Annotated in this window: 59 protein-coding genes and 1 riboswitch (2 of these 60 running past the window's edge); of the genes, 3 read left to right on the top strand and 56 right to left on the bottom strand. The window is 52.0% G+C overall.

Annotation, left to right across the window (positions count from 1 at the left end; translation table 11 throughout):
- From folK to pth, 32 genes are all read right to left on the bottom strand, one after another.
- Window positions 1–159 carry the 5' portion of a 2-amino-4-hydroxy-6-hydroxymethyldihydropteridine diphosphokinase gene (gene folK, locus AC3RCL_RS00355; RefSeq protein ID WP_036672070.1) on the bottom strand. Its footprint begins 390 nt before the window's first position, so the window shows 159 of its 549 coding nt (coding positions 1–159); the start codon lies at window positions 157–159; its stop codon lies beyond the left edge, outside the window.
- A 7-nt stretch (window positions 160–166) separates the two neighbouring features.
- Complete coding sequence (folB, locus tag AC3RCL_RS00350; protein ID WP_009591901.1) at window positions 167–529, bottom strand: dihydroneopterin aldolase; 363 nt, start codon at window positions 527–529, stop codon at window positions 167–169.
- Between the two features lie 36 nt (window positions 530–565).
- Window positions 566–1426 (bottom strand): dihydropteroate synthase, encoded by an 861-nt coding sequence (gene folP / locus AC3RCL_RS00345; RefSeq protein ID WP_492534099.1) that lies wholly within the window; start codon window positions 1424–1426, stop codon window positions 566–568.
- Entirely contained in the window at window positions 1423–2310 is an 888-nt protein-coding gene (locus AC3RCL_RS00340) for an aminotransferase class IV (protein ID WP_492534097.1), read from the bottom strand. The genes folP and AC3RCL_RS00340 overlap by 4 nt, the downstream gene beginning before the upstream one ends.
- Window positions 2307–2888: an aminodeoxychorismate/anthranilate synthase component II gene (pabA, locus tag AC3RCL_RS00335; RefSeq protein ID WP_492534095.1), complete on the bottom strand. Its 582-nt coding sequence runs from the start codon at window positions 2886–2888 to the stop codon at window positions 2307–2309. Before pabA ends, AC3RCL_RS00340 begins: the two co-directional genes overlap by 4 nt.
- 1 nt (window position 2889) lies before the next feature.
- The gene (locus AC3RCL_RS00330) at window positions 2890–4554 is read right to left on the bottom strand and encodes an anthranilate synthase component I family protein (RefSeq protein ID WP_492534093.1); all 1665 of its coding nucleotides are present in this window, start codon (window positions 4552–4554) and stop codon (window positions 2890–2892) included.
- 261 nt (window positions 4555–4815) lie between these two features.
- Window positions 4816–5751 carry a cysteine synthase A gene (gene cysK / locus AC3RCL_RS00325; protein ID WP_012818329.1) on the bottom strand — a complete coding sequence of 312 codons (936 nt, stop codon included), beginning with the start codon at window positions 5749–5751 and terminating at the stop codon, window positions 4816–4818.
- A 428-nt stretch (window positions 5752–6179) separates the two neighbouring features.
- Window positions 6180–7115, bottom strand: a complete 936-nt coding sequence (locus AC3RCL_RS00320; RefSeq protein WP_492536235.1) for a peptidylprolyl isomerase — start codon at window positions 7113–7115, stop codon at window positions 6180–6182.
- Window positions 7116–7135: 20 nt separating this feature from the next.
- Complete coding sequence (gene hslO / locus AC3RCL_RS00315) at window positions 7136–8020, bottom strand: Hsp33 family molecular chaperone HslO (RefSeq protein ID WP_009591925.1); 885 nt, start codon at window positions 8018–8020, stop codon at window positions 7136–7138.
- Between the two features lie 57 nt (window positions 8021–8077).
- Complete coding sequence (locus AC3RCL_RS00310; RefSeq protein WP_009591942.1) at window positions 8078–8842, bottom strand: type III pantothenate kinase; 765 nt, start codon at window positions 8840–8842, stop codon at window positions 8078–8080.
- Window positions 8839–9714: a carboxylating nicotinate-nucleotide diphosphorylase gene (nadC, locus tag AC3RCL_RS00305; RefSeq protein WP_492534090.1), complete on the bottom strand. Its 876-nt coding sequence runs from the start codon at window positions 9712–9714 to the stop codon at window positions 8839–8841. Before nadC ends, AC3RCL_RS00310 begins: the two co-directional genes overlap by 4 nt.
- Complete coding sequence (nadB, locus tag AC3RCL_RS00300) at window positions 9704–11320, bottom strand: L-aspartate oxidase (RefSeq protein WP_492534088.1); 1617 nt, start codon at window positions 11318–11320, stop codon at window positions 9704–9706. The genes nadC and nadB overlap by 11 nt, the downstream gene beginning before the upstream one ends.
- A gap of 38 nt (window positions 11321–11358) precedes the next feature.
- Window positions 11359–12297 carry a quinolinate synthase NadA gene (gene nadA / locus AC3RCL_RS00295; RefSeq protein ID WP_012818324.1) on the bottom strand — a complete coding sequence of 313 codons (939 nt, stop codon included), beginning with the start codon at window positions 12295–12297 and terminating at the stop codon, window positions 11359–11361.
- Between the two features lie 229 nt (window positions 12298–12526).
- A complete protein-coding gene (ftsH, locus tag AC3RCL_RS00290; RefSeq protein WP_090914320.1) occupies window positions 12527–14596 on the bottom strand; it encodes an ATP-dependent zinc metalloprotease FtsH in 2070 nt (689 codons plus the stop codon).
- A 99-nt stretch (window positions 14597–14695) separates the two neighbouring features.
- Entirely contained in the window at window positions 14696–15235 is a 540-nt protein-coding gene (gene hpt / locus AC3RCL_RS00285) for a hypoxanthine phosphoribosyltransferase (RefSeq protein WP_012818323.1), read from the bottom strand.
- A gap of 68 nt (window positions 15236–15303) precedes the next feature.
- Window positions 15304–16734 carry a tRNA lysidine(34) synthetase TilS gene (tilS, locus tag AC3RCL_RS00280; protein WP_492534084.1) on the bottom strand — a complete coding sequence of 477 codons (1431 nt, stop codon included), beginning with the start codon at window positions 16732–16734 and terminating at the stop codon, window positions 15304–15306.
- 419 nt (window positions 16735–17153) lie between these two features.
- Entirely contained in the window at window positions 17154–18074 is a 921-nt protein-coding gene (locus AC3RCL_RS00275) for a serine/threonine protein kinase (RefSeq protein WP_492534082.1), read from the bottom strand.
- Window positions 18058–18798, bottom strand: coding sequence for a hypothetical protein (locus tag AC3RCL_RS00270; RefSeq protein WP_492534081.1), 741 nt, complete (start codon window positions 18796–18798; stop codon window positions 18058–18060). Before AC3RCL_RS00270 ends, AC3RCL_RS00275 begins: the two co-directional genes overlap by 17 nt.
- 165 nt (window positions 18799–18963) lie before the next feature.
- The gene (gene spoIIE / locus AC3RCL_RS00265; RefSeq protein WP_492534079.1) at window positions 18964–21474 is read right to left on the bottom strand and encodes a stage II sporulation protein E; all 2511 of its coding nucleotides are present in this window, start codon (window positions 21472–21474) and stop codon (window positions 18964–18966) included.
- 345 nt (window positions 21475–21819) lie between these two features.
- A complete protein-coding gene (locus AC3RCL_RS00260) occupies window positions 21820–22308 on the bottom strand; it encodes a S1 domain-containing RNA-binding protein (protein WP_009591896.1) in 489 nt (162 codons plus the stop codon).
- Between the two features lie 114 nt (window positions 22309–22422).
- Window positions 22423–22773: an FtsB family cell division protein gene (locus tag AC3RCL_RS00255; protein ID WP_009591911.1), complete on the bottom strand. Its 351-nt coding sequence runs from the start codon at window positions 22771–22773 to the stop codon at window positions 22423–22425.
- Window positions 22774–22784: 11 nt separating this feature from the next.
- The gene (yabQ, locus tag AC3RCL_RS00250) at window positions 22785–23354 is read right to left on the bottom strand and encodes a spore cortex biosynthesis protein YabQ (RefSeq protein WP_492534077.1); all 570 of its coding nucleotides are present in this window, start codon (window positions 23352–23354) and stop codon (window positions 22785–22787) included.
- Complete coding sequence (yabP, locus tag AC3RCL_RS00245) at window positions 23351–23632, bottom strand: sporulation protein YabP (RefSeq protein WP_009591926.1); 282 nt, start codon at window positions 23630–23632, stop codon at window positions 23351–23353. The genes yabQ and yabP overlap by 4 nt, the downstream gene beginning before the upstream one ends.
- 220 nt (window positions 23633–23852) lie before the next feature.
- A complete protein-coding gene (locus tag AC3RCL_RS00240; protein WP_009591909.1) occupies window positions 23853–24131 on the bottom strand; it encodes an RNA-binding S4 domain-containing protein in 279 nt (92 codons plus the stop codon).
- Complete coding sequence (locus tag AC3RCL_RS00235; protein WP_009591918.1) at window positions 24131–24403, bottom strand: HU family DNA-binding protein; 273 nt, start codon at window positions 24401–24403, stop codon at window positions 24131–24133. The genes AC3RCL_RS00240 and AC3RCL_RS00235 overlap by 1 nt, the downstream gene beginning before the upstream one ends.
- Window positions 24404–24569: 166 nt before the next feature.
- Window positions 24570–26087 (bottom strand): bifunctional methyltransferase/pyrophosphohydrolase YabN, encoded by a 1518-nt coding sequence (yabN, locus tag AC3RCL_RS00230; protein ID WP_492534074.1) that lies wholly within the window; start codon window positions 26085–26087, stop codon window positions 24570–24572.
- A gap of 93 nt (window positions 26088–26180) precedes the next feature.
- The gene (locus tag AC3RCL_RS00225; protein WP_492534072.1) at window positions 26181–27860 is read right to left on the bottom strand and encodes a putative polysaccharide biosynthesis protein; all 1680 of its coding nucleotides are present in this window, start codon (window positions 27858–27860) and stop codon (window positions 26181–26183) included.
- A 198-nt stretch (window positions 27861–28058) separates the two neighbouring features.
- On the bottom strand, window positions 28059–28601 hold the full coding sequence (gene spoVT / locus AC3RCL_RS00220; RefSeq protein WP_009591908.1) for a stage V sporulation protein T: 543 nt from the start codon (window positions 28599–28601) through the stop codon (window positions 28059–28061).
- Between the two features lie 333 nt (window positions 28602–28934).
- Window positions 28935–30020 carry a peptidylprolyl isomerase gene (locus AC3RCL_RS00215; protein WP_192570144.1) on the bottom strand — a complete coding sequence of 362 codons (1086 nt, stop codon included), beginning with the start codon at window positions 30018–30020 and terminating at the stop codon, window positions 28935–28937.
- Window positions 30004–33531, bottom strand: coding sequence for a transcription-repair coupling factor (mfd, locus tag AC3RCL_RS00210; protein WP_492534070.1), 3528 nt, complete (start codon window positions 33529–33531; stop codon window positions 30004–30006). The genes AC3RCL_RS00215 and mfd overlap by 17 nt, the downstream gene beginning before the upstream one ends.
- A gap of 185 nt (window positions 33532–33716) precedes the next feature.
- A complete protein-coding gene (locus AC3RCL_RS00205; protein ID WP_009591947.1) occupies window positions 33717–33947 on the bottom strand; it encodes an anti-sigma-F factor Fin family protein in 231 nt (76 codons plus the stop codon).
- 153 nt (window positions 33948–34100) lie between these two features.
- Complete coding sequence (pth, locus tag AC3RCL_RS00200; protein ID WP_492534068.1) at window positions 34101–34664, bottom strand: aminoacyl-tRNA hydrolase; 564 nt, start codon at window positions 34662–34664, stop codon at window positions 34101–34103.
- Window positions 34665–34771: 107 nt separating this feature from the next.
- Between pth and AC3RCL_RS00195 the strand changes: the two genes are divergently transcribed.
- Window positions 34772–34972, top strand: coding sequence for a hypothetical protein (locus AC3RCL_RS00195; protein ID WP_006207422.1), 201 nt, complete (start codon window positions 34772–34774; stop codon window positions 34970–34972).
- Between the two features lie 160 nt (window positions 34973–35132).
- On the opposite strand, the gene AC3RCL_RS00190 is transcribed toward AC3RCL_RS00195, so the two are convergent.
- From AC3RCL_RS00190 to AC3RCL_RS00130, 13 genes are all read right to left on the bottom strand, one after another.
- On the bottom strand, window positions 35133–36086 hold the full coding sequence (locus tag AC3RCL_RS00190; RefSeq protein WP_006207421.1) for a ribose-phosphate diphosphokinase: 954 nt from the start codon (window positions 36084–36086) through the stop codon (window positions 35133–35135).
- 83 nt (window positions 36087–36169) lie between these two features.
- Window positions 36170–37564 (bottom strand): bifunctional UDP-N-acetylglucosamine diphosphorylase/glucosamine-1-phosphate N-acetyltransferase GlmU, encoded by a 1395-nt coding sequence (glmU, locus tag AC3RCL_RS00185; protein WP_009591944.1) that lies wholly within the window; start codon window positions 37562–37564, stop codon window positions 36170–36172.
- Between the two features lie 110 nt (window positions 37565–37674).
- Complete coding sequence (gene spoVG / locus AC3RCL_RS00180; RefSeq protein ID WP_006207419.1) at window positions 37675–37959, bottom strand: septation regulator SpoVG; 285 nt, start codon at window positions 37957–37959, stop codon at window positions 37675–37677.
- Window positions 37960–38142: 183 nt separating this feature from the next.
- On the bottom strand, window positions 38143–38970 hold the full coding sequence (gene purR, locus AC3RCL_RS00175) for a pur operon repressor (protein ID WP_012818313.1): 828 nt from the start codon (window positions 38968–38970) through the stop codon (window positions 38143–38145).
- A 109-nt stretch (window positions 38971–39079) separates the two neighbouring features.
- Entirely contained in the window at window positions 39080–39934 is an 855-nt protein-coding gene (gene ispE / locus AC3RCL_RS00170; protein WP_492534064.1) for a 4-(cytidine 5'-diphospho)-2-C-methyl-D-erythritol kinase, read from the bottom strand.
- 258 nt (window positions 39935–40192) lie between these two features.
- Entirely contained in the window at window positions 40193–40375 is a 183-nt protein-coding gene (locus AC3RCL_RS00165) for a small, acid-soluble spore protein, alpha/beta type (protein ID WP_009591920.1), read from the bottom strand.
- Window positions 40376–40608: 233 nt separating this feature from the next.
- Window positions 40609–40884, bottom strand: coding sequence for a biofilm formation stimulator Veg (gene veg / locus AC3RCL_RS00160; protein WP_006207415.1), 276 nt, complete (start codon window positions 40882–40884; stop codon window positions 40609–40611).
- A 290-nt stretch (window positions 40885–41174) separates the two neighbouring features.
- Window positions 41175–42077: a sporulation peptidase YabG gene (gene yabG, locus AC3RCL_RS00155; protein WP_012818311.1), complete on the bottom strand. Its 903-nt coding sequence runs from the start codon at window positions 42075–42077 to the stop codon at window positions 41175–41177.
- 115 nt (window positions 42078–42192) lie between these two features.
- Window positions 42193–43077, bottom strand: a complete 885-nt coding sequence (gene rsmA / locus AC3RCL_RS00150) for a 16S rRNA (adenine(1518)-N(6)/adenine(1519)-N(6))-dimethyltransferase RsmA (protein ID WP_192570146.1) — start codon at window positions 43075–43077, stop codon at window positions 42193–42195.
- Between the two features lie 3 nt (window positions 43078–43080).
- The gene (gene rnmV, locus AC3RCL_RS00145) at window positions 43081–43626 is read right to left on the bottom strand and encodes a ribonuclease M5 (RefSeq protein ID WP_277747440.1); all 546 of its coding nucleotides are present in this window, start codon (window positions 43624–43626) and stop codon (window positions 43081–43083) included.
- A gap of 186 nt (window positions 43627–43812) precedes the next feature.
- Window positions 43813–45000: a resuscitation-promoting factor gene (locus AC3RCL_RS00140; RefSeq protein ID WP_492534063.1), complete on the bottom strand. Its 1188-nt coding sequence runs from the start codon at window positions 44998–45000 to the stop codon at window positions 43813–43815.
- A gap of 269 nt (window positions 45001–45269) precedes the next feature.
- A riboswitch (cyclic di-AMP (ydaO/yuaA leader) is annotated at window positions 45270–45484 on the bottom strand.
- Window positions 45485–45689: 205 nt separating this feature from the next.
- Window positions 45690–46454: a TatD family hydrolase gene (locus AC3RCL_RS00135; RefSeq protein WP_192572725.1), complete on the bottom strand. Its 765-nt coding sequence runs from the start codon at window positions 46452–46454 to the stop codon at window positions 45690–45692.
- A 96-nt stretch (window positions 46455–46550) separates the two neighbouring features.
- Window positions 46551–47840 carry an HD domain-containing protein gene (locus AC3RCL_RS00130; RefSeq protein ID WP_492534061.1) on the bottom strand — a complete coding sequence of 430 codons (1290 nt, stop codon included), beginning with the start codon at window positions 47838–47840 and terminating at the stop codon, window positions 46551–46553.
- 323 nt (window positions 47841–48163) lie between these two features.
- Here AC3RCL_RS00130 and AC3RCL_RS00125 point away from each other — a divergent pair, with 323 nt between their 5' ends.
- Window positions 48164–48418 carry an AbrB/MazE/SpoVT family DNA-binding domain-containing protein gene (locus AC3RCL_RS00125; RefSeq protein WP_006207408.1) on the top strand — a complete coding sequence of 85 codons (255 nt, stop codon included), beginning with the start codon at window positions 48164–48166 and terminating at the stop codon, window positions 48416–48418.
- Between the two features lie 265 nt (window positions 48419–48683).
- Here AC3RCL_RS00125 and rsmI read toward each other — a convergent pair whose 3' ends face one another.
- The 10 genes from rsmI to AC3RCL_RS00075 form a co-directional block, all read right to left on the bottom strand.
- Window positions 48684–49577, bottom strand: a complete 894-nt coding sequence (gene rsmI / locus AC3RCL_RS00120; protein WP_012818305.1) for a 16S rRNA (cytidine(1402)-2'-O)-methyltransferase — start codon at window positions 49575–49577, stop codon at window positions 48684–48686.
- Window positions 49574–50341 carry a tRNA1(Val) (adenine(37)-N6)-methyltransferase gene (locus AC3RCL_RS00115; RefSeq protein ID WP_492534058.1) on the bottom strand — a complete coding sequence of 256 codons (768 nt, stop codon included), beginning with the start codon at window positions 50339–50341 and terminating at the stop codon, window positions 49574–49576. Before AC3RCL_RS00115 ends, rsmI begins: the two co-directional genes overlap by 4 nt.
- Before the next feature lie 203 nt (window positions 50342–50544).
- On the bottom strand, window positions 50545–50913 hold the full coding sequence (yabA, locus tag AC3RCL_RS00110; RefSeq protein WP_009591928.1) for a DNA replication initiation control protein YabA: 369 nt from the start codon (window positions 50911–50913) through the stop codon (window positions 50545–50547).
- A 32-nt stretch (window positions 50914–50945) separates the two neighbouring features.
- The gene (locus AC3RCL_RS00105; protein ID WP_076326556.1) at window positions 50946–51746 is read right to left on the bottom strand and encodes a PSP1 domain-containing protein; all 801 of its coding nucleotides are present in this window, start codon (window positions 51744–51746) and stop codon (window positions 50946–50948) included.
- A gap of 56 nt (window positions 51747–51802) precedes the next feature.
- Window positions 51803–52789 carry a DNA polymerase III subunit delta' gene (gene holB / locus AC3RCL_RS00100; RefSeq protein WP_096777327.1) on the bottom strand — a complete coding sequence of 329 codons (987 nt, stop codon included), beginning with the start codon at window positions 52787–52789 and terminating at the stop codon, window positions 51803–51805.
- Between the two features lie 82 nt (window positions 52790–52871).
- The gene (locus AC3RCL_RS00095) at window positions 52872–53315 is read right to left on the bottom strand and encodes a YaaR family protein (RefSeq protein WP_009591907.1); all 444 of its coding nucleotides are present in this window, start codon (window positions 53313–53315) and stop codon (window positions 52872–52874) included.
- Between the two features lie 338 nt (window positions 53316–53653).
- The gene (darA, locus tag AC3RCL_RS00090) at window positions 53654–53983 is read right to left on the bottom strand and encodes a cyclic di-AMP receptor DarA (RefSeq protein WP_006207400.1); all 330 of its coding nucleotides are present in this window, start codon (window positions 53981–53983) and stop codon (window positions 53654–53656) included.
- 65 nt (window positions 53984–54048) lie between these two features.
- Complete coding sequence (tmk, locus tag AC3RCL_RS00085) at window positions 54049–54693, bottom strand: dTMP kinase (RefSeq protein ID WP_012818301.1); 645 nt, start codon at window positions 54691–54693, stop codon at window positions 54049–54051.
- Between the two features lie 78 nt (window positions 54694–54771).
- Window positions 54772–56439: an aminotransferase class I/II-fold pyridoxal phosphate-dependent enzyme gene (locus AC3RCL_RS00080; protein WP_492534054.1), complete on the bottom strand. Its 1668-nt coding sequence runs from the start codon at window positions 56437–56439 to the stop codon at window positions 54772–54774.
- A 139-nt stretch (window positions 56440–56578) separates the two neighbouring features.
- Entirely contained in the window at window positions 56579–56764 is a 186-nt protein-coding gene (locus AC3RCL_RS00075) for a sigma factor G inhibitor Gin (protein ID WP_006207397.1), read from the bottom strand.
- A gap of 233 nt (window positions 56765–56997) precedes the next feature.
- Here AC3RCL_RS00075 and AC3RCL_RS00070 point away from each other — a divergent pair, with 233 nt between their 5' ends.
- Entirely contained in the window at window positions 56998–57519 is a 522-nt protein-coding gene (locus AC3RCL_RS00070) for a hypothetical protein (protein ID WP_492534052.1), read from the top strand.
- A gap of 98 nt (window positions 57520–57617) precedes the next feature.
- Here AC3RCL_RS00070 and AC3RCL_RS00065 read toward each other — a convergent pair whose 3' ends face one another.
- Window positions 57618–57671 carry the end of a hypothetical protein gene (locus AC3RCL_RS00065; RefSeq protein WP_492534050.1) on the bottom strand. Its footprint extends 384 nt past the window's final position, so only the last 54 of its 438 coding nucleotides appear in the window; its start codon lies beyond the right edge, outside the window; its stop codon occupies window positions 57618–57620.

The raw sequence follows: 57671 nt of genomic DNA, 5'->3' as shown, positions 1-57671 counted from the left end.
CGGTTCGGTCTCATACAGGTTGGATACGCGCTCTACCTCAATGCCTGGCACTTCATCCAACCGTTCCAAAGCCTCCATCAGGTTCCCCTCGCGGTCTCCCAAATTGGCCCCTAAAGCAATATAAGCCTCTGAACACTCAGAGGTGGCGTGTGAATTCATGATCGTCTCACTTCCTGGTCCGGTGCAGCTCAATGGTCACACCTTCAAAATGAATGTCAAAAGGCGGGTGCGGCTTCGTCAATCGGACCGTTAAAGCATCGATAATAGTATAAGTGTCCAATACCTTAGATGCAATATGCTCCGCTAAAGCTTCAATCAGGCGGAACGACTCCGTCCGCATAATCTCCAGCAGGAGTTCATGAATTTCGGCATAATTTACCGTTAACGTCAGATCATCCGTCTTCGCGGCTTTGCTCAAATCCATCTCCAGCTCAAGATCCACATAGAAACGTTGGCCCAGCTTCCGCTCTTCCTCAAACACACCGTGGTAACCGTAGTATTCCATGCGGCTCAGTATCATTTTATCCATCTCGTACTCCGCCCTTCCATCCTTGATCCCAAAAAATTAGTTGCGTTGAAGCTCCGTTGAAGCGTAAGTCATGGCATCGCACATCATGGCTGTCCGTTTCATATGCTTCACGTCGTGCACCCGAACGATCTGACAGCCTTGCGCAATCCCGTATGCGACGGTGGCTGCCGTTCCTTCCAGCACGTCTTGTGCCGGAGCGCCAAGCGCGGTTTGGATAAACCTTTTGCGGGAGGTAGCCAGCAATACCGGAAACCCCAGCCCCACAAGCTGATCGAGAGATGCCATCACTTTCATGTTCTCATCATAGTCCTTAGCAAACCCGATGCCCGGATCAAGTAAAATTTGGTGATCCTGCACACCGGCAGCGCGCGCAATTTCGACGCTTTCCAGCAAATCGCGTTTTACGTCTTCTATCAGATTCGTGTAATTTCGTTCGCGGCGATTATGCATAAGAATGACGGGGCATCCAAGCTCTGCCGCCGTCTTAGGCATATCAGGATCGTTTTTAAAGCCCCAGATATCGTTAATGATATGAGCCCCCGCTCCAATAGCCTGGCGCGCCACTTCCGCTTTATAGGTGTCGATCGACAACGGAATTTGCGGCGCGTGCCGGTGAATAGCTTCAATAACCGGGATTACGCGGGCAAGCTCCTTTGAAGCTCCAACCGGCTCGTGTCCCGGCCGCGTCGATTCCCCGCCGATATCGATGATGTCGGCTCCCTCCTCAATCAGCTGAAGCGCATGCTCCACGGCTCGCTCCGTGTCGTTATAGCGGCCTCCGTCCGAGAACGAATCCGGCGTCACATTCAATATGCCCATAATGAGCGTCGACTGACCGAGCTTTAACTCAGCGTCCTTGCTCAAACGATATTCACGTTCATAGATGGTTGTTTTCATATATCAAGCCCTGCTTTCCTTCTATACGCATACAGCAATGTACGGGTTATCGGGCCGGCCACTCCTTGTCCGATGGTCAGAGCCTCGCCTTCTACTCCAAACAGCGTCGTAACCGGAACAATCTCCTGAACAGAGCCTGTCGTAAATATTTCATCCGCTCCGGTAAATACATCCCAATCGTAACGGCCTTCTTCTACCTCAATCCCAAGATCGGCAGCCAATTCCAGCACCACCGCCCGGGTAATCCCCGGCAAAATGCCCGTACCCACGTCCGGCGTATATAAACGCCCCTTCTTGACGAAAAAGACGTTGCTGACGATGCCTTCGGCCACGTCTCCCGCCGAAGTTAACATCAGCCCCTCTGCGTGGCCACCCGATGGTTCCGGATATCTTGCCAATTCCCGCTTTGCGAGTATATTGTTCATATAATGCAGGGATTTCATCCGGACCGATGATTCCGGCGTGTTCCGCGGTAGGGACAGCAGCCTCATGGCTCTGCCTGTCTCGTAAAGCGCAGCGTTGGCGGCCGGGAGCTCCTTGGCAAATAATATCTCGGCCGGCTTCGCATAATCCCCGGCAGGCAGACCGAGCAAGCCTTCTCCTGCGGTTACGGTGTACCGTATATAGGCATCCTGAAGGCCGTTCGCCTCCATCAGCTCCGCAATCCAGCCGCTGATCCTCTCGGCATCCGCCTTGTGGGCGATCCCGAGCTCCCGGCAGCTGTCCGTCAGCCGGTTCAAATGCCGCTCTAGCAAAAAGGGCTTCCCTTGATACGTGCGGAAGGTCTCGAATAGACCCATTCCGTACAGAAGCCCATGATCCATCACAGGTATGACCGCGTCGGCAGCTTCAACGATGCCGCCGTTCATGCCTATATATTTCATGCCTTGGCACCAGCCGTGCGCTTCAGGAAGTTTCGCAGCATCTGATGGCCATGGTCGGTAATGATGGATTCCGGATGAAACTGTACGCCTTCCACGGGATAATGCTTGTGCCGAAGCCCCATGATTTCGCCCTCTTCCGTCCAGGCGGTAATCTCCAGCTCCTCGGGGAGGGTCTCCCTCTCAACGATCAGCGAGTGATATCGCGTTGCGGTGAACGGAACCGGCAAACCTTCGAAGACCGATTGTCCTGTGTGTTGGATGGCGGATGTTTTTCCATGCATGAGGCGCTCCGCACGAATGACGTTGCCGCCAAAGGCTTGCCCGATCGCCTGATGGCCGAGGCAGACGCCGAAGATCGGAATGATCCCTTTGAAATGCGAAATCACGTCTAGACTGATGCCCGCTTCATTCGGCGTGCACGGTCCCGGCGATATCAGGATATGGTCGGGCGCCAACGCTTCGATGCCGGCGATTTCGATCTCATCATTCCGGTAAACCTTGACTTCCTCGCCGAGCTCCCCCAAATATTGAACCAGGTTATACGTAAACGAATCATAATTGTCGATGACAAGTATCATGTTATTTCCCCCCTATATAGGCAGCCGCCGCTGCGGCTTCTTCTTCACTGCACATCAGCGCCGCTATCAAAGCTTTAGCCTTGTTATGGCACTCCCGGTATTCCCGATAAGGATCGGAATCAATGACGATCCCAGCACCTGTCTGAATGTAACCGACCCCATCCTTCACGGCGAGGGTCCGGATAATAATGTTAAGCTCCATATCGCCGTTATAATCGATCCAGCCCATGGAGCCGGTATAAGGCCCCCGCGTCACGGGCTCCAGCTCTTCGATGATTTCCATGGTCCTGATTTTGGGTGCGCCGGTAATGGTGCCGCCAGGGAACGCTGCCGCAATGACATCATATGCATTGTTGCCCTCAGCAATCCGCCCTTCCACTTGGGACACCAAATGCATGACGTGCGAGTACCTCTCCACGGTCATCAGCTCCGGAACATGCACCGTCCCGTATGCGGCAATGCGGCCGATGTCATTCCGCTCCAGGTCGACCAGCATAATATGCTCGGCCCGTTCCTTCTCGCTGCCAAGCAGCTCCGCTTCCATGGCCGCGTCCTCTTCCGGATTTCTCCCCCGGCGGCGGGTACCCGCGATCGGCCGGGCTGATACGGTATCGCCATCCAGCTTCACCAGCAATTCCGGTGAGCCGCTGGCCAAACTGAAGCCTGGTGAGGATAAATACCCCATGTAAGGCGAAGGGTTCAGAATGCGCAGCCACTCGTAAATATCGGAAGGTTCCGCATGGAGCTGCAGATGCCGACGAAGAGACAAGTTGACCTGAAAAACATCGCCCTGCCGAATATATTCTTGGATCGAGAGAACCGCCTGCTCGAACGCTTCCTGCGAAAAATCAATCTCCAGCCGATCCCAGACCTCCACATTCGGCCCTGACAGCTCCTGCGCTTTCTTCCATCGTTCCTGCCGCATCCGTTCATCTTCGGATCTCGAATCGTTCTCCGGCCCCGTTCCGTACATATGATTCCATTGGGAGAGCATCGATTCGGCTCTTAGACCGGCCTTCTCATATAATTCCTCCAAAATCTCTTCCTGCCCCTGTGAGAGCTCCGAACCTTCAGAAACATCCGCTGAATCCTCAAGCGCCGTCGCTTCCTTCGAATCTTCCCCGCTCCCGAAAGCCCAAGGCAGAGGAACATGCACCGAGCAGTATAGGCTGTCATCCGCATGATCGTAAATCCAGACTTCTTCCATGCGCATCCACAAATAATCCGGAAAACCGGGCTCATCCTTGGCCATCACGGGCAGCTGCTCGATCGAGCGGATGACATCGTAGCTCAGAAAGCCTGCACAGCCTCCCCGAAAGTCCGGCCATCCCGGCACTCGGGGTGATTTCCACGCTTTCATCCACTGCTCCAACAGACGCAGCGGCTCTCCCGTAACCTGCGTTCGCAATCCGCCTGACATTTCGACGACCTCGCCCTGGCTTCCTTTTCCCTGCAAAATGGACACCGGTCGTAACCCAAGATACGTGTAGCGTCCACCCTTGCCGCTCTCCAGCACAAAGGCATAAGGCGATGCTTCTTTCCAAGCATGTCTCCATGACAGGGGTAATCCTCGTGTTGCTCCTTTATATTGAACCAGATAGGGAACGACGGACCAGCCCTCTTTAGTCCATGCCTGCCACTGGGCCAGCTCCACTCTTCTCTCCATGCCGATCCTCCCTTAGTCTTCAAAAGCCTTACTGTTGCCTGTCAGTATACTGTATCCCGCTTCTCTTGAAAACCCTAAATAGAGGCTTGTCCAACAATAATTTTTGAAGCGGTCAGCCCTTGAATCCATTAAAGCGTTATCTTAGGGAGTAGTATACGCAAAAAGCCCTCAATGCTATAAAAAACACATTGAGGGCTCCCTTCTCGTTGCACATTACCTCACTTGGGTGAGATGAAAATGCACAGCCTATTCCAGATCATTTTATTCGAAGTTATAGAGCGGCGTGCTCAGGTAACGCTCTCCGTTACTTGGAATGACAGCGACAACCCGCTTGCCTTTACCAAGCTCTTTGGCGACCTTCAAGGCAGCATATACAGCCGCACCGGAGGAAATACCGCCAAGAACGCCTTCTTCCTTCGCCACGCGGCGGGAAGTTTCAAAGGCATCGTCATTCTCTACATGGACGATTTCATCGTAGACTTCTTGGTTCAAAATCTCCGGGATGAAGTTTGCGCCAATGCCCTGGATTTTGTGAGGGCCTGGCTTGCCACCGGCAAGGATTGGCGATGCAGCAGGCTCCACTGCAATAATCTTGATGTCAGGATATTGCTCTTTCAGCACTTCCCCAGCGCCTGTAATCGTACCGCCTGTTCCGATGCCAGCCACGAACGCATCTAGGGAACCGCCGATCGATTGGATCGCTTCAACGATTTCCGGACCAGTCGTTTCACGGTGGATCTTCACGTTGGCTTGGTTCTTGAACTGCTCGGCCATGAAGAATCCGGCATTTTCCTTCAGGATTTCTTCAGCCTTCTTAACGGCACCGTTCATTCCTTCCGATCCCGGTGTCAGGACCAGTTCCGCTCCGTAAGCACGCAGCAGGTTTCGGCGCTCCAAGCTCATGGTTTCAGGCATGACGATAACCGCTTTATAGCCTTTGGCCGCTGCCACCATAGCTAAGCCGATGCCGGTATTACCGCTGGTCGCTTCAATAATCGTATCGCCCGGCTTCAAACGTCCATCCTTCTCTGCCTCTTCCACGATGCTGATCGCGATCCGGTCTTTAACGCTGGCGCCCGGGTTCTGGTATTCCAGCTTCAGATAGATCTCTGCGCTATCCTCCGGTACGATCCGGTTCAAACGGACGAGCGGAGTTTCACCGATTAATTCTGTCACATTATTTACGACTTTTGCCATGAATGAAGACCTCCTCTAAATATGGATCTGAATAAAAATAGTGAATACATAATGGTGTTATTCATTCGAATGTCGAATCATGAATTTGTAGGTTCTCGATGTTAAAAAAATGGGAGCCGGCAGAATAATAAAATTCCAGGTGTTCAATGGCTCTCCAATATCCGAGTAAAAAGGTGGGTTTTTGTACCTTCATCTTATCAACGTTACAGGCCATTGTCAATATCCAGCTGCTTGAAAATCAACATTTCTAGGTGAATTTTCCTGCGACTCACGAACGAGCCGAACGCGAAATCCTTCGGAGGACTTCATGCCGGATCACCGCCAATTTTCCGCAGCCATCCAAGCTTAGGCATTAACTACAGCGAAAAAAGCTCCTGCAGCCAGATCTTTCTCCGCCACAGCGAGCTTTCCTCATGTTGTTGCTCTATTTACAGCGTAACCGTACCCGCACTGATCCGTGCCTCGTATTTCTCGCGAAGCTGCCGCTCCAATTCCGATAAAGACACCGACTGCTCCAGGGCCAGCTGCTTGCGAACCGCCTTCCGGATACTTTCCTCGCTAGGAGCTTGAGGCTCAATAACATCCCTAACATATACTATGGCATATGTGTCCGTGAGCGATACGGGTCCCGCAATATCTCCGGGCTCGAGCGATAAAGCTGCTTCAAGCAGCTCTGGCGGCAAAAAAGGGTCATCCTCTTCTACCAAGCCGATCTGTCCGCCGTCTTCCCTAGTGTACTCGTCCAGGGATACCTGAGCTGCGAGATCCGCAAAATCCTCTCCATTCTCCAGCCGATCCATGACGCGTTCCGCCTCATCTTCCGAAGCGACTTCAATCATGGATAAATTCAGCTGTTTCTTGGGCCGAAATTGATCAGGGTACTGTTCCAGATACGAATCGATTTGCTGCTCCTCGATGTGAACATCGGAAGTCGCAATTTTCTCAAGCAGGAGCCGATATGTCGTCTCCGTCTTTAACTCACTCTCCGTAATGCCAAGCTGATCTTCCATTTCCGATAAGAACCGTTCCTTAGAGCCATAGCTTCGGCTCATGACTTCGATTTCCGTCTCGACTTCCGCGGCCGTCACATCAATGCCCTTCGCTTTCGCTTCCAGCGCCACGGCGTGCCGATTCAGCATGGTCATCAGCATTTCGCGCCCATATCGCTTCTTCAGCTCGTCAACCCACTCGTCTTCGGTAATCGCCCTGTCCTGGATGGATGCAACGGGCTGGGAGCCTGCTTTCCACGGCGGAGAAGCCTCCTGCGAAAAGCCCCCGGAAAACAGCATCCAGCCCCCCATACCCAATACGCATGCTGTCAAGACAATGACGGTCGCCCACAATCCCTTCTCTTGTCTCGTCATCACGGTCGCTCATCCCAACATTAAGATTTGGCCCGCTCTAGCACGGATTTAAGCTGTTCTCGGTCAAACGTATATCGTTCATTGCAAAAATGGCAGGAAACCTCTGCTTTGCCGTCCTCTTCGATCATCTGCTCAAGCTCTTCCCGTCCCAAGCTGATCAGTGCGCGCTCCACCCGCTCATGCGAGCAGTCGCAGCTGAAGTAGACTTCCGTTTCCTCCAGAATCGTCACATCCGGAACGACGCGTTTCAGGATATCCTCGAGATCCAGCCCTTCCTCCAGCATCTCGGTGATCGGAGGAATCTTGCTTAACGCAAGCTCGATCTCCGTAATCTCTTCATCGCTAACGCCGGGGAGAAGCTGAATGATGAAGCCGCCGGCATTGGCCACGGAATAATCCGGCGAAACCAGCACGCCCAAGCTTACCGCCGAGTTGGTCTGTTCGGATACGGCAAAATAATACGTGAAATCTTCGGCCAGCTCGCCCGAGATAATCGGCACGCTGCCACGGTAAGGCTCCTTCAATCCGAAATCCTTGACCACATCAATCTGACCGGTAGTCCCTACCGCAGCGGCTACGTCCATCTTGCCCGGACGTATATTCGTCAGCTCCACATGCGGATTTTTGACATAACCGCGTACCTCGCCCTTGGCATTGCTCTCCGCCGCAATCAGACCGATCGGTCCATCGCCGCGAACCTGAATGCTAAGACGCTCATCTCCCTTCAGCATAGCTCCCATCATCGCTGCTGCTGACACGGTGCGGCCCAAAGCGGCTGTGACGACAGGGAACGTATCGTGTCTTCGGCGAAGCTCTTCCACCAGATCGGTTGTCCGAACGGCAAATGCCCGCACTTTCCCGTTTAACGCCGTTCCCCGCAGCATACGGTCTTTTTGATTACCCATCTTGAGGCCTCCTTGTCTTTCTGGTTGTTTGTAATATCTAACGGTTTTATATCGGTTCTAGTTACGCTCGTAAATAATTCGCAAGCCTTCCAGCGTCAAGAGGGGAGAAATCTCTTCGATGGATTCCGTTTCGCCGGCAATCAGCTCAGCCATTCCCCCCGTGGCGATAACCTTAACATTGTCCGTTCCCATCTCGGCTTTTATGCGTTTAACCAGGCCATCGACCTGTCCTGCATAACCGAATACGATGCCGGCCTGCATGGCATGAACGGTGTTGCGCCCAATCACCTTTTTCGGCTTTTCGAGCTCTACGCGAGGAAGCTTGGAAGCACGCTGTACAAGGGCTTCCGTGGCAATGCCAATGCCCGGCACAATTACGCCGCCCAGATAATTGCCTGCTTCATCAATGCAATCAAACGTCGTCGCCGTACCGAAATCCACTACGATCAGCGGCCCCCCGTACTGCTCGACGGCTGCTACTGCATTCACGATCCGGTCAGCCCCCACCTCGCGCGGATTCTCATACCGCAGATTGAGTCCGGTTTTGATCCCCGGCCCAACGATAAGGGGCGCCTTGCCAATATATTTATTGCACATTTCTTCGACCACGCGCACAAGCGGAGGAACTACGGAAGAAACAATAACGCCTTCTATTTGGCTTACCAAAATATTGGACATTTGAAACAAATTGTGGATCAATACACCGTATTCGTCCACGGTAGACTGACGAGATGTGCTGATCCGAAAATCATGCAGCAGTTTCTTTCCCTGGTACACACCCAACACAATATTGGTATTCCCTACGTCCACAACCAGAATCAACCCTCTGCTCCTCCTTTCTTTGCATTCAGATCCAAACTAATATCGAGACTATGGAATGAATACGTCAGCCGTCCAACCGAAATGACATCGACCCCGGTCTCCGCAATCCCGCGCACGGTCTCCAGCGTCACGTTCCCCGACGCTTCGACGCGAACGTGAGGCGACTTGGCCTTGATTCTCCGCACGGCCTCCGTCATCATGTCATGATTCATGTTGTCCAGCATGATAATATCCGCGCCTGCAGCCAAGGCTTCTTCCACTTGTGCCAGGCTCTCGGTTTCAACTTCGATCGTCATGGTGTGCGGAATATGGGCTCTGGCCCGGCTGACCGCCTGGGCGATTCCGCCCGCACCCTTGATGTGATTATCCTTGATCATGACGGCATCGTAAAGGCCGAAGCGATGATTCGCGCCGCCGCCGACCCGCACGGCATATTTCTCAAGCATCCGGTGGCCTGGCGTCGTTTTCCGGGTATCCACCAGCCTTGTCGGCAATCCCTCAAGCACATCAACAAAAGAACGTGTTTTGGTTGCAATGCCCGATAGACGCTGAAGCAAATTTAACGCGAGCCGCTCTCCTGTCAAAATACGATGGGTGCTTCCTTCCACCTCAGCGAGAACCGTCCCTTTTTCCACCACGTCTCCGTCACGGACCAATGCCGTAAACGTAAGCGTTGGATCTACCGTTTCGAATACCAGCTCTGCCACCGGCATGCCTGCCACGATGCCTGCCTCTTTGGCATGGATAACCCCTTTGGATTCGTGACCCGGCTCGATCGTGGTGAGGGTCGTAATATCCCCCGACCCAATATCCTCCTGAAGCCAAGTCCGTATGCTCTCGAGAAGGCCATCGTTATATCCGTTAAACATCATCGCTCAATTCCTCCGTCATTTCTTGGTCCCGTATAAACACAATATGCTTGCGCCATTCGCTGTCATTTCGCTCCGGATAATCCTCACGATAGTGAGCTCCCCGGCTTTCTTCCCGTCCCAGCGCGCCTTGAACCACCAGCAGGGATGCCGTCAGCATGTTCGCAAATTCGTATTCTTCACGCTTGGAGAGCATCGATTGGAACAAGGGCAGCTGACGGCCAAGCTCTTCCGCCGCTCTTATTAGAGTATCCCGATTTCTCCGAAGTCCTGCATAACGCACCATGACCTTCTGAAGCTTCAAGCGTTTTTCCACCATCGCTTGCGACGGGGCGTCCTTGCGGTCCAGGTGGAATGATACCCGAAGAGGATCCCCAGAGGGATCCGGGAGGCTCTTAATGCGCTCGACAATCCGACTGCCGTACACGACCGCCTCCGAAAGCGAATTGCTGGCCAACCGGTTCGCTCCGTGAACACCCGTAGAGGAGACTTCTCCGCAAGCAAATAATCGCTTCACGCTGCTCTCGCCGTGCAGGTTGGTCTTGATGCCCCCCATCATATAATGCGCAGCCGGGGAGACCGGAATCCAATCGGATGATAAATCCAGCCCGTACTGCATGCATGTTTCATAAATCGTTGGGAATCGATGTTTGACCATTTCCGGCGACTCATGGGTAATATCCAGGTATACGAAGGTCGATCCCGTCGCTTCCATTTCGCTGACAATGGCCCGTGCCACGATATCCCGCGGTGCGAGCTCCTGTAACTCATGGTATTTCGGCATGAACCGTTCCCCTCTTATATTACGAAGCACAGCACCTTCGCCGCGAACCGCCTCTGATATCAGGAATCGGGGAGCGCCCGGATAGCTTAGCGCCGTCGGATGAAACTGGATAAACTCCATATCCCGAATTTCCGCGCCTGCCCGATAAGCCATGGCGATGCCATCCGCGGTCGCAACCTCCGGATTGGTTGTGTACCGGTACAATTGACCGGCCCCGCCGGAACACAAAATCGTCGCACGGCCGCGCACGAATACACGCTTGCCATCCGGCATCTGTACCAATGCGCCGTGACACTCTCCCTGCTCGGTAATCAGGTCAATGACAAAATGATCGTCCCATACCTCTATATTGTGAAGCATTTCGACTTGAATGGAAAGAGCGCGCACAATTTCATAACCGGTAGCATCACCGTTGGCATGAAGGATCCGTCGGTGGCTGTGCGCACCTTCTTTGGTCAATGCAAGCTCGCCGTTCTCCACATCAAACGTCGTGCCGAGGCGTATGAGCTCCTGAACCCCGACGGGCCCCTCGTTTACGAGCACATCCACCGCGGCAGATGAGCATAGACCGGCCCCTGCAAGGAGAGTATCCTGGCGGTGATATGCTGGCGAGTCATCCTCCGCCGTTACGGCCGCAATCCCGCCTTGAGCATAACGCGTGTTGCTTTCGAGGAGCGATTTTTTCGTAATCAAAAGCACATTCTGAGTCGCACTTGCCATGATCGCCGTATATAAACCCGCAATGCCTGAACCGATCACGATGACATCCGTCTCTACAACCGGGAGATCGTTCAGCTCAAAATCAATCAAATACTGCGGTATCACGTTGCTTCACCTGTCTTTTCACGAAAGAGTAGCGCATGCTACTTAACCTGTAACATGCGCTCTAATGAAGTTCTGGCTTTCTCTGCAACGACCGGCGGCACATAGATCTGCGGCTTCATCGTTTCCAGTGCTTTCACCAGCTTTTTGAGATTATTCACTTTCATATTCGGACATACCAGGAATTTCGTCGCGAAGTGGAACGATTTATCCGGGCTATCCAATCGAAGCTGATAACCGGTACCGTCCTCTGTGCCCACGATAAACTCCTTGGCCGATGACTGTTTGCAATATTCCAGGATGGCGGTTGTACTTCCCACAAAGTCACCCATGGCAACAACCTCCGGACGGCATTCCGGATGCACCACAAATTCAGCCTGAGGATATTTGGCCTTCATCTCGACGACATCCTTAACGGTCAGCATGTCATGCGTGTTGCAGTATCCTTCCCAAATAATGAGTTTCTTGTCGGTATGCTGCTGCACATAGTGCCCCAGGTTCTTATCGGGAACCCATATAATTTCGTCCGAATCCACCGACTGAATCACTTTCACGGCGTTGGAGGAAGTGCAGCAGATATCCGTTTCGGCCTTGATTTCAGCGGATGAATTGATGTACGTAACCACTTTCGCATTCGGATGCTGCGCTTTCAATTTCCGCAGTCCGTCCACGTTCACCATATCGGCCATAGGACAGCCGGCCCGTTCATCCGGAATGAGAACCGTTTTGTTTGGTGCCAGGATTTTAGCGCTCTCGCCCATAAAATGCACGCCGCAAAATACGATGACCTCGGCGTCGGTTTGTGCCGCCTTCTGCGCCAGCAAGAAGGAATCTCCCCGGAAATCAGCAACCTCCTGAATTTCGTCCCGTTGATAATAATGAGCCAAAATAATTGCATTACGTTCCTTCTTCAACTGCATTAACCGCTCACGCAGTTCACGGTTCTGTTCTGCCTTGCGCTCCAGTGCCAAAGCTTCCATGATCGACCCTCTCCCTTTATGTTGTCCGGCTGTTCGCCGCTGATGACCATGTGACTTTCAGGATGGTTTCCACCTTTGTGAAAGGAAGCGCATCCTTATTTAACAACTAATGTACACGTTCGTTCTGTCCCCTGTCAATGTGATAGAAAGCACAAAAAGAACCGGAAAACGAATTATCGTTCTCCGGTTCTTCTTTTTTATTCGGTATTCGATGTTTTATCAACGAATATTACGTTAATCTGCTGTTACCGTTGTCCGATCCGCCTGGAGGATCCTTGCGTTCGGAATCTTTGGTTTCCGGTGCTGGATCATTCGAATCCATCGGGTTGTTCGGAATTTCTTCCGTGGAAGTCGGCTGCCCGCCGTCTTCTTTCCCTTGGATGCGAACTTTCACGTCGCCAATGTTGTCGATGATCGGTTCGCCGTTCTCCGAGGAACCTTCACCTTCGCCACTGCCATCGCCTTCAGCCGATCCGGTCTCAATGAGGTTCTTGATTTGCTCAAGCTCCAGTGTTTCCTTCTCCAGAAGCGTGTTGGCAATCAGATGAACCTCTTTGGAATGCTTGGTCAGAAGCTCTCTACACTTCTCATAACATTCGTTAATGAACCGCTGCATTTCCTGATCGATTTCATAAGCGATTGCATCACTATAGTTCTGCTCGTGTCCGATATCACGTCCCAGGAACACTTGTCCTTGGGATGTACCGAACTGCATCGGTCCAAGCTTCTCACTCATACCGTATTCCACAATCATGCTGCGGATGATGCCCGTTGCTTGCTGGAAGTCGCTGTATGCTCCGGTTCCGATTTCGCCTATGAACAGCTCCTCGGCGACACGGCCGCCAAGCAAACCGGTTACGCGGTCCAGCAATTCCTGCTTCGTTACGAGCATCCGATCTTCCTTCGGCATCATGATGACATATCCGCCGGCACGGCCGCGAGGAATAATCGTTACCTTGTGCACCGTATCGGCATGCTCAAGGAAGTAACCCACAATGGTATGACCGGCTTCATGGTAAGCTACGATGCGTTTCTCGCGGTCGCTGATCACGCGGCTGCGCTTCTCGGTACCCACGATAACGCGGTCAATCGCTTCATCCACTTCTCGCATGGAGATATCTTTACGGTTGCGGCGAGCCGCAAGCAAGGCAGCCTCGTTCAGGAGATTCTCCAGATCGGCGCCCGTAAAACCGGTTGTACGTTTGGCGATGATGTCGAGCTTGACATCCTTTGTCAACGGTTTGTTGCGTGCATGAACCTTCAGTACGGCTTCACGGCCCTTCACATCCGGGCGATCGACGGTAATCTGACGGTCAAAACGTCCCGGGCGAAGAAGCGCCGGGTCCAAAATATCTGGTCGGTTGGTCGCAGCGACGATGATAATGCCTTCGTTCGCTCCGAAACCGTCCATCTCAACCAGCAATTGGTTGAGCGTCTGCTCGCGCTCGTCATGACCGCCGCCGAGACCAGCGCCGCGCTGACGACCTACAGCATCAATCTCATCAATGAAGATGATACAAGGTGCATTCTTCTTCGCGTTTTCGAACAAGTCGCGTACGCGAGAAGCACCGACGCCGACAAACATCTCTACGAAGTCGGAACCGGAAATACTGAAGAACGGCACTCCCGCTTCGCCGGCAACGGCGCGTGCAAGGAGCGTCTTACCGGTTCCCGGAGGACCGACAAGCAGGACGCCCTTCGGAATGCGAGCGCCAACCGTGTTAAATTTGCGCGGATCCTTCAAGAAGTCAACAACCTCGACAAGCTCCTGCTTCTCTTCATCTGCTCCGGCTACATCTTCAAATGTAATCCGTTTCTTCTCTTCATTATATAAGCGGGCTTTGCTCTTACCAAAGTTCATCACTTTGCCGCCGCCGCCCTGAGCCTGATTGAACAGGAAGAAGAACAGAACAAACATAATGATGAGCGGAATAAAGGATGAAAGCAATGTCAGCCAAATGCTTTGGCCTTCCATTGGCACCACGGACAGTTTGACATTGTTGCTATCACTGGCTGCAGTCAGCTCTTGCATCGCTGCATCCGTGGCAGGAATATAGGTCGAGAAATTCTCCGATTTTTTCTCTTCGGATATCTCCCTATACTTACCGGTCACCAGATAAGCGTAACCGTCAAATTGTACCGTCATTTCCTCTATGTTGTTAGCTTTGACTTCCTGCCGCAGTTGATTATAACTAGGGGCATCGGCTTGCTCGCCGCCATTGGTGACGAATTGTACTATGCCCACCACGACTAAAAATAGAATCAAATAAAAACCAGAATTCCGGATGAACCGACTCATCCCCTACCTCCTCTCAAGACACATAAGATATTTTACCACAGCCTGTCTGGCCATCTCAACAAAGGCCCCCGATCTGTGGCAGCAGCCTATTGGCGCGGTTTAACTGCTGTAGATTTCCGGTTTCAGAATCCCGATGTAGGGGAGGTTCCGGTAATGCTCGGCGTAATCGAGCCCGTATCCGACAACAAAAGCATCCGGCAGCACAAATCCGGTATAATCAGCCTGCAAATCCACCGTACGGCGTGCCGGCTTGTCGAACAGGGTGACAACACGCACCGAGTTTGCCTTGCGGCTCTTAAGAAGCTCAATCAAATGGCTGAGCGTAAGACCGCTGTCGATAATATCCTCCACAATCAGAACATCCCTGCCTTCAACGGAAGCGTCCAGATCTTTAATGATCTTGACCACGCCAGAGGATTTGGTTGATGCTCCATAGCTGGATACAGCCATGAAATCCAACTCTAGAGGTACTGATATGGATTTAACCAAGTCGGCCATAAAAATAAACGCACCTTTAAGAACGCAAATAACGAGCGGATTGCGTCCCTCATATTCGGCGCTGAGCTTGGAACCGAGTTCCTTAATTTTTGCGCGAATCTCTTCTTCACTGATGAGTATTTCCTGAATGTCATTCTGCAACTTAAGTGGACCTCCTACGTTTATACTATGAAAGCGTGAAACGGGCCATTCTTCGTTTTACACTTGCCTTAAACATCCGACAGCTCCATTCGGAGAACTCGTGATGTGTGCCGCCCGCAAGCGGCGTGAACGGAACGTCGTACACCTGGAATCCATACGATGCTGCCGGAACCGTCACAAAGAATAGGAATCCGGGCACGGACAGACGGCGGGATTTTCTCATCAATGAGAATATCTTTCACCTTTTTGCTTCCGTTTAATCCCATGATCTTCATCTTGTCTCCCGGCTGTCTGTTGCGCACGGTTAAAGGAAACCGCAGCTCATCCGCATCAAAATCAGCCACAAAGGCCGATGGTCTGGAGCCGCTCCGGCTTTCGCTTCCTGTCTTTAACGACAATGTCAGCATTTTTCCGATTTCCTTAACATAAAGCTCTGACGCATCAGGAGAATCAAGAATGTATATGTACTGTCCCTGTTCTTCCGGAGGTTTAGGCCAAAACTGGATCACTCCGTACTCACGAACACAGGTAATGCCGTCACCCAGATCCAGACGCCAGTTGCTTCGCTGATCGTTAAGAATGCCGTGGCGCACCGTTTCAATCTTGACAAAATCGGTGTTTTCCTGATCTGAGGGCAGGTAATTTAATATTAGTTTAATCAAACGCCGTTGTAAAGCGACATGTAAGCCCAAAAAGGAAGGCGCGTCGAAAGCGAGCCTCCCATCGTTCTCCTGTACCAAACTCCGAAATTGCTTCGCAGCTTCAAGCTCCACAAAATCATCCTCCTGCTGGACAATTTCGGCCAGCTGATTGAGTGAGGAGGAGAACTGCCCGTTGTATCGTTCCAGAAAAGGCAATACTTCCAGGCGAATCGCATTACGGCGGTACTTCGTCTGCAGATTGCTGTGATCCACCGCATACTGGAATCCGCATACGCGGCACAGCTCCACGATATCCGCCTTGTACATACGAAGGAACGGGCGGATAAGTTCCACTTTTTTTTCCGTGCGCTTAAATTTGATGCCGCCCAGGCCCGACAAACCGCTTCCGCGCAGTAGCCTCATGAATACCGTCTCGGCTTGATCGTCGGCATGATGAGCCAGAGCCACGGAGCGCGCATTGTGTTTCCGGGCCGTTTGCAGCAGAAATTCGTAACGCTTCTCTCTTGCCGCCTCCTGTCCACCCTTGCCGCTCTCTTCCATATAAGCGGGAATATCGATGAATGCCGTTTCCAATGGAAGTCCGAGCGACTCCGCCAGCTCGCGCACCATCTCCGCCTCCTGATCCGACTCTTTTCGAAAACGATGATGCACATGAGCGCAGATCAATCGGAGCGGCGTACGGTGCTTTGAGATTTCATGTAGAACGTGAAGAAGCGCAACGGAATCCGGTCCGCCGGAAACGGCAACCACGATACCGTCGCCTTCCGACCACAAATCAAACTCTGCGGCGGTACGCTCGATATGTTGGACGAATGTTCGTAAATAATCCTGTTTCACTTCCAGGTCCCCTTTAGAGGTTGTTCAAAAAGCCCGCTTTTGATAAGAAACCCCCTTTCGAGGCCACTTCAAGGATGAGCGACCGCGATGCATAGGTAGGTTTTCTTGCGATATAGAATTTCAGTTCCACTGATAACTCATAAATTCTATATCTAACACGAAGTGAATCCGGAAGCCGCTCGGCATCGAATCTTGAATTCAGCCGGGCCTAAGCAGATGCTTTCGAAGTATGTTTCCTGCGGAAACATTTCAGGTGCTCACGAACCAAAAACGTATGCTCCTCTCCTGACGTCCCTAGCTTCATCCAACTGAAGCGTTTTGAAGAAACGCACATCGGGAGCATAAGTTTCGGTGCTGAAAACCGACCTTTTTGAACTCGCACCTTTATGAACTCCCCGTAACAAGGTAACAATTCAGCTTCATGAGCGGAAGAAGAAATAAACGGCGCAGGCCATAATGACCAAGGACAGCCCAAACGCGTTCCTTAGCCAGCGCGGCGTACGTCCCGGAGTTGGGCGCCCGCCTCGGCTCGAGCCTTCATATATCCGTTTTCTCCACTCGTTCAGCGCTTCCCGTGAATCCGCGAATTCTCCCGACAATGCCTTGTTCAGCCAGACGGCGTACGGCTTGAATACGGGGTTTCTTCGCAGCACCAGCTGCAGGTCGGCAACGCTCCGGGTTTGGGGAAGCTGACAAGACGCCTCCTTAAGCGATTTCTCATCCAGCAGGCCGATGCACATCACGGCAAACGAGAACAAATCATAGGATACGTCGCCGGTCCGGCTCCCGGCATTCCAGTATCCCCGGTCATACCATTCCGTAAACTGCTTTACGCTGCGCCCGAAGGAGCTGACGCCGCCGTAATCGATCAGTTCCACCCTTCCGTAGGCCGAAACCATCACATTATTCGGCTTCAAATCTCCGAACGCATAACCGGATGCATGCAGAACGGACAGCTTCTCAAGCAGCTTCAGCCCGATCAGGCCGACCCATTCGGTGCCGCGTTTGCGAATAAAATGATGCAGCGGACTCCCCTCAATGTAACGCATGACATAGAAGGAGACTTCGCCGCTGCCGTCATGATGATCGTCCGCCTCCACGAGGTAAGGGTCCGTCATTTGTTCTTTCAGCGCATTCAGCACATTAATTTCGGATTGTAAATCCAGAGCGTCATAGCCTACTTTTAAAGCATAACGCTCGCGCACTCCTGCCCGGTGGACCAAATACACCTTGCCGTTAGCCCCTTTACCGAGCATACGTTCCACGATGTACCGGCTGTTCCGCCATTTGCCCTTAATTACGGTTCCTGGCGGATAACCCGGGTTAGACAACGTAGTCACCGAGCATCCCTTCCTCTTGGCTGGAACGACCCTGCCATGATTGATTACCTTCTAGTGTACCATATCGGTAAAATTCAATCACCTTTAACAAGGCGGGTCCTGTCGGCGTCGCCCCCTTCATCTGCAGCCTGCTGAACATGCCGCGGGCACCGTCAAGATCCGAGGTCCAATCCACGTCCATGACGATATCCTCGCCGCTATGTTTTCCGGGAAAATGGAATACCGACAATTGGCTTGAGCCTGCGCGCGCTTTCAAGCTCAGCATCAGGTCGCGTATCGCTTCCTCAACGGCTGCCAGCTTAGGCTTCATGCTTGCACTTGCATCGATTAACAGCGCAACCTGAAGGGATGACGTCTCGGCCAGCTCATCCACCACTTCGACGACTTGCGAACGCTTGTCCGGCGGAAGTTCCTCCAGCGTCCCGCCTCCCAAAATATGCTGTATCTCCTTATTTACCGCTTGTTGGATCGTCTGAACCACCGTTTTCCGAGTCATCATCTGCATCGTCTGAGCAAGCTGCGGCGTACCCACGATCCGGTGTATGCCTCCTCCCGCTTTGGCTATCTCCTGTATTTCCAATCCCCCAAGTTCACCGATCGTCCCGTAATCAAGGACCCCCACCACGTTTACGACAATACCATCCTGCAGCGCATGCGCCGCGGCCAGAACCGGACTAGCACCGACATTCGAACACCCGTCTGTAATCAGCAAGATTTGTTTCATAATCAAATTGCCTCCCGTCTGATCCATCCTATCGATTGGATTTCTATCTCTATCATTTCCACATTCAAGAGAGTTCAAACGACAATCAGGAAGAATAGACGGAAAAGAATTGATCGGCTCCGGGCCTCCATTTCCCGGGTAATCGCTTTGTTATATTGTAAATCCTCAGCTAACCGTTCGAGGCCGCTCCATGCGGGCGAATCCCGGAACATGCACATTCGACCATTCCGGATGGAAGTGATCCACGCGTCCGACCACCACCGTCATATCATCATGGATTTGATTCTGTTGATAGCGGATCACCTTCTCAAGCAGACAATCGGCTATTTCCTGCGGGTCTTCACTGTTCACTTCCTGGATCATTCGTTTCATCCATAACTCCTTGTTCACCGCGTAACCCGGCGCATCATAAATGCCGTCCGTCATCATAATAAGAACATCGCCCGCCTGCAGCTGCAGGGATACCAAATCCACCTCGATATCCTGGATAATGCCGATGGGAAGATTGCTGGCCGAGACCGGTATGACATCATTGCCCCTTTTGATAAAGCTTGGCGTCGAACCGATCTTCATAAAAGTGGTCTGAGCCGTGTATTGATCGATGAGAGCCATATCGACGGTAGCATAGATTTCATCCGGCGAACGCAGCATCAGGATCGAGTTGACCGATTTAATCGCCAGCTTCTCATCCATGCCGGATTGTAGCAGCTGCTCTAATATATTCAGGGCCGAGCTGCTCTCGAGCCTTGCCCTTTCCCCGTTCCCCATTCCATCGCTGAGCGCTACCGCAAACGTGCCGTTGCCCAGCTCAACCGTGCTGAAACTATCCCCTGATAAAAGATCTCCTCCCTTGGCCGCTGCCGCTACGCCCGTCATAATTTCAAATGTTTTGGCCGAACCGAAACGCACCGTCGCCAATCCGTCCCTTGGATGGGTCAGGGTTTCTTCCATCACGGCGATATGCTCCCCGAGAATATCGGACAGCAGCGGTCCGATAATCTTCCTGCATTCGTCATATCCACGGGTATACGCATGAACGATCTCAATCTCGACCTGACCCGAATCCAGGCTAATAATATCGATGCCTTGAATCGATAACCCCAACTGCTGCAGCGCGTCCCTGATCTGCTCCTCCTGAATGTGCATCGTCTGGCTTTCCCGTTTAATCTCTCGAGCCAAATCCTCCATGACCTGCGACACGCCGGATAATTGTTCCGCTACCAGATGACGGCTATCGTATATTTGGCGTTTCCACTGCATATCATGTTGGTAAAGATGATACTGCTGCTTCAGGATGCCGAGCACCTCCTCCTTCTTGGCGCAGATCCGGCTCCACTCCGGCGGCAGATCGTCTGCTTCCATCTCGGGATTCTCCTCGATCGAGGTCATCATATCCGTCATATATTTATAAGTCTGGTAGAACTTCATGTCCCAGCACTGATTCCGTTTATAGCAGGTGGCGCAACTTCCTTCCGCCACGGCATTCATAAAATGATTCATCTCCTCCGCCTGTTTGCCTGGGGGCTGTATGACCCCTGACGTTTGTCCGAAACTTTGCGAGAGCTGGCGGAACACCTTGGAGAATTGGGTCACGCGATCGGCTGTGAGGTCCCGGACCCGCTTGGCATACTCATGCTGAGAACGGGTATGATCCTGCGTCCCCGGCACATATCTACCGATGGCCTGCATCACGCTTTTCGGTGTAATGAGGAACAGCACGATGGCCGCGCAGGTTTCCCATGTGGAGATCATGACTTCTCCGGGATTGCTGAAATAGATGGAAAGAATGGTTGCCCCGAGCAGCATGCCCAGCGAAACGCCGCCCTTCTTCCCTTCCTTCAGCATACCGGCGAGCATCCCGGAAAAGGCGAGCAGGCTCATCTGCGAGAAGGCCGATATATTGGCCAAACTGAGGATTAGGCCCGTCACTACGCCAACCGAGGCGCCCAGCGGCGCACCCCCTACCAACGCAAACAGCAGAATCAGATACCGGGATAAGACATGCTCCACCGACAGGGATTGAACGGTCCAGCCGACGGCACCTGTCATGACCGACGCCAGCAGAATGATGATGCATAGAATTTCTTCATTACGAAGAACATGCGTTTTTTTACGAAGCGTCAGCACCGGAATCGCCTGGATAAAGACCAGCGTTAACACGAAGCTGAGTACGGCATTCAAGGTGAGCATCATCATGGAGTACCAGGTAATGCTTGGTCCGATAAGGACGCTGAACAGGTTCACAAAGAAGGTGGAGACAAATACCATCAACGGTGCATAAGACAATTCCGCCCGATCATATGTCTCCAATCCCCGCATCATAAAATAAAAGATCAAAATCTCTGCCGGCACCATCCATGCCACCGGAAAGGACGCAAATAAACTTCCTGCAACGATCGCTGCGCCTACCGGCAGCAAAACATCGCGTCGCATAAAGGCGATGACTGCGAAATAGGCGACTGCAAATGGAGAAAGTTCCCCCAGAATCATAGCTCGTCCGAGCAGAAAACCCATGAAGGTTAGCAGGATCATCCACTTCTTTGCGGCCAGGAAGTGGATGGGACGCTGCAGGAAAGGCAGCTGCCCTAACCGTTCCGCCACGCGGGCACGAATGGAACCCGCTCCCCCTTTAACTGCCTCAGTACCCGGAAACATCACCAGATTTCTTTTATCCATTACGCTGGCACCCCATTCTTCACGAATTTGTTGGTCCCATTATAAAACCCCCGTTTCGGAAAGTTTGTCAGAACACCGGACAAGCCCCAAAGAAATTTCCGACAAAATCAACGTGCCCTGCGAACGTTCGGGAAACGACCGCTCATCCCCCGCGCCCAGCCGGGTTTCCGCAGGTCTAGCCTGGGGCGTTCGGGCGGATCATTTCCCGAATTGAGGCGGCCATCCCGCGTTCATTCCGCAGGTTGGCGCCGTAAAATGCGTAGGAACCTGTCGTACCCTTGGATGCAACGACAAAAAAACCGCAGAAGGCAATTTCCCTCTGCGGTCAGTTTATATTTTATCGAATTACATACGTTTGGCTCCGCGTCCGCCGCGTTTGCCTTCCGTATTCTTCTTGAGCGAAGAGATTCGTTCTTCACTGTCTTTCAGGAAGCGTGACATTTTATCCTCAAATGAAGGCTTGTTGGCCGCAGGCTTAAACGGGCGTCCACCGCGTTCGCGGTTGAATCCTCCTCCACCGCCACCTCCGAATCGTTCTCCGCCGCCTCCACTGCGTTCCGGTCTTGGTGCGCGGGGTGGACGACTTTCGGAAGCCGGCTTGTCGACAGCCTGCTTGATCGAAAGACCGATCTTGCCGTCCTTGTCGACATTAATCACCTTCACGGTAACGACATCGTTGATCTTCAAATGATCGTTGACATCCTTAACGTAGTTGTCGGCGATTTCCGAGATGTGAACGAGACCCGTGACACCTCCTGACAGATCCACAAATGCTCCAAAATGCGTTATGCCTGTCACCTTGCCCTCTAACTTGGTGCCCACTTCAATTGCCATAGAATAAAATGATCCTCCCTTAAAAATATACAGTCCGATTTAGAAATCGCGCTGCGGTGATTTGATTATACGATAATGACCTAAACAAGGTCAACAGACGTCTGTCATGCCTAATTACGGCGATTCGCCCGAATTTTGGGGCTGAATGATCGGCGTTTCATTCGGCAGATACAATCCGAACTTCTTGCGGGCAATCTGCCCGATATATTCTGGGTCCTTCAATCGCTCCACTTCGTGAGTAATCTGGATGAGCGACTGTTCAACGGACTTATAATCCTCTTGCTTCTGAGCTAGCGCTTCGTTCTGATTACGGATGCGGTCATTCTGGGACCAGAGCGTTGATCCTGCCCAGATCAAAAACAGCGCCATCATCGCCACAAACATTCTCTTACGCCGGCGGGCGCCTTTGTTCTTTGTCTTGGTTTGTTGGGGAGCCTGCTTCGATGGATCAGCAAATCTTCCCATGACCATACCTCCTAAAACCAGCGCTTCCACGCCTTGATAACCTTGTTCGCTAATTGCCTGCTCCATGCCGGCAGCCTGACCCTGGATGTGATCGGTCTCAGCATCCATTTCAGGAGTCGCCAAAAAGGCATGAGGCATTTAAGGATTAAACGCAACAGCGACAGGAGAAACTTCCATAGAAACCTTAACAGCCCTAAGCCCAGCATCAGGATTCCTTTGATCGGATTCCATAATAGCATACGGAACAGCTTGTACAAAAAGGACAGCAAGCCTTTTGTCACTTGAATTAACATTACCACAAAACGCTGGGTTATGACACTCCATAATAAAAAATAGATCCAAACCCCTATAAATAGCCCCACAAACACATAAAAGCGTAGCTGCCCGTCATTGGTCATGTATAACATGCGAAAAATGAAGAAGGCTGCCGCAATCCAGTAAAGGAAGTCCAGGGCATGCTTGGACCATTGCGGGAAACGGAGCTGCCCTGCCAGCACCCGGTAGCTGTCGAAGGCGACTCCCATCGCTGCCCCGGAGAAGAGCATCCAGAGCAGCGTGATCCATTGTACGCTGGGATTCATTTAAACAGCTTGCCCAGCAGACTCTTGTTCTTGGTCTGCGAACCGGGATTCAAATATATCAGGGAGTGCACCTGACCTTCAATCGACAAAAGCCCCTCTTCCAGGCTGAGATTTTTAATATGTAAATTTTGCCCCCGAATGGTCAGATGCCCAAGCTCGGTCTGAAGCAGGAATTCTTCGCTGTCAAAGCTCTCCACGTTTTGGACACCCGTAATGTCCAGCAGCTTCCGGTTCTGCATCCGCAGATCATGAAACTTGCCCTTCCCTTGGTCGATCATGGCATGTACCCCTCCTTTTAACAATAGCTTATGGGGAGGTGCCTGTCTTTAGAACCGGAAGCGGCGCACACCTTCATGAAAGATCGGAAAGCAGCCGGGATGCTTCATAAACGAACGGGAGCCCGGATCTCCCGTACATATATACACGCCAGGATGAAAACAGAAACGTCCCCCCCACCTTATGGTGAGAGGGACGTTTGCATGGAACGGCTCGGGCTGTTTACCAGTCCAATCCGCGATCTTTAACGATCGGTTCTTCCTTGACCAAGGTATAGAGGCTGGTCGCCTCATCTTTACGGGTTGTCTCGGTAAGACGCTCGACCCGGACAGTCACCAGCTTCTGGCCAAACTGGACGGTGATCTCATCGCCCACTTTAACCGTGCTGCTCGGCTTGGCCTCGCGGCCGTTGATCAGCACCCGGCCTTGATCCGATACATCTTTCGCTACGGTACGCCGCTTGATTAACCTTGATACTTTCAGGAATTTATCGACGCGCATTATTTTACAGCTTCTTTAAGCTTGTTACCTGCCTTGAACGCAGGCACGTTGGATTCTGGAATTTCGATCGTGTTGCCTGTTTGCGGGTTGCGGCCTGTGCGTCCAGCGCGCTTGCGAGTTTCGAATGTACCGAAGCCGATCAATTGAACTTTATCGCCATTAGCCAAAGCTTCCGTGATTTCGCCAAGGAAGCCGTTCAGGACGTTCTCTACGTCTTTTTTAGTCAATCCACTTTTACCGGAAATGTTGTTGATCAGATCTGTTTTGTTCATGAATTAAATCCTCCCAATTATCAGAAAAATATAAGATTTACGGTTATTCGGTTATACCGCCTTGCACTCTGCAAGATTTCACCATTAATGATTATTCTGGATGCCTTGCGGAATTCCTGCCGCATATCCCTATTTTTTTATTTTTTACGTGAAAAGATGCGTTTTTTCACTCTTTGATACCGCCGTGATGCGCCGATCCCGTTTTGGCGGACTGCCACAGGGCTTCCATCTCGTCCAAGGTGCTTTCCTGCAGGGTTTTGCCCTGGGCGGCAAGCTGCTCCTCTATGTAGCTGAAGCGACGAATAAACTTCCGGTTCGTTCTCGAAAGCGCCTCTTCCGGATCCGCGCCGATGAATCTTGCCGCATTGGAAACCGCGAACAACAGATCGCCGAGCTCAAGCGCCGTATCCTCGTCGGATTGACCCTCCGTCACCGCTTGCCGCAGCTCACCGAGCTCCTCCTCAATCTTCTGGAATACGCCGTCGATGTTATCCCAATCGAAGCCCACCTTGGACGCCTTCTTCTGGAGCTTGTACGCCTTCATCAAGGCGGGAAGGTCCCGCGGGATGCCGTCCAGCGCCGAGGCTTTCTCCGGGGAGAGCCCCTTGCGTCGTTTCTCTTCCGCCTTCATCTGCTCCCAGTTCTGCAGGGCGGATTCCGCGTCTTTGGCGCTGCTCTCGCCAAAAACATGCGGGTGGCGGAAGATCAGCTTGTCATTCAGGGCTTGAATGACGTCATACACCGTGAAGGTACCCAGCTCTTCTTCCATCTGGGAATGCAGCATAATCTGCAGGAGCAGGTCGCCGAGTTCCTCCTGCATATGCTCGGGATCATCCTCGTCAATCGTCTCCAAAACCTCGTAGGTTTCTTCGATCAGATTTTTGCGGATGGATTCGTGGGTCTGCTCACGGTCCCACGGACAGCCTTCGGGACTGCGGAGAATGCCAACGATCTCATGAAGCCTCGCAAACGTCCGCTGCCTTAGATTGCTGTCATCGCTTCGGGGTACATAGATCAACGACAAATTGCCGTAGCCGTCGATGCGATCGAGCTCGAAGAGCGGCACTTGCTGGATCGCTTCCTCGCCCTCAACGCCCAGCGCATGGCCGACAATGACCGGATAATCGTCCGGATACAGCTCCATCAGCGCCAGTTTCACTTCCGAGGCCGTAAACATGTCATACACCTGGCCGATCAGGGTATGCAGCTGCGGCTGGATGACGCTTGCCCGAAGCTCAGCGGCATCGAGCAGCTGGAAGCCCTCAATGGGATCGAAACCAAGGCGGACGAAGGCCTCGTCCAGAAAGCTCTCGCCGCCGAGCACCGTAAGCGTCACATTCTCTCCGGGGCATCGCTCGCGCAATAGCCGGACCGTTGCTTCCGCTACCATCGGATGCCCGGGTACCGCGTAGACGATCTCGCGCTCGTCGTCCTCGGCGGCTTTGGCCAAATTGATTAGAGCGGCTGCAATGGATTCGTACACCTCGGGAAAAGTGTCATGCGCTTCATACACATGGTCAAACGATTCCGGCTGTACCTGGAACTCTTTCAACGCAGCCATGACGGGATGGGATAATGTGCGCACATACACCTTCGATGCCCGCTGCATGGTTTTGATGATGCCTATCGTCAATCGATCCGGATTGCCGGAACCCAAGCCGACCACCGTAATGGATGCACTCATAAGCTACTTCCTTTCGTCTTCGTCCGCCTTGTCGACGTCGTTATCGTACACTACTATATCACAGAAGATCAAACATCTGCACGTCTGCCCGGTTCAGCGCAGCACGCGCAGGGCCCGCAAGAAGGCTGCCAGCGGTCTTCCGACCTTCGGCAGCATCCGAAGCTCCTCCTCGGTGAGGAGCTTCGTGAGCGCGGCGCCGATGAGGAAGGCGCCGCAGCCGGCCGCGACGCCGCTCAGGCTCGCGACCGCGTGGGTCAGGCGGCCCGGAGCTACGCCGGCCGCCCCCAGAAGGCCGCCGGACGCGGCACCTGCGCCCCAGGCGGCCAGCGCCACCGCAGCGAGGACCGGCAGCGTCCTCGCGAGCATCCCGCCGGCGTCAAGGCGGGCGCCGGCCCTTCGCGAGAGCAGCGCGAGGTTGAGCGCGGCGGCGGTCAGATGCGCTGCCACGCCGGCGATGGCCGCGCCGGTAATGCCGAACTGCGGCACCAGCAGCAGGTTGAGCAGCAGTTTCAGACCTGCCGCAGCCAGCAGGTGAATCGCCGGCCCCTTGACCATGCCGATGCCCTGGAGCAGCGCTGCCGTAATCGTGCTCAGCGTCCCCCCGGCCGCTGTAAAGGCAATCACCTGCATCGTGCCCGTACCTGCGGCATCCTCATACAGCATGATATTGATCGGCTCAGCGAGCACAGCCAGGCCTACGGAGGCCGTCATGCCGATCAGCCAGAACCAGCGAAGGGCCATGCGGCTTTGGCTTGCGACCCGGTCCGATTCTCCCTTGAACTTGGCTTCCGCCAACGCAGGGATGAACAGCACCGACAAGGAAGCGGCCAGCATCGTAACCAGCTGGACCAGCGGCAGGCCGCGGTTATAGACCCCAAACTCCGCCATGGCCAGCGATTCGCCAAGTCCGCCGGACGCCAATAGCCGGGGCACGGTGAAGGTGTCCACCAGTCCGATCAGCGGAACCGCCAGCAGACTGAGGCAGACCGGGATGCCATAAGCGAGCAGGCGGCCAAGCAGAACACCTGCTCCCTCTTTAGTTACATCGGCACGCATCTCCGTTTTGTTCATACCGGACTCTCCGAATTCGTGCCTTGCTGTTCCCCGCGAAGCGCTCCGAGATGCCCGGATATGCTTGCGCCAGTAGATCCCCATCACCAAAAGCCCGGCGGCACCGCCGGCAGCAGATCCAAGCAGCGCCCCCGCCGCAATCACGTCGGCATCGGCGCCGACACGGATCAGGTAGAGCAGCAGCACGATCATGACCCCGACGCGGACCATCTGCTCCGTAATCTGGGAGATGGCCGTCGGCACCATATTATGCAGCCCCTGAAAGTAACCGCGCAGTACCGACATCCAGGGCACGAAGGCAAGCGCCAAAGCTCCTGCGCGGAGAGCCGGTATTACCTGGCTGCTGCCGATCCACTTCCCGATCCACGGAGCGCAGGCGTACATCAGGAAACCGAGGATCAAACCGAACAGCACCAGCGCGGCGGAGGACAACCGCAGCAGCCGATGACCGTCCCGAGTGCGCCCTTCCGCCTCATACTCTGCCACATACTTGGATACGGCCGCGGGAAAGCCGATCGCCGCGATCGTAATGATCATCATATAGAACGGATAAACCGTGTTGTAGATGCCAAAGACGGCATCGCCGCCCATGTTTTGCAGCGGTATTTTTTGCTTCGTGCCAATCAGCTTGGACAGAATGGCGGCTGCGCTGAGGATAAACGCTCCCTGCAGCAGCCTTGCCCCGGTTTGATCTGGTTTCATATCCTCTTCCAATCCCCTAGTCTCTTCTTTCGCATCGCAAGCCGATCCTCATGCAGACGCTGCCATGCGTACCTCCATTATAACCAAGGGGGGGAGAGTGGCACAAAAATCGACCGGACAAACAAAAACTCCCGGCTGCCGATTGACCCTGTGATCAACGTTCAGCGGGAGTCTCCATCCAAGGAACGATGTCCTCGTCTACTGTTCCATTTGCTTGCCGAGGAAACCTGCGGCAGTTTCAGCCATTTTCACTTCCATCTCGCCCATGTTCACGGATTCGTCCTTGTTCAGCAGCACGACGCTGCCAATCGGGTCTCCTCCTGCAATGATAGGCGCGGCGACAAAAGCGGACAACGCTTCCGGATTGTCTTTGCTGATCTCATACGTACCGTTGTTGCTTTCCAGTACCGTCTTGCGATTTTCCATGCAGTTTTCAAGAAGGTTGCCGATCGGCTTGTCCAAATACTCCTTCTTGGAGCCGCCTGCAACGGCGATAAACGTATCACGGTCCGATATGATCGTGATGTGGCCTGTACTCTCATAAAGGGACTCTGCATATTCCTTCGCAAAATCGCCCAATTCACCGATCGGTGAATATTTCTTCAGAATGACTTCGCCATCCCGGTCCACGAAGATTTCGAGCGGGTCGCCTTCGCGAATCCGCAGTGTGCGTCTAATTTCTTTTGGAATGACCACGCGCCCGAGGTCATCAATACGGCGGACGATACCAGTAGCTTTCATGTCACTTGTTGCCCCACTTTCATAAGAAGATTTTTCAACTACTGTTCCATTCGGGAAGAGGATGTCCCCAGGTATATAAGAGTTAATGTCTGACCATAGTATTCATCCATTCCCAATTCCTTATACATCATCTACCCTCTGTTGGTTGCGAAATCCAAAAATAAATCTCGTCAGGAGCGACTTCACCGCCCGGGGGGAGAAAAAATCCATAACGCGCGCATCGCACGTTATGGATTCACAGGATCACGCCATTTCATCATCACGCTGGCCGTCGATTTGGCATCACTCGCAGCACAATATCCTTGTGCCGATGCCGGTCCACGGGCCACGGGCTTATTTACCCGTATCTTCCTTGCCTGCATCCGGTGTTTGGTCGCCCTCTGCCGGTTTGTCGGTCGTGCCGTCCGTCTTCTGGTCGCCCGTGCCTTCGGCAGGCTTGTCCGCATTCTCGCTCTTCGGAAGGTTCATGCTCTCAATCAGGTTGTTGAGTTCATTCTGCATAAAGTTGTCGATCTTCGCCGAAGCCAGTTCGCTACGAATGCCTTCCTTCTGATCGGCTGGAAGCTTGTCATACGTCACTTCCTCGCGCTTCTCCACTTTCATGACATGGTAGCCGTAATCGGTTTCTACCGGATCGCTGATTTTGTTCAGTTCCAGCGTTAAAGCCTTTTCCTTAAATTGAGGCACCCAGCTGCCTGCCGGCTTGTTCTCATACAGGCCTCCGCTGTCCTTGGAGCCCGGGTCCTGGGAATATTCCTTCGCCAAAGCAGCAAAATCCTCCCCTTTATTCAGCTTGGACTGTACTTCCTTGGCAATTTTGAGCGCCTCGCCCTCCGGTCTCTCCTTGCCTTCGGCATCTTGAAAAGCAATCAGGACATGACGAACGCTAATGTTGGTATAGTCCTTCTTGTTCGCATCGAATTCCTTCTTGATATCCTCTTCGGTTACCTGATTCTTCTCATGCTCCATGACGGTCATGACGCGAAGCATATAATTCTTCAGGTCGTCCTCCGTCAATTTTTGAGATTCCAGAGCAGATTTAAACTGTTCCTCGCCCATTCCGGCTTTTTGCTGCTTTAACAAATCATCCGTTTGCTTCTCGGCAGCTTCCTTGGCTTTATCGTCAGCTTTGGCGTACAGGTACTCATACGCTACCCCCTGTTTCGCCAAATACTCCTTAAATTCATCCATTTGCAAAAATTGGGCATATTCCGGGGACATGAACTGAATCATGCGCTGTTCCAGGTCAAATTCCTTCTCGGTAATTTCTCCACCCTTATATTTGACAATGACTTTGCTGTTATCTTCTTCGGCACCTTTAGTCTTGTCGTTTCCGCACGCAGCGATCATCGACATGGATAGTACAGCTGTGATCGATACAATAAACGTCTTCCATGCCTTATTATTTCTTGACGGCATTTTGTAGTTCTCCCTTCAGGTTGAATGGCCCTTTTGCAGCCTCCAGGAATTGCTCAAGCAATTCTAACAGTTGTTGATCGGATAGTCCCTTGCCTTTGATTCGAATGGCCATCGCCGGCCCTTGTTCAAATTGTACACGTCTTTCGAACTGATTTCCAATTTGCGCAAGCCCTGCGGTGTCCACCGCTTTATCCTGCCCTTCATAAAACTGCAGGAGAACGTCGTCCCCGCGCTGGGTAATGGAATCGATCCCGTACGTACGGCCATATACCTTCAAACGGGATACGGCAAGCAGGTTGCTTACCGCCAGCGGCAGCTCGCCAAAGCGGTCAAGCAGCTCGTCCTCAAGCTCAGCCGATTCGTCGATCGAGGAAACGACGGCCACTTTTTTATAAATTTCGATCTTCTGAATGCTGTCATAGATGTAATCGGACGGCAGGTAAGCGTCAATCCCCAAATCGATGGACGTGTTCCAGTCCTTCGACGGCAATGACGGCTCGCCCAGCATGCTGACTTTGCGTTTCTGAATCTCCTCTGCCAGCATCTGCGAATACAGGTCAAACCCGACCGAAGCGATGAAGCCATGCTGCTCCGCCCCGAGCAAGTTGCCCGCTCCGCGGATCGACAAGTCCCGCATCGCAATCTTGAATCCGGAGCCCAGCTCCGTAAACTCTTTAATCGACTGCAGCCGCTTCTCGGCTACTTCGGTCAGCACCTTATCCCGCTGGTACGTGAAATAGGCATACGCGATCCGGTTGGAACGTCCGACGCGCCCACGCAGCTGGTACAGCTGGGAGAGGCCCATTTTGTCGGCGTCGTGCACGATAAGCGTGTTGACATTCGGAATGTCGACACCCGTCTCGATAATGCTTGTGCTCACCAATACGTCGTATTCGCCGTCCAGGAAATCGAGAATGGTCTTCTCCAGCTCCGTTTCCGACATTTGGCCATGCCCTACGCCTACGCGGGCCTCCGGCACCAGCATCGATATCTGGGCTGCCATCTCTTGGATCCCTTGAACCCGATTGTAGAGATAGTATACCTGGCCACCTCGGGCCAGCTCCCGTTCAATGGCTTCCCGCACCAAGGTCTGGCTATGCTCCACGACATACGTCTGCACCGGAAAACGGTTCTCCGGCGGCGTCTCGATCACGGACAAGTCCCGAACGCCGAGCATCGACATATGCAGCGTGCGCGGAATCGGCGTTGCCGTCAGCGTCAGCACGTCGACATTGGTCTTCAGCTTTTTCAATTTTTCCTTATGCGTAACGCCAAAGCGCTGCTCCTCATCCACGATCAGCAGCCCCAGGTCCTTGAACACAATATCCTGGGACAGGAGTCGGTGTGTGCCGATCAGAATATCGACCGAGCCCTGCTTCACTTTTTTGATCGTCTCATTCTGTTCCTTCCGGCTGCGGAAACGGCTCAACACCTGGATATTGATCGGGTAATTGGCGAAGCGCTCCCGGAACGTCTCGTAATGCTGCTGGGCCAAAATCGTGGTCGGTACCAGCACCGCAACCTGCTTGCCTTCGATCGCCGCCTTGAATGCAGCGCGAACCGCCACTTCCGTTTTCCCGTAACCGACGTCACCGCATAAGAGCCGGTCCATCGGCCGGTTCTGCTCCATGTCTTTTTTGATTTCGGTAATGGCCCGAAGCTGATCGGGGGTTTCATCATAAGGGAACATGTCCTCGAATTCCTGCTGCTCGGACGTATCCTTCTCAAATCCGTACCCCGGCGCAGACTGACGCTCGGCATACAGCTTGATCAGATCGTCGGCGATATCCTGAACGGAGGAACGAACCTTGTTCTTGACCCGCGTCCATTCATTTCCGCCCAGCTTGTAAACCTTCGGCTCCTTATCCTCGGAACCTACATATTTCTGGATGAGATCGATCTGTTCGATCGGAACGGACAGCTTATCGCCCCCAGCATAGAGAATATGCATGTAGTCCTTATGGATTCCGTTGATTTCGAGCGTCCCGATCCCCATATATTTCCCGATGCCGTGGTTTTGATGCACTACATAATCGCCGACCTTGAGCTCCGTATAACTCTTGATGCGCTCGGCGTTGTCCATATTCTTCGTGGTTTTGCGTGTTTTTCGCTGCTTTGAGGAGAACATCTCGCTCTCCGTAATAATGGCCGCGTGAACCGAGGGCATCTCGAAGCCGTTCTGGAGATGGCCTTCCAGCATAACCGGTTCTTCGATGCCGTAGTCCTGCAGAACCCGCCGCATCCGGTCCATCCGCTCCGCATCGCCGGCAAGCATCATGACCTGGACGCCTGACTTCTTCCAGCGTTCCATCTCGGCCTTGAGCACGTTCATCTGGCCATGGAAATCCTGCATGCCGCGCGTAATGACATTGACGATATTCTGCGGCTGCATTCTCGGCACCTGGCGCAGGAAGATGGAGATCATCAGACTCTGGTAAGGATGCTGATAAATCAGCTCCTCCGTATCCAGGGACAACGGCAGATCCGGCAGCGATTTGCCGTTTTGCATCAGATGCAAATTCCATTCCGCTTCATCCCGCTCCAACTGCTTGGCTGTTTCCAGCAGACGGGCAGGCTCATCCATGATCAGAATCGTATCCTTCGGCATGTAATCGTACAGATTGGTCTTCTCCGGATACAACAAGGAGATATATTTATAGATTTCAGGAAAGTAGATCCGCTCGCGCAGCATTTCGACTTCCCGGTGTATTTCATCCCGCAGGCGGAGCTTGGCCTGACGGTCGCTCATGCGTTCAAGCTGCGCCTCCAGCAGGCGGACCACCGTATCCGCCGTGCGGCTGAGCCGCTCCGCATCCGCAATGATTTCCTTGCACGGTGTGATCATGACCTCCCGGACCTTGTCGATGGAGCGCTGATCCGTCGGATCAAAGGTTCGGATCGAGTCGATATCCTCATCAAACAGCTCGACGCGGTACGCCATGGCCGTTGTCATCGGGTAGAAGTCGATGATCCCCCCGCGGACGCTCATCTCGCCGCGGCGCTCTACCCGTTCCACGCGTTCGTACCCCATCTCGATCATCCGGTTGAGGAAGGCGTCCAACACGAGGGTCCCGCCGTCGTGAAGCATGATTCGGGCATCGGACATCACCTCGGGAGCGGGGAGAAGGCGGCGCACGCCGGAAAATGGCGCAACGACAATACCCCGGAATCCTCTTGCACAACGGACGAGCACATCGATCCGCTGCGCCAGAGTCTCGGGGCTTGAAACGGCCGACTCCGCCGCCACCAGTTCATTCGCAGGGTATAACAGCACTTGATCCGATGACAGCGCTTCCTGTAAATCATCTGCGATTTTCTGGGCTGAAAACATATTATGAGTGACCACGAGCAGCGGGCGCTGCTGGTCCTGGTGCAGGGCAGCCATTAAGATCTGCCTGGACGACCCGGAAAGACCGGAGATCAATTGCTCCCTCATGCCGGCATGAACGCCAGACGTTATGGATTTGAAGTCCGAATCCTTCGAAAATACATCAATAAGTGCTTGTAACAAAAGGGGCACCTCTCTTATGCAAAAGAAATGAATTTCCTAGACTCTATTTCTCATGGAATTTTAGACGATTGCCGAAAAATTATAACCGAAAAGAAGCCTTGAGCAAAACTGCCAAGGCTAAAGCAGCGGCAGGCTCTGCCGCTGTATGTCATCTACGAAAAAACGTCGTGTACCCCATTATACTCTCATTGCAGGGGGTTTGCCAAAAGGCTGAGTTCCGGATGGGCCTCGAGCGCTTCCCTGCAATGATCGCAGGTTACCCGAACCATCACTTCTCCGTTAAAATCATACGCTATTATATCCCTGCGTTCCTCAGGGGTCAAGGAATCAAATCCGAGACGGGCTTCGGATACATCATGGGAATCGATGCGGCCCTGGAACGCTCGACAATGTCTGCAAACATAGGTTATCGCCATCATATGCCTCCTGAAGGTCGTATATTACCTTCAGTATGTCCGGATTTCCCTTGTTTAAGACCCGGATGTCCCCATTATCGAATGCCTCGGAGTCATCTTACCGGGATACTTCATCTATGTTCCTCATCTATGTTCCTCATCTATGTTGCTCTTCTACGACTTGTTAAACTTCGCCATAGTCTGCTCAAAGGTATGACCCAAACTGAATTCCAGTGCGTCACAGGTCTCTTCCACCATGTGCAGCAGCTGTTCGCGCTCCTTCTTCGGGAACGTCCCGAGCACGTAGTCGACAATCGCATAACCCGGCTCGGGTCTCGAAATGCCCATTCGGACCCGGTTGAAGCTCTGGGTCCCGGTATGCTGAATGATGGACTTGATGCCGTTATGTCCTCCGGCGCTGCCCTGATACCGCAGGCGGATTTTACCGACGACGGTATCCAAATCATCATAAACCACAATCATGTCTTCCAGGCTCACCTTATAATAATCCATATAAGCACGCACTGCCTCGCCCGAGAGATTCATGAACGTCATCGGTTTGATCAGGACGGTTTTGGTGCCGCCAATCATTCCTTCGGCGATGACCGATTTGCATTTATTCTGATTGAACTTCAGGCCATGGCGCTCTGCGAGGGCATCCAATGCCATGAATCCAACATTGTGGCGTGTCTTCTCATAATTGGGACCGGGGTTGCCCAGTCCGACAATCCATTTCATCACAGGTTGATTCCTTTCACGATTTATACTTTCTTCTTTGCGCATTTCTGAGTACAATATGAACAAAACCTATTGGCGTTATGCCCTCATAAGAAGGTGAATCGGCATTGAAAGCTTTCGAACAGAAATTAACGCATCACAGCCATTTTCAATACCATATGAAGCATGGCATCCCTGTTCAGGTCTATGAACTCGGTTGTCACATCGACGTGGGTCTGATCACTGCGGTCGACGCCTATTTTGTCGAGCTTGAGGGAACGCTGTACAACCGGAGTACGTTCACTTTCATCTCCAGGCCCGGATACTGACAGGGGATGGACGTCGCCCTGATATTGGCAGGTCATGATTTTGAAAACGTTTTCTTGATGGCTGTCCATCTGCATCTGACAAGGGCCGTAATGCCGTCATAGCCGACAAGGGCTACATTTCCCTCATGAGGAGATGTAACCCTGCCTTTTACACGGTTTATTATTCTATTTCAAACAACTTGCTGATCGACAATTCCTCGTGAACCCGGATGATGGCTTCACCCATCAACGGAGCAACCGACAGTACCGTCAGTTTGCTGCTAGGGTTCGGATTGGTGATCGGAATGGTATCCGTTACGACAACTTCCTTCAGCGGGGAGTTTTCCAGACGCTCATGGGCAGGGCCCGAGAGAACCGGATGCGTACAGCACGCATAGACTTCCTTCACGCCGCCTTCCATCAACGCATTGGCACCCAGCACAATCGTTCCGGCGGTATCGATGATGTCATCGATCAAAATGGCGGTCTTGCCTTCGATATTCCCGATAATGTTCATGACCTCACTGACATTCGGCTCCGGCCGGCGTTTATCGATAATCGCCAGCGGGGCATTCAGGAAATCAGCAAGCTTTCTCGCGCGAACCACGCCGCCGTGATCCGGAGATACAACGACCGGGTTCTCGATCTGCTTCGAACGGAAATATTGGGCAAGGATCGGCACGCCAAGCAAATGATCCACCGGAATATCGAAAAATCCTTGAATCTGCATCGCATGCAGGTCCATCGTAATGACGCGATGAGCCCCTGCCTTTTCGATCAGGTTGGCAACCAGCTTAGCGGTGATCGGATCCCGCGAACGCGCTTTACGGTCTTGACGGGCATATCCGTAATACGGAATAACCACGTTGATGCTCTTCGCGGATGCCCGCTTGAGCGCATCCACCATAACCAGCAGTTCCATCAGGTTATCATTCACCGGCAAGCAAGTGGACTGCACAATATAGACATGACAACCCCGTACGCTCTCGGAGAGCTTAACTTGAATCTCGCCGTCACTGAAGCTGGTTGTATGCGACTCTCCCATCGGAATGCCGATGTAATCAGCGATTTGATGGGCAAGTTTAGGATTGGAATTACACGTGAATATTTTTAATTTAGAATCAAGATAAGTCATAGAATAAAAACCCTCCGTGCTGGTTCGTTGAATTAGGCTATCCGATCACCGCTTCTTATCTTGGAAAAGAGAAGCAGGGATAATTACGATTTCTTGTTCTTCTTGGCGATGGCGCGTGCCCGGATCTTCTCTGCGTACCCTGGCTTGTTCTCCTGACGCTGTCTGGCGATGGCCAGATCATTGTCCGAGACGGAATGCGTAATGGTCGAGCCTGCAACAACGAATGCGCCCTTGCCCACCTTCACCGGTGCAATCAAATTCACGTTGCTGCCGATAAATGCATCATCTTCAATCTCGGTAATGGACTTATTATAACCATCATAGTTGACTGTAATCGCACCGCAGCCGATATTGACGTTTTTGCCGACTTTGGCATCGCCAACATAACTGAGATGGGATACCTTAGAGCCGTCGTCAATCGTCGCGTTCTTCACTTCGACGAAGTCGCCCACCTTCACGTCAGCTCCGAGTTTTGCCCCCGGACGGAGATAAGCAAAAGGCCCTACCGAGGTTCGGGAGCCGACTTCAGCGCTGCTGAGCACCGAATGTTTGACGCTGGCACCATCCGCGATAACGGAGTCCTCGATGTCGGTGTCCGGCCCGATGACGCAGTCTTCGCCGATTACCGTGTTCCCTTTCAGAACGGTACCGGGATAAAGCACGGTATCCGAACCAATCTGAACGTCGGCTCCGATATACGTAGAAGCCGGGTCAATGATGGTAACACCGTTCAACATGTGCGAGCGGTTGATGCGCTCTCTCATGAAGCCTTCGGCTTCCGACAACGCCAGACGGTCGTTGACGCCAATCGATTCGGCGTAGTCATCCGTCTGATAAGCAAGCACGGTCTCGCCGGCTTGTTTCAGGATGCCGATGCAATCGGTCAAGTAATATTCCTGCTGCGCATTCTGGTTGGTTACGTTATCCAGTGCAGCAAATAGCTTTTTATTGTCAAAGCAATAGGTTCCGGTATTAATTTCAGTGACGGCGTCCTCTTCCGGACTGCAATCTTTCTGTTCGACGATCCGAAGCGCGCTTCCATCCTCGCCTCGAATGACCCGGCCGTAGCCTTTCGGGTTATCCATATGCGCGGTGAGCACCGTGGCGGCCGCGTTGCTGCTTTCATGAAGCTTCAGAAGATTCTCCAGTGTCTCAGACGTCACCAGCGGAGTGTCCCCGCAAATGACGATCGTGGATCCCTCTTCACCGCCAAGCAGTTCCTTGGCTTGCTTCACGGCGTGACCCGTTCCGAGCTGCTGCTCCTGCAGAACATACTCGGCTGCGTCTTGCAGATAGGTGCGAACCGCTTCCGCGCCGTGGCCAACGACCACAACACTGCGTTCGCAGTTCACCTGCTGTACCGTTTGGACCACATGTCCGACCATCGGCTTGCCACAAACAGGATGCAGCACTTTATATAGTTTGGATTTCATACGTTTGCCCTGCCCAGCGGCGAGCACAATAGCAAATCTTTTCAAGGGCCATGCCTCCTCCTCTTGAACTCACTACTGAATATATATCATTCTACAAAAAAAGAAAAGAGAGCCATAGGTATGGCTCTCTTTTCCTTGAACCCCAATTATAAAACTTAAGCGCCTTCTTCAATCACTTCTTCTTCAGTAGCCGCTCGCTCATACTCGGCCAATACAGCCGATTGAATCTTCTCGCGGGTACCGGAAGAAATGGGATGGGCAATGTCGCGGAACTCTCCGTCAGGAGTGCGTTTGCTCGGCATTGCAACAAACATTCCATTGTTTCCGTCGATGACGCGAATGTCGTGAACGACAAATTCATTATCGATGGTAATGGATGCGATTGCCTTCATTCTCCCCTCAGAGTTAACACGGCGGAGTCTGACATCCGTAATTTGCATATGTGTTCACCACCTTTTTCCATCAGAGACTTGGTGTATAATTCCACACAGCAAACCCGAAATCCTTCTTTTTTCTACTGCAAAATGTCCTAAAAACAGGAATTTTTTTTAGAATGTGATATTTTCGACAGACTTCGTGCCAATTCGAATGAAAACGCTATTATATCGACAAAAACCGCGTGCCTAGTTTTCGAAATAATTACCAGGTTTGACGGTAATTCTCTTGGTTTTGGAGTCTACGTCGCTCAAAACCGCGAGTGAAATATAGTCCTCCAGGAGTCTTTCCTCGGTTTCTACCGATCCCGATTCCACGAGGACCCCGACGCCTGCGACTTCGGCATTAAATTCACCCAGCAGATCGACCATCCCCTGAATGGTGCCTCCTGCCTTCATGAAATCGTCCACGATCAGCACCCGGGAGCGTTCCTTGAGCGCCCGGCGGGATAAAGACATCGTATGGATGCTCTTGTGCGAACCCGACACATAATTGATGCTTACGGCCGACCCCTCCGTCACTTGATGGTCCCGGCGAACTAGTACGACCGGCAGGTTCAATTGCGCCGCCGTCGCATAGGCCAACGGAATTCCTTTGGTCTCCACGGTCATGACCACATCGATCTCCCGGTCGGAGAATGCCGTCGCAATGATCTTGCCCGCTTCGTTCATGAGCGTAGGTTGTCCGAGCAGATCGGACATGTACAGGTAGCCGCCCGGCAGAATCCGATCCGATTGCTGAAGCTGTTGGCACAGCTCCTCCGCAAAGCGCAGGGCATGGTCTCTGCGCAGCTTCGGAATGTACCTTACCCCTCCGGCCGCGCCGGCCAGCGTCTGAAGCTCTCCGAGCCCCTCGCTCTCAAATACGTCCTTAATGATCGCCAAATCCTCGCTAATGGACGACTTGGCTGCTCCATATCGCTCGGCGAACGTTGTCAGCGGAATCAGCGTATGCGGTTTGGATAGTAAATATTGGGTCATATCGACCAATCGTTCGCTTCGTTTTAATTTTTTCACCTAGGGTTCCTCGCTAAATCCGAATATTATATGTTAAATATAACACTTTTGTACGTATTTATACAACTTTGATTGCAATTCGCCCCCGAATTGTCAATTCCAACTGTTTCTAAGTGAGCAGGCGAACGGCATACACTTCCTTGCAGAAGCCCCGAAGGCCATTGTAAATCCGGGCCACCTTGGATTCCTTGGAGACCAGCCCGAAGACGGTAGGACCGCTGCCGGACATCAGCGCGCCGTCAGCGCCCAATTTCAGCATACCTTCCTTCAGCTGCTGAACTTCCGGGTGCATCTTCAAGGTGACTTCTTCCAGCACGTTGCCCAGCGACTGGCACGTCTGCTGGAAGCTGCCCTGCGCCAGCGCGTCCACCATCCGCTCAGCCGAGGGATGGGACTGAATTTGCTCGCTGCGCAAGCGGCCATACACCTCCGCCGTCGACACATTGATCGGCGGCTTCGCCACGATCACCCAGCATTGCGGCGGATTCTGGATCGGCGTGAGGACTTCGCCGCGCCCCGTAGCCAATGCCGTGCCGCCGGTCACGCAGAACGGCACATCGGAGCCGAGCTCGGCACCGAGCGCGAGCAGCTCCTGCTGGGGGATGCCGAGCCCCCAGAGGCGGTTCAAGCCGCGCAGCGTTGCCGCCGCATCGCTGCTGCCTCCTGCGAGTCCCGCGGCAACGGGAATTTTTTTGTCCAGGTGGATATGTACACCCTTCTTCACGTCGTAGCGCTCTTTGATTAGTCTTGCTGCCTGAAAGGCCAAATTCTTCTCGTCCAGCGGTATGTATCCTGCCTGCGAGGTGATGATGATGGTGTCCCGCTTCTGTTCGGACATTTCGAGCCGATCGGCGAGGTCGATCATCGTCATGACCATCTCTACCTCATGAAAGCCGTCAGGACGTTTATGGAGTACATCCAGCATCAAATTGATTTTGGCCGGTGCTTTTTCGTATATTTTCAAGAACGTTCACCTATCCTTAGCTTTTCCCATATGCTTGAACTTAACATATTCGAGGAAAAACATCTAATGCCTCTATATTAACAAACTCAGGCTTTGAAGTCATGGGACCGTTTGATGACGTTTACGATGCACCGGCTTTAAGAAAAACGCCTATCGACGCGAATAACGCAAGCTGTTCCTGCGAGTCAGGAAGCTAAAGATGAAACAAACAGGGCCTTCCGCTTAATCGGAAGACCCTGCTGCGATGCGGCCATACTCTTACAGGTCGGATTTGCGGGCTGCCCGCTCGGCGAGCTCAATCGCCCGTTTTACCATGTTGCCGGCATCCTTGGCCTTAATGCCTCCCCAGCCCTCTTTTTCCACGGTGTCGTAGAATCCCAATTCTTTAGCCAATTCGGTCTTCAATTGATCGGACATGATGCTTCGTCTTCTTCTGCTCATCAATCCCGCCTCCTTGGAAAATGTATTGAGTATGGCATGAACAGCATCCTGCGCGACGCAGCGGCCTTCCATGGGCCTTACGCATGCTTAAGTCTCCGTCACCGCGTATAGAACGGCTGGGATAAGCTTCGCGCAGCTTTAGTATGCGTTCAACCCGTCCTTGTCATCCCTCCGGAAGGATGGCAACAAAAAACAGCCTCCCTGTAAGCGGAGACTGCTCTCATGACGTATCGTTATGACTTGATATAGGTAATTCGCATCTCGTTGTCGTCACCGGTGACCATGATCTCCACGGTTTCGGTCAAAATATCCGCATAACTGTAAGACACACGTTTAAAAGTTTGCTGGTCTTGGTCCAGCTTCACAATGAAAACAGAAGGGTACGTTTCTTCCAAAACACCAGTACGCTCGACGGTCTTCCGACGGCCACCGTTTGCCCGAAGCGTAATTTTTTGCCCTAAATGGGCATCGAGACTGCGTTTGATTTCCAACAGCGCATTTTTAGCCATTGTCGACGACCACCTCTTTCCTTGTCCATTATACCGAAGATCACATCATTTGTCAATTCAAAAACATTAATTATATCAGCATCAAAAATATATTGTCAATGTATTTTTTTTGACCCTGCCATTCTCGCGCTCATTTGCTTTAATATGTGCTAAATTGACAAGCTTTATGTATTTTTTTTGACAACTTTCTTAACGAATGGAAAGGAAAAATAAAAAAACCCCAGCGTGTGGGGTTCTTCTTGGTTCATTTTCCAGCGGTTATTGGACCTCTGATCGAACGGATTAGGCGCCTAACTGACTGAAGGCGTAACCTTCAAGGTGGACAAATCCTGCAGCTTGGGAAGACCGATCCGGTAGCTGCCTCTCGTCTCAATTCCGCCTACGCCCTGGCTGCCGCTGATCGTATGATGGACCACGTCATGGATGTTCACGGTATCCCGGACCGACGTATAGGCCGCTTTAGCGGCGACGTAAACGGGATCCAGCGCATGGATGAGGATTCGCCCCGGCGAGCTGGCAAAATTGGCTCCAGCCTGCAGCAGCGCCTCAAAATGCGATTGGCACGCTCCGGCCACGATGACCAGGGAATCCAGGTTCCGCTCATATTGACGCGCCACCTGAATCGCCGTGACGAAGTTGTGGGAATTCTTATAGCTGTCCAGGCTATATAAATCGTATGGCTGACGTCTCTTCAGAACCCCATCATGTCCCGTGATCACAACGATATCAGGTCTTACCCGCGGAAGAAGACGATATAATGAATCGGCCATCCCCGACTCATTGATATAATGGCCTTCCGCTGGGACCCGAAGCTGGTTGTACAAGGTCATGCTCTTCTTCAGATATTGGGGATCTCCATCCAAATGCAGCACCTTGCCCGGCACGTCAAAGTATCCTTTATCCGCAAGCTGGCCGCCTTCAGTATGCCGCAGGCTGGCCAGTTGACGCTCGCTCTGCTCCTGTCTTTGCTTCTGCAGGCGGTCCAGCGATTCATTGGCTTTGATCTGCGCCTGCTTTGTTCGTTCGCTTAAGGTGGGATGCGGGACCGTAACCAGATCATCAACGGGAGCATCGGCCAGTAACCGGAATTCCGTCCCTTTGATGACGATATTGTTATTTTGCCGCATGCCTTCTACCCGGAACGTTACATCGCCGCCGTAGGATTTACGAACGACCAAGTCTCCCAAGTTCATCACAACATCACCCCTACCCTATGGTATGGGCTACTGTGACTATTGGTTCTTGTTCAGCGCCAATTTATCGCGCGGAGGCCATCCGTAAGCTCCAGAGACTCCCTGAACGGCTGCGTCAACGGATATTGGCGCCGAACAGCACGTTGCTAAGCCGCGCATACTCCTCAATGCTAAGCGTCTCTCCGCGCCGTGAAGGCTCGATCCCTGCTTCCTGCAGCAGCTGCTCCAGTCGTTCACGTCCCTCACCCGGGAAGAACCGGCTCTTCAAATTGTTGGCAATCGTCTTCCGTCGCTGTGCAAATGAAGCCTGGACCACCTCGAAGAAGAATCGTTCATCTTCCACGCGGACGGGCGGCTGTTCCCGGACCGCCAGGCGAATCACGGCCGACTCGACGTTCGGCTGCGGAATGAACACCGTGTGCGGCACGATGCAGACCAGCTTAGGCTCGCTGTAGTATTGAACGGCAATGCTGAGACTTCCGTAATCCTTGCTTCCCGGTGCAGCGGCCATCCGTTCGGCCACTTCCTTCTGAATCATCACCACGATGTTCTCCAGCGGCAGCTTCTCCTCCAGCAGCTTCATGAGAATCGGCGTCGTCACGTAATACGGCAGATTGGCAACCACGCTTACCTTCGATACGTCCGCGAAATCCTGACGGAACAGCTCATGAAGATCCACCTTCAGCACATCACCATGATGAACCCTCACGTTCCCGTAGGGCTCCAGGACTTCCCTTAGGATGGGAATCAGGCGCTGATCGATTTCGACCGCGGTGACGGTTCCTGCCGTCTGTGCCAGCTTCTCCGTCAGTGCACCGATGCCAGGTCCGATCTCGAGCGCGCCCTTATCTTCATCCAGTCCTGCAGCTTCCACGATTTTATACAAAATATTCTGATCGATGAGAAAGTTCTGGCCCAGACTCTTCTTGAAGGAGAATCCATGGCGCGAGATGATCTCCTTCGTCCGTCTTGGTGTTGATATATCCTCGATCCGACTCATTAGCTAAACGCCCCCTTCTTCCAGCTGTGCAAGTGCTGCCAGAAATTCTTCCCGCGATATTTGAAACATGGCCAATCGTTTATGGAACTGCTTGCTGTTGCAGTATCCGATGCCCAGCAGATTACCCATCGCCATCCGTCTTGCCGCAGCCTCCGGGTGAGCCGATAATCCTGCCTCCAGCATATCCTCCAAACTGATCAGGCTCTCTGCACCCTCAAAAGACGTGTGAACCCGCTCCAGCGCGCGCCGTATCGCCTCTGGCGAGGCATTCTCCACGCCGATATCCCCTTTCCGGGTAGCATCCGCTTCCGGAATGAAGGCGTGCTTGCAGCCGGGTACGCCCTGATCCACGATTTTGCGGATTCGTTCACCCGCATGGTCAGGATCCGTCAATATGATAACGCCTCTGCGCTCCTGGGCAAGCGCTATGCGCTTCAGGATTTGTTTGTTGATCGCTGAACCGCCGGTTTCGATCGTGTCGGCTTCTACGGCCCGTTTAATGGCAACGGTATCGTCCCTGCCTTCCACGACAATCACTTCTTTAATCATGCGTTCGTTCTCTTCCTTCCCAAGCAGAGCAGGCCTGTACAACGTTAAGGCTCAACCCGTTTAGCCTTGATTACTCCGGTCTTAACAAAACAAAAGAAGAGGAAATATTCCCTCTTCTTGATCATCATATATTATAAGCTAAATAGTATAGCATTAGAATGGCAAAGTAAATTGGAATTCATGCGTCTAGTTCAATTCAGGTTTAACCGGACCGATCACGTAAACGGTGCGGCCGCTCTTCCGGCCGAAATTCATGGCCGATTTCAACGAATCGTAATAGACATCGATTTTGTTGCCTTTGATGGCGCCGCCCGTATCTTCAGCACGGCGGAAGCCGATGCCTTCGATGTAAACCCACCATCCGATCGGGATGATATTAGGATCAACGGCGATGGTGCGACCTTCCGTAACGCGTGTGCCGGATGCGGTACGCGTACCGATTCCTTGCTGTTCGGCGGAATACGCGGTCATCGACACGTTGTTCAATACCTTCTTGTATTTAAAATCAACGCCTGCGCGGGAAACCACGTTGTTCTCAACAGCCTTGGCGGTCGTTACTTTTTTCGTGCCGGACAATTTAGCCGGTGTAGCTTTTACATCGGTGGCTGCCGCCTGGACGATAACAGGCTTCTCCACTTTTTTCGTGCCTACGGCAATGATTTTATCCTTCGTTCTGCGTTCGATTTGTTGGGAGACCTTAGTCTTGGAAACCAGCTTGCCATTGTGGTAGACCTTCTCGTAATGGTTCACCATAAGACCAGACTCGCCCCGCTGAATGACGCGGTTATCGCCCTTTTCAAGCGATGGATCGGCCGTCTTGATCACGCGGAATTCGCGATCTTCCGTTTCCTTAACTTTTTGCTTCGTGACGCGAACGACATTGATATTCATATTGCTGGTCAGCTTCGTGTCTTGCGACGGTTGTACTATATCTTCACCCTGGATCGTAACGCCAGCCTCTTTGAGTACATGATCAACTGTATCCTGGGATGTAAATATGGTTTTGGTTTTGCTGCCTACCGTAACGTTGACTGGAATAGCTCTGTCAATAATAATTCGGTCTCCGTCCCGGATTGAGCCGTTCAGGGGCATCGAAATTTGATCTTGGGGACTCAACGTGATCGCTTGCTCATCCAGCAATTCCTGCAGCAACGATCCACGTGTTTCCACCGTAGTGACCCGGCCGTCGACGACAAGCTGAACTTCCTTGCCTGCCTGGTCATGTACAACCAACGATATGAGAAGTGATACCGTAACGGCACCCATGGCGCCGAGCAACATCAGTTGACGCAAATTGTCATGCTTCCATCTCAATGCGTAAGACATGCTGGATGATTGTGATTCATGGGTTTCTTCAGGTTGAAAAATGCCCACTATTCCATCCTCCTTCATAGTCCCGCCGTCTAGGTAAACGCATGAATGCATTTGACGTGACTATAGCAATTTTTCTCACAGGGCGCCCTGCTATCTATCTACACCCTGCGTCAATTCCCGTCTTCCGTCCATCTGCCATCACCTCCTGTTTACCAAGAGTATGATGGACCCGTCTCCATTATTCAAAAATAAAAGAAGCCATTGAAAGAGTACTAGAGGCTCTAACGTGGCTTCCTGATGAATGAAATCATGGAAATGGTATGCACGAGATTTCCCCTCTTATTTCGCTTACGGAGTTAGCTGTCGGGTTCGGACGTAAGAGAGACGCCCTATATCCGGATGCCCGCTCATGGCGAGATCCTTCAAATTCACCCCAAAGACCCGAAAAAGAAATCAAATACAGCTTCGTGCATCCAGACCAGTATGCACCGCAGTATCGGTTCCCCCGTTCTCCAGAATTTCGGAGATTAAGCGAGACGGTTCATGAAATATTCGGCTGCGATCTGCACATCGCAGCTTCTTATCACTGAAAAGATGATATCCTGTTTGTATGCAGGTTGTAAAGCGACATTCAACCACATTTTCTCAAGTAAAAGGTTAAAATATTGTAATATCAACGCCTTTTCTGATTAAAAAACTTTAATTAATCGAAAATGCTCCCTTTTTCATGGCTTTTGCTCTTGTTTTCGTTAAATACCAAATCGTTCCAGCGCATTTTTGGTGGTAATTTGGGCCAATTCCTCATAGGACAACCCTCTAATTTCGGCCGCCGCCTCCGCCACCAATTTTACATATGCGGTCTCATTTCGTTTCCCGCGGAAGGGATGAGGTGTCAGGTAAGGCGCGTCCGTTTCGATCAATAATCGATCAAGCGGAACCTTTGCCAAAACCTCTTTGGGCTGCTTCGCATTCTTGAACGTAATCGGCCCCCCAAACGAGATATGGAATCCCATATCCAGGCACATTTTGGCCGTTTCCCAGCTTCCGGAGAAGGAATGCATGACACCGCCGACCTCGGAGGCTTTTTCCTCACGCAAAATGTTAACGATATCTTCATGCGCATCCCGGTTATGAATGACAATGGGCATGTTCAATTCCCGGGCAAGCCCGATCTGGCGCCGAAGCACGCGGTGCTGTACTTCCTTGGGGGACGTATCCCAATGATAGTCCAAGCCGATCTCCCCGATTGCCACCACTTTATCGTGACTGCATAAAGAGGCGATCCAATCCAGGTCCTGATCCTCCATGGTGATCGCATCTACAGGATGCCAGCCTACCGCTGCATATATAAAATCATAAGTCTCAGCCAGCTTCATCGTGGTCGGGATCGTCTCCCGGTTAAATCCGATATTGATCATCCGCGTAACGCCGGCTTCAAGCGCCCGCTGAATTGCAGCTTCCCGGTCTTCGTCGAATTGGGGAGCGTCCATATGAGTGTGCGTGTCGAACAGCATACTATCCACACTCTCCTTCCTGTCGTTTCTATGTCGTCTATTTTCCATTAGTTGGTTGAATGCAAGGGGATTAACGGTTGTCCTGTTTTGCCTGATTTAATGCTGTTGTTTGAAAACGTCGGCTATCGTCTCCGGCATTTGACCCAGGAGCGGGCCCACCTTCTCCTCCGGATAATAAAGATGGTACCGCCCTTTATGAATGCCGCTGATCGAGCGTACGATATCGGATACCTCCGAGATTTCCCTCAGCTCGTCATGCCGGTCCAGAAGGAGAATCTGTTTCTCGTTAAGCGGCATATCGGAATGAACCTTATCATAAGGAAGATCCGTTGGAAAATCAATCTCCAGGTCATATTCCGGTTGCAGCCCCACGGCGCGGAACGCTTGGCGGATCCCGTCGATGGTTTCCAGATCGATGTTGTCGATTTCTACATATTTGTAGAGCTTTCGGTGCATGAAACGGCCGCATAATTCGCTAAGAAGCGGGTCTTCCTCCTCCGTCCATTGCAGAAAGGCCGTTTGAATCAGGGCTTCATCAAGGCGCAGATATTGATGCACGCCGATATTCCCCGAAAACAGCGCAGGCAGCGGTTCGATCATGAACCGGAAAGCATATCCACGGTCATGCAGTTCCTTGGCCCGGCGAAAGATTTGGCGCAGGATGATTTCGGAGCTTCGGGTGACGGGATGAAAATACACCTGCCAGTACATCTGATACCGCGACATGAGATAATCCTCCACCGCGTGCATGCCCGATTCCTTCACGACGACCCGATCCCGGTACGGCCGCAGCATCCGCAAGATTCGGTCGATATCAATCGTTCCATAATTGACTCCCGTATAGTAAGCATCCCTTAGCAAATAATCCATCCGGTCTGCATCCAGCGGACTAGTGACCAGATTCATCACAATCGGCTTATCGTAGGTTTTGTTAATAACGGAGGCGACCTTCTCGGGAAAATCGGCACCGAGCTCCTGAAGTACCTGATTGACGCAAGTATCTCCGAGCAGGATCCGGCATGTCCAATCCTCGTGGTTCATATGAAAAGCTTCTTCTATGGAATGCGAAAAAGGTCCATGCCCCACATCATGCAGCAGCGCCGCGCAGAGCGCAACTTGCCGTTCCTCGGCAGGCCAATCGGAATACCCTCTCCGTTCGAATTGAGAGATGATTCTTCTCGTAATTTCATAGACTCCAAGAGAATGGGAGAATCGGCTGTGCTCAGCTCCATGAAAGGTCAGGAAAGAAGTGCCCAACTGCCTGACCCGGCGAAGCCGCTGGAATTCCGGGGTATCGATTAACCGCCAAATGATGTCGTCCTGTACATGAATATAGTTGTGGACGGGGTCCTTAAACACTTTTTCTTCCGAAATGGGTGAATGCATTTCATCTCAACTCCTTCTCGTTAACTCTTTAGTTTTAGCCGATAAACACTTCTTTTGACATCTAGTGTCGAACCGTGTCGAATAACGTAAAATCACGCTTTCCAAATCGACAAATCCAAAATCGCCGCAAAAATTGGTTCGATTATGGTAATTCCGTTGCTATATAAGGCTTTTGTTCACTATACTTTCGTAAACAGGTTCCGATTTTTCAAAAATATAGGTTGACTGTTTTGGGAATCGTTGGTACTATAAATAACATAAAAACTAGAACTATGTCGAATTATGACTTTTTTAAATTATGGCGAGAGGGGCATTTATAAGTTATGATGAAATCAACAGGAATTGTAAGGAAAGTCGATGAGCTTGGACGGGTCGTCATTCCGATTGAGTTGCGCCGCACGCTCGGAATTGGTGAGAAAGATGCATTGGAGATTTATGTAGACGGCGAACGCATCATGCTTAAGAAATATGAGCCTGCGTGCATCTTCTGTGGTAACGCTGAGAACGTCACTTACTTCAAAGGTAAAATTGTTTGCCATGAATGTATCTCGGAAATCCCTACACCTGTGACAAATTAAGATTTTTAGTATATAATAGCATTATTACATTTTGTTAATTCTAACCTTTTTCATATCTCCTTGGTGCCTTCCTCGGCTATGAACCCGGCCGCAGGAGGGTCTTTTTTTGGGATTAAAGAATTATACGTTTTCAGTGAAGCGTATCCTTTCTTTAATCCCATTTATATGTTTTGGGGTCCCCGTAAAGTATTTGGAATAAGCATCGAAGCTTGGGTCCACTTTGTGGAGCTTTTTGTTTATCCCCCTTGGGCCAGGCAAGCCATATTCACGACTCCGTCAGGAGTGCGTTATAGATGTCCCTTTTCGATACGCCGCGATCACCCGCGGTTTTTTTCATGGCATCCTTGCGGCTTAGTCCTTCCCGCTCATAGTGCCCCACATGCTCCTCCAGCGAAAGCTCCTGCCACCAGGCATTTTTCTCTTTCTGCTCCTCTTCTGCACTGCCGGCTTCCACCACCAAACAATATTCGCCCAGCGGCGGATGCTCCGTGAGCCAGTCCAGGCATTCGGAAATGCTGCCTCGCACAAATTCCTCGTAGCGCTTGGTGAGCTCCCGTGCCAAGGTCACCTTCCGATTTCCCAGTACCTCCTGCAGGATCTCCAGCGTCTTCTTCACGCGATGCGGAGATTCATAAAATAATAACGTTCCCTGCGCCGATTGCAAAGCTTGCAGCTGCTGGACGATATCTTTGCGCTCCCGCGGCAAAAAACCGATAAACGTAAACCGTTCGGTCGGCAAACCCGACACGATTAAGGCGGATAACGCCGCATTGGCTCCCGGGATCGGAATGACCGAAATTCCTGCCTCAATCGCAAGCGAAACCAGATCACTGCCAGGGTCTGAAATCGCCGGCAGACCGGCATCGCTGACGAGTGCCACATTTTTTCCTTCTATTATATAACGTATGATTTCAGGACCGCTTGCCGCCTTGTTATGCTCGTGATAACTAAACAGCGGTTTAGCCGGAATTTCGAAATGGGTCAGCAGCTTGCGTGACTGCCTTGTATCCTCTGCCGCGATAATATCGCATTCCTGCAGGATGCGTACGGCGCGGTAGGTTATATCCTCTAAATTCCCGATCGGCGTTGCCACCAAATACAGCGAACCCGGACTTCCCGCTCCCCGGTCGGCATAACTCTGTTGCACAAGATTTCTCATTCTTTTGTCTCATCCTCATGTGTTCCATAGTAAATTCCCATAAAATCCGGGCCGTAATTCCCCTGCTCATCATACACAATCAGCGGTGGCTTCAGCCGAACCTCGGGCTTTCCGTCCCGAATGCCCTCGATCAGGACCATGTTGGCTTCCATTTTCACGCGCGGATGCACAAACCGGATGAACTTGGGCTCAATCCGGTATTTGCTCATCAGGGTGATAATCTCCGCCAGCCGCAGAGGCTTGTGAACCATGCTCATCTTCCCGCCTTGTTTGAGCAGCCTTGCACAGGACTCAATGACTTCTTCAAGCGTACAGTGAATTTCATGCCTCGCAATCGCCTGATGCTCATTCAGCTTCAAGTCGCTGCCATTCATCGGCATATAAGGCGGGTTGACCGTAATCAGGTCATACGCTCCATATCCCTTTTCCTTGTACAGTTCCCGCAGATCGCCTTCATGGATCGTGATCTGGTCCTGAAGGTCATTCATCGCTACGCTCCGTCTGGCCATATCCGCAAGTCTGGGCTGAATTTCAATCCCCTCGATCGGCGCGCCTGTACGTGTCGACAGCAGAATGGGAATCACCCCATTACCCGTGCACATATCCAGAATCCGGCCCCTGCGCGGTATGCTGGCAAACCTGGCAAGCAGGACCGCGTCCATGGAGAAGCTGAATACCTCTTCGCTTTGAATGATGCCGAGCTCATGGGTAAGCAGATCATCGATCCGCTCGGATGGTTGCAGTAACACTTCTTTCAATTTCATGGTTTCAACCCTTTATCTCTATAATTCGTTATATCCCCGCTACTTTGGTGTGTAACTCTTTCCACCCTTGCCTGATGATATGAAATACGTAAAAGGCTGCTCTTCACATTGCATGACAAGCAGCCATATGTTTCACTCGCGATCCTTACAGTATAACCTTTCGATTCTAGAAAAAAACCGTAGGCAGTTTCCCCTACGGCTTCTTATTTATTCAGAAAAGACAAGCAGAACAGGCAATCCCCTTCCGTCCGCAGATGTCCATAATAGACATTGCAAATGTGGAAGCCTTCATGATACAGCCGTGCCAGGTTATCGTACCCCTCACCGACCACATCTTCATGTTCCTCATCCTTCACATGAGGCTGAGGTTGTAAAGCAACTGGGTTTTCCAATTCTGCCGGATTGACTTCCCTCTTTAAAATTTTCCGGAGCTGTTCATTTTCTAGACTGAGGCGATGGTTCTCTTCCAGCAGTTCCTTGATGACCAGCTTAAGTCCACCCAGTTCACTGTGTATATGTCCCATCTGTGTTTCCAACTCTTGAATGAGCACAAAAATGTTTTTCTTCTCCAAGTCTACACCCCGAAAATAAACATTCTATTGGACTATTTGATGACAACGTCATCCATTGGAAGTTCCTTGACCTTTCCAATTTCAAACAGCTGAACATGAACCGTCCGCTTATCCGCATTGAGCCCGACTACTTTGCCTTCTCCAAGCGAAGTAATGACCAGTTTCCCAGCGGATGGAAGCTCTTCTTTCACGCTTTCATAATTATCATGCTCAAACTTCAGGCAGCACATCAATCTTCCGCATAGCCCGGAAATTTTAGTCGGATTGAGCGATAGGCTTTGATCCTTTGCCATCTTGATCGATACCGGCTCAAAATCACCAAGCCATGAGGAACAGCACAGTACGCGTCCACAAGGTCCAAGACCGCCGAGCATTTTGGCTTCATCGCGAACTCCAATCTGGCGAAGTTCGATTCTTGTTCGGAATATGCTGGCCAGATCCTTAACCAGTTCACGGAAATCCACACGGCCTTCCGCCGTGAAGTAGAAAATGATTTTGTTTCGGTCAAAGGTAAATTCCACGTCGACCAGCTTCATTTTCAGTTCGTGATCCCGAATTTTATTTAAACAGGTGGTGAATGCATCCTTCGCCGCTTGTTTGTTCTCTTCAACCACACGGGCATCGGAGTCACCAGCGATACGAATGACCTTCTTGAGGGGAAGGACAACGTCCGATTCACCTACCTCCTTCTTTCCTATCACAACTTGACCATACTCGATCCCTCTCGCGGTTTCCACAATTACGGATTGTTCCTTCTCCACGGGGAGGTCGAGCGGATCAAAGTAATATATTTTGCCCGCTTTCTTAAAGCGGACACCTACTACACTGTACAAAAATAAACCCCCTTGTGCCTGTACATATTGGCCATTCTTCGGGCCTGGGGGTGTGCTCACGCCGGAGTGTTACCGCCCAAACCCATCAATAACTGCTCTAAACTGAGCTGTCCATTGACATTATAGCGTAACTTCTTCTGACACTCTGCGGCCAAATCCATGTATGACACCCACTGTGCTGTGCTGCGGGCTGATGCATGACCAGAGATATACTCTGCCTGATCTATGAAAACGAGAGACTCTTTCCTTCCATACTGGACATGGATCATGTCCTTAAACCATAAATGAAACATACTGAACAATAAGTCCAGATGATCGGAGAGTTCGGTTTTGAACACTTTTTGACTCGCGGTGATCATCGCAGAGCCGCTACGGTTCAAAGACTCCTTCCCTAATTGTAACACTACGTTTCTAATTTCTGCAAACCAATTCTCATTCAATATTTTCCTGCACTCGTCAAGCCCGGATGCCAGATGAACGGCACAGCGTACAAGCGCGGCAGGATAGCCCTCACCTACAAGGACCTTTTCCATCATCTGCGGATCGAGTGCCCGAAACGGGACTAACTGCGATCGTGATTGAATGGTGGGCAGAAGGGCTTGTCCATTCTCGGCAATCAGTATGGCGACGGCAGGCGCCTGCGGCTCCTCAAGAAATTTCAGCAGGCTGTTGGCTGCCTGCGTGGTCATCTTCTCCGCACGGTCAATAATATATACCTTGGGGTTCCGATTCTCCGATCGATAGGAGAATATCCGCTGAAGATCGCGGATCTGATCGATCTTGATGCTGGCCCCATCCGGCTCGACCATCGTCAGATCCGGATGGTTGCCGTGCTCCACCTTGCGGCATTCCAAACATTGCCCGCAAGCATCGTCTTCCCGTTCCGTACAAAACAATGCCTTGGCAAACGTAAGCGCCGTCTGCATCTGTCCGGCACCGTTCGGGCCGCTAAACAGATAGGCATGACTGACAGCATTACGGCGCAAGGCATTTTGCAGCAGTTGCTTCGCAGTCTCTTGACCTACGATATCGTTAAAAGACATATGTCCTCACCTTCTACCAATCCTTCATGATCCTCTATGACGGAACAGCCATCATTTCAAGTAAACTTTCTTACGCTTGCGGCTAGAATACAAGATTGATCAGCATGCCCCGGATTTCCCCTACCTTGTTCAGCAGATCAATTCTCCCCTGTTCCGTATCCAGCAGCTCATCCGCCATCTCGAGCAGCGCCGAATCGACCTCATCGATTACGTTATAGCGCTTGCCGCGCCCCCGGCGGTCCCAGCCTCGCGTTTCCTTCATTTTTACGCCGCGACGAACCGTTTCTTCCAGGAAGCGGCGAACCATCAATTTATATGCCTTTAACTCCCGAACGGTCATTGCTTTGGCCAAACGATCCCCTTGCATTGCAATTTCACGCATTTGACGACTCAGCTCTTCATGGGTCGCACGTTCTCCCTGCTGCTGCATCATATCCGAGAACGATCGCTTCTGAATCGGTCTGGCGTTGCCATCCGGCACCGTGATTTCGCTTTTCATGGGCCGAAAGCCCGGATTGATCTTCACCTGAATCCACCGCCTATTGCGTTATTTGTTGCATCTAATAAAACGGAGGCATCTGGTACGTTCATATCGAACAACCTATGCCTCACGTGAACGTACCTTGAAATGGTTATCTTGTCAAGCGATTCGCTGACAATGATCGAAATACGGGGTGCTTGATCCGGAGTCCATCTACAATATCCATTTATGAAAGATCATCTCCCGATTGCAGCGATCTACGGTAACTATTTTTATTATGATACAGAAGTGGTTCAGAAGACTTTCAATGCAGGAGAACACAGCCGTCAAATATCCCAATAAAAACATCCGTTACGTATCTATCGCAGATCTAGAGAATGAATTTAGAAATGCTCGAAACGTTCTACAGGGAGTACAAATACCGTTGCGCCGCCAACCTGCACTTCAACCGGAAGCGGCAAATAGGAATCGGTTGTACCGCTCATAGGGGTTACCGGAGTGACCAGCTGTTCGCGGACCTTACAGCTTGTGCGAATGACGCTGAGCACACTTTCAACCTGTGAATCGTCTACCCCAATCATAAAGGTGGTGTTCCCCGCCTTCAGAAAGCCGCCCGTACTTGCAAGCTTTGTCGCCCGAAAGTTAGCTTTGACCAATGCGGCGGAGAGACGGTTGCTATCTTTATCCTGGACAATCGCAACAATCAATTTCATGGTAAACCCTCCTTGTTTATTTTGGGCATCGTATGCCCTTAACACTACTTATTTGACAAACAACCTCAAAAATCCTTTAATATCGCGTCTTCCAAGTGACGATTCATTTCCCTTTCGACCTGCGCGGGCGTCTTGGAAGCATCCACGATGCGAATTCGATCCGGATTACGCTCTGCTACCAATAGATAGCCTTCCCTAACTTTCTCGTGAAATGTCAGGTTCTCCATATCCAGTCGATTCCATTCCCGTTCTGCATTCGCCGCGATCCTTGACAGGCCGATCCTCGGCTCGATATCGAATAACAGCGTCAGATCCGGCATCCGGGTATCAATGGCGAACTGATTGATGCTCCATACCTCTTCCATGCCCAATCCTCGCGCATACCCCTGGTAAACCAGGCTGCTGTCCACGAATCGGTCGCATAGGACGGTCAATCCCTGCCTTAATGCCGGCTCCACCTTCTCCACAAGATGCTGGCGGCGGGCTGCCGCGTATAACAATGCTTCTGTGCGTGCATCCATCGCGGTGTGCTCCGGATCCAGAATAATAGAGCGGATCTTCTCGGCGATGTCTATGCCTCCGGGCTCGCGGGTAATCAGATACGGGATCGAATGATTCTGCATAAAGGCGGCGAGTCTGCCCATCATGGTCGTTTTACCGGAACCTTCTCCTCCTTCTACGGTAATAAATAGTGGTCTGCGATTATTCATAGCGTATCCTGCTTTCATCATTTGTTGATCATATGCCCCAAGTTTTACGTACCGGCGCATAACGGAGGTTTCCATCCTTTACGTTTCCTTGTAAACGACAATGGTTTGCAGCGTGGGATCGGTTATTCCTTGACACTTGGCCCCGGCCATCCTCAATGCCAGCATTCTCTGTTCCATTTCTGCTGTTATGTCTTCGCCGGGGTATAATATCGGAATGCCTGGCGGATACGGAATAACCATCTCGGCCGCCTTTCGCCCGGCGCTCTTTGCTAGCGGCACCGATTCCAATCGCTTCTTGTCAATCGGCTTAAGCGAGAAAGGGACTGGAGCTGAATATGGAGCCTGTCGCAGCAAATTGTTCCACGTGGAAACATCGGAGACCGAACTTTCTTCAGTTAACAAGTTAGCATCGACATCGAAGTGAGAAGAGCCCTCATTCAAGTGGATCCCCGGCCGCTCGTACCTCGCGAAATCCCCCTGTTCCCGCAATTTCCGGATCAGTAATTCCGTATCTTCCGCAGCAGTGCCTGGTTCCATTCCGGTCTCATCTGTCTTCTCCCCCTGCTCTACAATATGCACAAGAGCCCATAAGACGTGATTCGCATCTTCGCGGGTCGATCCCAATGTAAACAATAAGACGACGCGCAGCTCGTCACTCATCTCCGGCACGCAGCCGCGCGCCTCCAGTGCGCGCTGTAGTGCATACCCGCTAAGGGCCCCGGTGCGGTCATAAATGACCGCCTTGAACGGGTCCTGGCGGGTGTACGCCGCGGCGGCTGTGCCCGCGGCGCCATCCATGGGCTGCGGCGGCTGCAGCAGCCCGAAGCGCGGCAGCTTCGCGAGGCCGCGCCGGAAGGCATCCACGGCGGCTAGGCCAGCCGTGAAGGCGCCTGCGCCCTGCGTGTGCAGCAGGCGCCGTGCCAGATCCAGCGAAGCCATGAGCGGGTACGAGGGGCTGGAGCTTTGCACCATCGCCAGCCGCTGGCGCAGCAGGCTCCGGTCGAGCAGCCCGCCCTGTACATGCAGCATGGCTCCCATCGTCATTGCGGCTAACATCTTGTGCGTGGATTGGACCACGCCGTCCGCGCCGCATGACAAAGCATTCATCGGCAGCTGTGGATGCTGCCCGTAATGCGCTCCGTGCGCTTCGTCCACCAGCAGCGGCACTCCGCGCTTATGGCAGGCCTCCGCCAGGGGCCTTATGTCGCTCCCCATCCCGTAATAGTTCGGCATCGTGATGATCGCTCCCTTGGCCTCAGGGAAGGCCTCAAGAGCCGCTGTCAGCGTAGCTTCTGATGGGGCAACGGCTAAACCGCTCTGCTTGTCCAGCTCCGGCTGAAGAAACACCGCCCTTGCACCGGCCAGCATCAATCCGTTCAACACGGACTTATGTACGTTCCGCTGCACCAGCACGAGATCGCCCGGCTCACGGCATACCGTCAGGATCAGCGCCAGATTGCCGGCCGTGCTTCCGCCCACCAGAAAAAAGCTTTCTTCGGCGCCAAAACAATCGGCAGCCAGCTCCTGCGCTTCCTGAATCACGCCTTCCGGATGAAATAAATCATCGGTTCCGGTGATTTCCGTCACATCGATGCGCATCGCCTCTCGCAGCATCTCCGCTGCGTCACCTTCTACCCCGTATGCCCTGCCGTTCTTATGGCCGGGTACATGAAAAGATGAAGCCCCGCGTTCCCGGTATAACCTTAAAGCTTCAGTAAGTGGGGCACGCTCTCTATGTGTAGTCATCGACATATCCCTTCGGATTACATTCTCTAACCTATTTTAACGCAAATTGAAACCTACGCCTACGTTTCCATGCCCTGAAAATCCTCTCTAAACAAAAAAAGGCCCTTACTTCAGGCCCATTTAACACGCGTACCCGCGCCTATGCATTCTTCGGCATCGCAATCTGTTTTAATTGACGGATAAAAAAATGATATTTGGCATCTTCCGCACTGGTATGGACGATTTCCGATTCACATTCCTCGCATACGAATTGCGATACAATGGTGATTCCATCGGTCTTCGACTGATTGCATATGATACACACGTGTTCGGTCAATTCTTCCATAACCATCCCACCTTGATCCTTTTCCTATTAGTATGACACAGTTTCTATTATTTTAAACCTTTTCATAGGATATCTTTCTACGCTTTATTTATATGTACCCCTTGATGGCCTTGTGTCTGTACCTTTTTTTTCAGCTTAATAAAAATATGATTTTGTCCGATAAAAACATAAAAGACTAAAACTTCTCGTCTATCGAAATTTATCTTCTATTTAAAGGGGGACGGCATAGCCCAATGGCAGATCCACACGGTCAAGCCACCTTTTATCACTACCGCTTAATCAAGAAAATCCAGTTTTCCAAAAGCTTGCTCATCCTCTACTTAAGTCTGCCTTGGCTTGCTGCAGCTGCAGGGACCCTATGGGTGTCTCCGTACATTCTGCTCTATATGCTCATCGCTTTTCCGCTTAAGTTATGGATCCAGTACGTTATCGGTCATACCGTGCTTGTCCTTCTGGGAACAGGCTATCGGAAGCGCTGGCGCTTCAGGCTGAGGCTGCCTTGGCTTGGTTATATCCCAGATCAACATGTCAGCCGTCGCGTATTCATGTTGGTGCAGTTCTATACCTGTTGGGTAGGGATAGTCTTAAGCGCTATCATGGCCTTCTGGTCATCGCTGCCGTTTGCCATTGCGATTGTGTTCTGGCATCTATGGCTGCTTCTTCCGCGAGCTTATACCATGCTGCGCCTGAGCGGTCAGCGCAAAGACGGGATGTTAAAAATGAATGAGCAGGATATTTCATACTACCAGCAATAAAGTAAAGGATTTTTCGTGTTTCAATTTATTACATAGTATTGTAACCATATTCTCTTGTACATGAAATAAAGACCTCATTCCGAAGCCGGAAGAGGTCTTTATTCATTCGCTTTATTGCTTTCCAATCCTTGTATGACTTGTTTCTTAAGCTG

The organism is Paenibacillus sp. MT86, assembly GCF_058792535.1.
Note: the sequence above shows the minus strand (reverse complement) of the source record. Positions and strands in the feature narration are given on the sequence as shown.

What these genes read in the sequence shown, in the direction of transcription:
- spoVG (WP_006207419.1), bottom strand. Translation starts at nt 37,959, where the DNA reads ATGCAAATTACGGATGTCAGACTCCGCCGTGTTAACTCTGAGGGGAGA.
- yabQ (WP_492534077.1), bottom strand. Translation starts at nt 23,354, where the DNA reads ATGAATCCCAGCGTACAATGGATCACGCTGCTCTGGATGCTCTTCTCC.
- rnmV (WP_277747440.1), bottom strand. Translation starts at nt 43,626, where the DNA reads ATGATTAAAGAAGTGATTGTCGTGGAAGGCAGGGACGATACCGTTGCC.
- cysK (WP_012818329.1), bottom strand. Translation starts at nt 5,751, where the DNA reads ATGGCAAAAGTCGTAAATAATGTGACAGAATTAATCGGTGAAACTCCG.
- AC3RCL_RS00225 (WP_492534072.1), bottom strand. Translation starts at nt 27,860, where the DNA reads ATGAAACCAGATCAAACCGGGGCAAGGCTGCTGCAGGGAGCGTTTATC.
- holB (WP_096777327.1), bottom strand. Translation starts at nt 52,789, where the DNA reads ATGTCTTTTAACGATATCGTAGGTCAAGAGACTGCGAAGCAACTGCTG.
- spoVT (WP_009591908.1), bottom strand. Translation starts at nt 28,601, where the DNA reads ATGAAAGCTACTGGTATCGTCCGCCGTATTGATGACCTCGGGCGCGTG.
- rsmA (WP_192570146.1), bottom strand. Translation starts at nt 43,077, where the DNA reads ATGAGTCGGATCGAGGATATATCAACACCAAGACGGACGAAGGAGATC.
- AC3RCL_RS00260 (WP_009591896.1), bottom strand. Translation starts at nt 22,308, where the DNA reads ATGGCAATTGAAGTGGGCACCAAGTTAGAGGGCAAGGTGACAGGCATA.
- veg (WP_006207415.1), bottom strand. Translation starts at nt 40,884, where the DNA reads ATGGCTAAAAATGCGCTGTTGGAAATCAAACGCAGTCTCGATGCCCAT.
- ftsH (WP_090914320.1), bottom strand. Translation starts at nt 14,596, where the DNA reads ATGAGTCGGTTCATCCGGAATTCTGGTTTTTATTTGATTCTATTTTTA.
- yabG (WP_012818311.1), bottom strand. Translation starts at nt 42,077, where the DNA reads ATGAACTTGGGAGACTTGGTCGTTCGTAAATCCTACGGCGGCGATGTA.
- AC3RCL_RS00255 (WP_009591911.1), bottom strand. Translation starts at nt 22,773, where the DNA reads ATGGGAAGATTTGCTGATCCATCGAAGCAGGCTCCCCAACAAACCAAG.
- AC3RCL_RS00070 (WP_492534052.1), top strand. Translation starts at nt 56,998, where the DNA reads ATGGCAGATCCACACGGTCAAGCCACCTTTTATCACTACCGCTTAATC.
- folP (WP_492534099.1), bottom strand. Translation starts at nt 1,426, where the DNA reads ATGAAAACAACCATCTATGAACGTGAATATCGTTTGAGCAAGGACGCT.
- AC3RCL_RS00330 (WP_492534093.1), bottom strand. Translation starts at nt 4,554, where the DNA reads ATGGAGAGAAGAGTGGAGCTGGCCCAGTGGCAGGCATGGACTAAAGAG.
- AC3RCL_RS00215 (WP_192570144.1), bottom strand. Translation starts at nt 30,020, where the DNA reads ATGCCGTCAAGAAATAATAAGGCATGGAAGACGTTTATTGTATCGATC.
- yabN (WP_492534074.1), bottom strand. Translation starts at nt 26,087, where the DNA reads ATGAGTGCATCCATTACGGTGGTCGGCTTGGGTTCCGGCAATCCGGAT.
- AC3RCL_RS00320 (WP_492536235.1), bottom strand. Translation starts at nt 7,115, where the DNA reads ATGACGAGACAAGAGAAGGGATTGTGGGCGACCGTCATTGTCTTGACA.
- AC3RCL_RS00235 (WP_009591918.1), bottom strand. Translation starts at nt 24,403, where the DNA reads ATGAACAAAACAGATCTGATCAACAACATTTCCGGTAAAAGTGGATTG.
- AC3RCL_RS00205 (WP_009591947.1), bottom strand. Translation starts at nt 33,947, where the DNA reads ATGGCGATAACCTATGTTTGCAGACATTGTCGAGCGTTCCAGGGCCGC.
- nadA (WP_012818324.1), bottom strand. Translation starts at nt 12,297, where the DNA reads ATGGAAGCTTTGGCACTGGAGCGCAAGGCAGAACAGAACCGTGAACTG.
- AC3RCL_RS00190 (WP_006207421.1), bottom strand. Translation starts at nt 36,086, where the DNA reads ATGACTTATCTTGATTCTAAATTAAAAATATTCACGTGTAATTCCAAT.
- AC3RCL_RS00075 (WP_006207397.1), bottom strand. Translation starts at nt 56,764, where the DNA reads ATGGAAGAATTGACCGAACACGTGTGTATCATATGCAATCAGTCGAAG.
- AC3RCL_RS00240 (WP_009591909.1), bottom strand. Translation starts at nt 24,131, where the DNA reads ATGCGCGTCGATAAATTCCTGAAAGTATCAAGGTTAATCAAGCGGCGT.
- folB (WP_009591901.1), bottom strand. Translation starts at nt 529, where the DNA reads ATGGATAAAATGATACTGAGCCGCATGGAATACTACGGTTACCACGGT.
- yabP (WP_009591926.1), bottom strand. Translation starts at nt 23,632, where the DNA reads ATGATCGACCAAGGGAAGGGCAAGTTTCATGATCTGCGGATGCAGAAC.
- AC3RCL_RS00080 (WP_492534054.1), bottom strand. Translation starts at nt 56,439, where the DNA reads ATGACTACACATAGAGAGCGTGCCCCACTTACTGAAGCTTTAAGGTTA.
- AC3RCL_RS00115 (WP_492534058.1), bottom strand. Translation starts at nt 50,341, where the DNA reads ATGAAATTGAAAGAAGTGTTACTGCAACCATCCGAGCGGATCGATGAT.
- spoIIE (WP_492534079.1), bottom strand. Translation starts at nt 21,474, where the DNA reads ATGGATAAAAGAAATCTGGTGATGTTTCCGGGTACTGAGGCAGTTAAA.
- AC3RCL_RS00270 (WP_492534081.1), bottom strand. Translation starts at nt 18,798, where the DNA reads ATGAAACAAATCTTGCTGATTACAGACGGGTGTTCGAATGTCGGTGCT.
- darA (WP_006207400.1), bottom strand. Translation starts at nt 53,983, where the DNA reads ATGAAATTGATTGTTGCGATTGTCCAGGATAAAGATAGCAACCGTCTC.
- pabA (WP_492534095.1), bottom strand. Translation starts at nt 2,888, where the DNA reads ATGATACTTGTCATCGACAATTATGATTCGTTTACGTATAACCTGGTT.
- AC3RCL_RS00135 (WP_192572725.1), bottom strand. Translation starts at nt 46,454, where the DNA reads ATGCTGTTCGACACGCACACTCATATGGACGCTCCCCAATTCGACGAA.
- rsmI (WP_012818305.1), bottom strand. Translation starts at nt 49,577, where the DNA reads ATGAGAAATCTTGTGCAACAGAGTTATGCCGACCGGGGAGCGGGAAGT.
- AC3RCL_RS00125 (WP_006207408.1), top strand. Translation starts at nt 48,164, where the DNA reads ATGATGAAATCAACAGGAATTGTAAGGAAAGTCGATGAGCTTGGACGG.
- AC3RCL_RS00130 (WP_492534061.1), bottom strand. Translation starts at nt 47,840, where the DNA reads ATGCATTCACCCATTTCGGAAGAAAAAGTGTTTAAGGACCCCGTCCAC.
- AC3RCL_RS00165 (WP_009591920.1), bottom strand. Translation starts at nt 40,375, where the DNA reads ATGAGCAGAAGAAGACGAAGCATCATGTCCGATCAATTGAAGACCGAA.
- tmk (WP_012818301.1), bottom strand. Translation starts at nt 54,693, where the DNA reads ATGAATAATCGCAGACCACTATTTATTACCGTAGAAGGAGGAGAAGGT.
- nadC (WP_492534090.1), bottom strand. Translation starts at nt 9,714, where the DNA reads ATGATGTTTAACGGATATAACGATGGCCTTCTCGAGAGCATACGGACT.
- pth (WP_492534068.1), bottom strand. Translation starts at nt 34,664, where the DNA reads ATGAAATGGATTGTCGGACTGGGCAACCCCGGTCCCAATTATGAGAAG.
- AC3RCL_RS00340 (WP_492534097.1), bottom strand. Translation starts at nt 2,310, where the DNA reads ATGAAATATATAGGCATGAACGGCGGCATCGTTGAAGCTGCCGACGCG.
- hslO (WP_009591925.1), bottom strand. Translation starts at nt 8,020, where the DNA reads ATGGGTAATCAAAAAGACCGTATGCTGCGGGGAACGGCGTTAAACGGG.